The organism is Sphingobacterium lactis, from assembly GCF_051951495.1.
Taxonomy (GTDB): Bacteria; Bacteroidota; Bacteroidia; order Sphingobacteriales; family Sphingobacteriaceae; genus Sphingobacterium; species Sphingobacterium lactis_A.
This window is the reverse complement of record NZ_JBNHAS010000002.1, coordinates 692,056-749,726: the sequence shown is the minus strand read 5'-3', so window position 1 is coordinate 749,726 and position 57,671 is coordinate 692,056. Positions and strand designations below refer to the sequence as shown.

General features: G+C 40.1%; 51 protein-coding genes and 1 pseudogene (2 of these 52 only partly in view). 22 read left to right on the top strand and 30 right to left on the bottom strand.

Annotated features, from left to right (window positions below):
• From ACP6L2_RS10930 to ACP6L2_RS10920, 3 genes are all read left to right on the top strand, one after another.
• Window positions 1-3,534, top strand: partial view of an N-6 DNA methylase gene (locus tag ACP6L2_RS10930; protein WP_434426520.1) — the 3' portion only. It extends 1,872 nt beyond the left edge of the window; only the last 3,534 of its 5,406 coding nucleotides appear in the window; its start codon lies off the left edge, out of view; it ends in the stop codon at window positions 3,532-3,534.
• 284 nt (window positions 3,535-3,818) lie between these two features.
• Entirely contained in the window at window positions 3,819-4,439 is a 621-nt protein-coding gene (locus ACP6L2_RS10925; RefSeq protein ID WP_440509217.1) for a DUF305 domain-containing protein, read from the top strand.
• 28 nt (window positions 4,440-4,467) lie between these two features.
• Window positions 4,468-4,803, top strand: coding sequence for a four-helix bundle copper-binding protein (locus ACP6L2_RS10920; RefSeq protein ID WP_002993225.1), 336 nt, complete (start codon window positions 4,468-4,470; stop codon window positions 4,801-4,803).
• A 204-nt stretch (window positions 4,804-5,007) separates the two neighbouring features.
• Here the strand turns inward: ACP6L2_RS10920 and ACP6L2_RS10915 are convergent.
• The 22 genes and pseudogenes from ACP6L2_RS10915 to mobA form a co-directional block, all read right to left on the bottom strand.
• A pseudogene (locus ACP6L2_RS10915) lies at window positions 5,008-6,124 on the bottom strand (IS256 family transposase).
• An 88-nt stretch (window positions 6,125-6,212) separates the two neighbouring features.
• On the bottom strand, window positions 6,213-7,040 hold the full coding sequence (locus ACP6L2_RS10910) for an RteC domain-containing protein (RefSeq protein ID WP_440509215.1): 828 nt from the start codon (window positions 7,038-7,040) through the stop codon (window positions 6,213-6,215).
• Window positions 7,041-7,191: 151 nt separating this feature from the next.
• Window positions 7,192-8,133 carry a thymidine phosphorylase gene (locus tag ACP6L2_RS10905; RefSeq protein WP_002993220.1) on the bottom strand — a complete coding sequence of 314 codons (942 nt, stop codon included), beginning with the start codon at window positions 8,131-8,133 and terminating at the stop codon, window positions 7,192-7,194.
• A gap of 72 nt (window positions 8,134-8,205) precedes the next feature.
• Entirely contained in the window at window positions 8,206-8,679 is a 474-nt protein-coding gene (locus tag ACP6L2_RS10900; protein WP_440509213.1) for a heme-binding domain-containing protein, read from the bottom strand.
• A gap of 23 nt (window positions 8,680-8,702) precedes the next feature.
• Window positions 8,703-10,286 (bottom strand): efflux RND transporter periplasmic adaptor subunit, encoded by a 1,584-nt coding sequence (locus tag ACP6L2_RS10895; protein WP_002993218.1) that lies wholly within the window; start codon window positions 10,284-10,286, stop codon window positions 8,703-8,705.
• Window positions 10,287-10,311: 25 nt separating this feature from the next.
• Window positions 10,312-11,778 carry a TolC family protein gene (locus tag ACP6L2_RS10890; RefSeq protein ID WP_002993217.1) on the bottom strand — a complete coding sequence of 489 codons (1,467 nt, stop codon included), beginning with the start codon at window positions 11,776-11,778 and terminating at the stop codon, window positions 10,312-10,314.
• Window positions 11,765-15,616, bottom strand: a complete 3,852-nt coding sequence (locus ACP6L2_RS10885; protein WP_002993216.1) for an efflux RND transporter permease subunit — start codon at window positions 15,614-15,616, stop codon at window positions 11,765-11,767. The genes ACP6L2_RS10890 and ACP6L2_RS10885 overlap by 14 nt, the downstream gene beginning before the upstream one ends.
• Window positions 15,617-15,709: 93 nt before the next feature.
• Window positions 15,710-16,282: a DUF3347 domain-containing protein gene (locus ACP6L2_RS10880; RefSeq protein WP_227694340.1), complete on the bottom strand. Its 573-nt coding sequence runs from the start codon at window positions 16,280-16,282 to the stop codon at window positions 15,710-15,712.
• A 24-nt stretch (window positions 16,283-16,306) separates the two neighbouring features.
• Window positions 16,307-16,732: a hypothetical protein gene (locus tag ACP6L2_RS10875; protein WP_002993214.1), complete on the bottom strand. Its 426-nt coding sequence runs from the start codon at window positions 16,730-16,732 to the stop codon at window positions 16,307-16,309.
• 9 nt (window positions 16,733-16,741) lie between these two features.
• The gene (locus ACP6L2_RS10870; RefSeq protein ID WP_232046363.1) at window positions 16,742-17,308 is read right to left on the bottom strand and encodes a DUF3347 domain-containing protein; all 567 of its coding nucleotides are present in this window, start codon (window positions 17,306-17,308) and stop codon (window positions 16,742-16,744) included.
• A gap of 925 nt (window positions 17,309-18,233) precedes the next feature.
• Window positions 18,234-20,267: a heavy metal translocating P-type ATPase gene (locus ACP6L2_RS10865; protein ID WP_094258249.1), complete on the bottom strand. Its 2,034-nt coding sequence runs from the start codon at window positions 20,265-20,267 to the stop codon at window positions 18,234-18,236.
• A 5-nt stretch (window positions 20,268-20,272) separates the two neighbouring features.
• Window positions 20,273-21,073, bottom strand: coding sequence for a transglutaminase-like domain-containing protein (locus ACP6L2_RS10860; RefSeq protein ID WP_237219449.1), 801 nt, complete (start codon window positions 21,071-21,073; stop codon window positions 20,273-20,275).
• Window positions 21,040-21,462 (bottom strand): Fur family transcriptional regulator, encoded by a 423-nt coding sequence (locus ACP6L2_RS10855; RefSeq protein ID WP_094258248.1) that lies wholly within the window; start codon window positions 21,460-21,462, stop codon window positions 21,040-21,042. Before ACP6L2_RS10855 ends, ACP6L2_RS10860 begins: the two co-directional genes overlap by 34 nt.
• An 11-nt stretch (window positions 21,463-21,473) precedes the next feature.
• Window positions 21,474-22,673, bottom strand: a complete 1,200-nt coding sequence (locus tag ACP6L2_RS10850; RefSeq protein ID WP_440509208.1) for an efflux RND transporter periplasmic adaptor subunit — start codon at window positions 22,671-22,673, stop codon at window positions 21,474-21,476.
• A 68-nt stretch (window positions 22,674-22,741) separates the two neighbouring features.
• Window positions 22,742-27,046, bottom strand: coding sequence for a CusA/CzcA family heavy metal efflux RND transporter (locus ACP6L2_RS10845; protein ID WP_237235625.1), 4,305 nt, complete (start codon window positions 27,044-27,046; stop codon window positions 22,742-22,744).
• A 183-nt stretch (window positions 27,047-27,229) separates the two neighbouring features.
• Window positions 27,230-27,565 carry a DUF6660 family protein gene (locus ACP6L2_RS10840; RefSeq protein ID WP_209023052.1) on the bottom strand — a complete coding sequence of 112 codons (336 nt, stop codon included), beginning with the start codon at window positions 27,563-27,565 and terminating at the stop codon, window positions 27,230-27,232.
• A gap of 205 nt (window positions 27,566-27,770) precedes the next feature.
• Complete coding sequence (gene mobC, locus ACP6L2_RS10835) at window positions 27,771-29,771, bottom strand: conjugal transfer protein MobC (protein ID WP_094258244.1); 2,001 nt, start codon at window positions 29,769-29,771, stop codon at window positions 27,771-27,773.
• A gap of 200 nt (window positions 29,772-29,971) precedes the next feature.
• Complete coding sequence (locus ACP6L2_RS10830) at window positions 29,972-30,178, bottom strand: GDCCVxC domain-containing (seleno)protein (RefSeq protein WP_002993202.1); 207 nt, start codon at window positions 30,176-30,178, stop codon at window positions 29,972-29,974.
• A 7-nt stretch (window positions 30,179-30,185) separates the two neighbouring features.
• Window positions 30,186-30,779 (bottom strand): mercuric transport protein MerTP, encoded by a 594-nt coding sequence (merTP, locus tag ACP6L2_RS10825; RefSeq protein WP_002993200.1) that lies wholly within the window; start codon window positions 30,777-30,779, stop codon window positions 30,186-30,188.
• Complete coding sequence (locus tag ACP6L2_RS10820; RefSeq protein ID WP_002993197.1) at window positions 30,776-31,150, bottom strand: ArsR/SmtB family transcription factor; 375 nt, start codon at window positions 31,148-31,150, stop codon at window positions 30,776-30,778. Before ACP6L2_RS10820 ends, merTP begins: the two co-directional genes overlap by 4 nt.
• A 96-nt stretch (window positions 31,151-31,246) precedes the next feature.
• Entirely contained in the window at window positions 31,247-32,527 is a 1,281-nt protein-coding gene (mobB, locus tag ACP6L2_RS10815; protein WP_440509204.1) for a conjugal transfer protein MobB, read from the bottom strand.
• A gap of 8 nt (window positions 32,528-32,535) precedes the next feature.
• On the bottom strand, window positions 32,536-32,967 hold the full coding sequence (gene mobA / locus ACP6L2_RS10810) for a conjugal transfer protein MobA (RefSeq protein WP_002993194.1): 432 nt from the start codon (window positions 32,965-32,967) through the stop codon (window positions 32,536-32,538).
• 688 nt (window positions 32,968-33,655) lie between these two features.
• Here mobA and ACP6L2_RS10805 point away from each other — a divergent pair.
• From ACP6L2_RS10805 to ACP6L2_RS10795, 3 genes are read left to right on the top strand one after another with little or no spacing between them, the layout of a single operon-like run.
• The gene (locus tag ACP6L2_RS10805; RefSeq protein ID WP_440509202.1) at window positions 33,656-34,423 is read left to right on the top strand and encodes a ParA family protein; all 768 of its coding nucleotides are present in this window, start codon (window positions 33,656-33,658) and stop codon (window positions 34,421-34,423) included.
• Window positions 34,424-34,434: 11 nt separating this feature from the next.
• Window positions 34,435-34,833: a DUF3408 domain-containing protein gene (locus tag ACP6L2_RS10800; protein WP_002993187.1), complete on the top strand. Its 399-nt coding sequence runs from the start codon at window positions 34,435-34,437 to the stop codon at window positions 34,831-34,833.
• A gap of 2 nt (window positions 34,834-34,835) precedes the next feature.
• Window positions 34,836-35,471, top strand: a complete 636-nt coding sequence (locus ACP6L2_RS10795; protein ID WP_002993186.1) for a hypothetical protein — start codon at window positions 34,836-34,838, stop codon at window positions 35,469-35,471.
• Window positions 35,472-35,531: 60 nt separating this feature from the next.
• On the opposite strand, the gene ACP6L2_RS10790 is transcribed toward ACP6L2_RS10795, so the two are convergent.
• The 3 genes from ACP6L2_RS10790 to ACP6L2_RS10780 all read right to left on the bottom strand — a co-directional run bounded on the left by ACP6L2_RS10790 (window position 35,532) and on the right by ACP6L2_RS10780 (window position 38,902).
• Window positions 35,532-36,326, bottom strand: coding sequence for a cation transporter (locus ACP6L2_RS10790; RefSeq protein WP_094280386.1), 795 nt, complete (start codon window positions 36,324-36,326; stop codon window positions 35,532-35,534).
• Window positions 36,327-36,331: 5 nt separating this feature from the next.
• Complete coding sequence (locus tag ACP6L2_RS10785) at window positions 36,332-38,503, bottom strand: TonB-dependent receptor (protein ID WP_094280385.1); 2,172 nt, start codon at window positions 38,501-38,503, stop codon at window positions 36,332-36,334.
• 87 nt (window positions 38,504-38,590) lie between these two features.
• Window positions 38,591-38,902: a hypothetical protein gene (locus ACP6L2_RS10780; RefSeq protein ID WP_002993183.1), complete on the bottom strand. Its 312-nt coding sequence runs from the start codon at window positions 38,900-38,902 to the stop codon at window positions 38,591-38,593.
• 188 nt (window positions 38,903-39,090) lie between these two features.
• On the opposite strand from ACP6L2_RS10780, the gene ACP6L2_RS10775 reads away from it, so the two are divergent.
• From ACP6L2_RS10775 to ACP6L2_RS10715, 13 genes are all read left to right on the top strand, one after another.
• On the top strand, window positions 39,091-39,396 hold the full coding sequence (locus ACP6L2_RS10775) for a DUF4134 domain-containing protein (protein WP_002993181.1): 306 nt from the start codon (window positions 39,091-39,093) through the stop codon (window positions 39,394-39,396).
• Between the two features lie 11 nt (window positions 39,397-39,407).
• Window positions 39,408-39,740: a DUF4133 domain-containing protein gene (locus ACP6L2_RS10770; RefSeq protein WP_002993179.1), complete on the top strand. Its 333-nt coding sequence runs from the start codon at window positions 39,408-39,410 to the stop codon at window positions 39,738-39,740.
• Entirely contained in the window at window positions 39,737-42,238 is a 2,502-nt protein-coding gene (locus tag ACP6L2_RS10765; RefSeq protein WP_002993178.1) for a TraG family conjugative transposon ATPase, read from the top strand. The genes ACP6L2_RS10770 and ACP6L2_RS10765 overlap by 4 nt, the downstream gene beginning before the upstream one ends.
• 27 nt (window positions 42,239-42,265) lie before the next feature.
• Window positions 42,266-42,898, top strand: coding sequence for a DUF4141 domain-containing protein (locus ACP6L2_RS10760; protein WP_002993177.1), 633 nt, complete (start codon window positions 42,266-42,268; stop codon window positions 42,896-42,898).
• Between the two features lie 3 nt (window positions 42,899-42,901).
• Window positions 42,902-43,897 (top strand): conjugative transposon protein TraJ, encoded by a 996-nt coding sequence (gene traJ / locus ACP6L2_RS10755; protein WP_002993175.1) that lies wholly within the window; start codon window positions 42,902-42,904, stop codon window positions 43,895-43,897.
• Window positions 43,898-43,917: 20 nt separating this feature from the next.
• Window positions 43,918-44,541 carry a conjugative transposon protein TraK gene (gene traK, locus ACP6L2_RS10750; protein WP_440509196.1) on the top strand — a complete coding sequence of 208 codons (624 nt, stop codon included), beginning with the start codon at window positions 43,918-43,920 and terminating at the stop codon, window positions 44,539-44,541.
• A 10-nt stretch (window positions 44,542-44,551) separates the two neighbouring features.
• The gene (locus ACP6L2_RS10745; protein ID WP_440509194.1) at window positions 44,552-44,980 is read left to right on the top strand and encodes a hypothetical protein; all 429 of its coding nucleotides are present in this window, start codon (window positions 44,552-44,554) and stop codon (window positions 44,978-44,980) included.
• Window positions 44,981-44,997: 17 nt separating this feature from the next.
• The gene (locus ACP6L2_RS10740; protein ID WP_002993171.1) at window positions 44,998-45,282 is read left to right on the top strand and encodes a hypothetical protein; all 285 of its coding nucleotides are present in this window, start codon (window positions 44,998-45,000) and stop codon (window positions 45,280-45,282) included.
• A complete protein-coding gene (gene traM, locus ACP6L2_RS10735) occupies window positions 45,269-46,615 on the top strand; it encodes a conjugative transposon protein TraM (protein ID WP_002993170.1) in 1,347 nt (448 codons plus the stop codon). The genes ACP6L2_RS10740 and traM overlap by 14 nt, the downstream gene beginning before the upstream one ends.
• Before the next feature lie 24 nt (window positions 46,616-46,639).
• Window positions 46,640-47,533 carry a conjugative transposon protein TraN gene (gene traN, locus ACP6L2_RS10730; protein WP_440509192.1) on the top strand — a complete coding sequence of 298 codons (894 nt, stop codon included), beginning with the start codon at window positions 46,640-46,642 and terminating at the stop codon, window positions 47,531-47,533.
• Window positions 47,534-47,560: 27 nt separating this feature from the next.
• A complete protein-coding gene (locus ACP6L2_RS10725) occupies window positions 47,561-48,121 on the top strand; it encodes a conjugal transfer protein TraO (RefSeq protein WP_002993168.1) in 561 nt (186 codons plus the stop codon).
• A gap of 11 nt (window positions 48,122-48,132) precedes the next feature.
• A complete protein-coding gene (locus ACP6L2_RS10720) occupies window positions 48,133-48,582 on the top strand; it encodes a DUF3872 domain-containing protein (RefSeq protein WP_002993167.1) in 450 nt (149 codons plus the stop codon).
• A gap of 121 nt (window positions 48,583-48,703) precedes the next feature.
• Window positions 48,704-48,985, top strand: coding sequence for a molybdenum ABC transporter permease (locus tag ACP6L2_RS10715; RefSeq protein ID WP_099372366.1), 282 nt, complete (start codon window positions 48,704-48,706; stop codon window positions 48,983-48,985).
• A gap of 59 nt (window positions 48,986-49,044) precedes the next feature.
• Here ACP6L2_RS10715 and ACP6L2_RS10710 read toward each other — a convergent pair whose 3' ends face one another.
• Entirely contained in the window at window positions 49,045-51,696 is a 2,652-nt protein-coding gene (locus ACP6L2_RS10710) for a hypothetical protein (RefSeq protein ID WP_002993164.1), read from the bottom strand.
• Entirely contained in the window at window positions 51,696-53,297 is a 1,602-nt protein-coding gene (locus ACP6L2_RS10705; RefSeq protein WP_002993163.1) for a hypothetical protein, read from the bottom strand. The genes ACP6L2_RS10710 and ACP6L2_RS10705 overlap by 1 nt, the downstream gene beginning before the upstream one ends.
• Window positions 53,298-53,310: 13 nt before the next feature.
• On the opposite strand from ACP6L2_RS10705, the gene ACP6L2_RS10700 reads away from it, so the two are divergent.
• The 3 genes from ACP6L2_RS10700 to ACP6L2_RS10690 all read left to right on the top strand — a co-directional run bounded on the left by ACP6L2_RS10700 (window position 53,311) and on the right by ACP6L2_RS10690 (window position 54,721).
• On the top strand, window positions 53,311-53,784 hold the full coding sequence (locus ACP6L2_RS10700; protein WP_232046357.1) for a helix-turn-helix domain-containing protein: 474 nt from the start codon (window positions 53,311-53,313) through the stop codon (window positions 53,782-53,784).
• A 28-nt stretch (window positions 53,785-53,812) separates the two neighbouring features.
• Window positions 53,813-54,064, top strand: coding sequence for a helix-turn-helix domain-containing protein (locus ACP6L2_RS10695; RefSeq protein ID WP_425565270.1), 252 nt, complete (start codon window positions 53,813-53,815; stop codon window positions 54,062-54,064).
• A 273-nt stretch (window positions 54,065-54,337) separates the two neighbouring features.
• Window positions 54,338-54,721 carry a response regulator transcription factor gene (locus ACP6L2_RS10690; protein ID WP_002993158.1) on the top strand — a complete coding sequence of 128 codons (384 nt, stop codon included), beginning with the start codon at window positions 54,338-54,340 and terminating at the stop codon, window positions 54,719-54,721.
• 2 nt (window positions 54,722-54,723) lie between these two features.
• Here the strand turns inward: ACP6L2_RS10690 and ACP6L2_RS10685 are convergent, their stop codons facing one another.
• The 3 genes in view from ACP6L2_RS10685 to ACP6L2_RS10675 are tightly spaced (at most 5 nt apart) and all read right to left on the bottom strand, a layout consistent with a single transcriptional unit that may run on beyond the window.
• Window positions 54,724-55,575 carry a hypothetical protein gene (locus ACP6L2_RS10685; RefSeq protein WP_002993157.1) on the bottom strand — a complete coding sequence of 284 codons (852 nt, stop codon included), beginning with the start codon at window positions 55,573-55,575 and terminating at the stop codon, window positions 54,724-54,726.
• A 5-nt stretch (window positions 55,576-55,580) separates the two neighbouring features.
• Window positions 55,581-57,029, bottom strand: a complete 1,449-nt coding sequence (locus ACP6L2_RS10680) for an argonaute/piwi family protein (RefSeq protein WP_002993156.1) — start codon at window positions 57,027-57,029, stop codon at window positions 55,581-55,583.
• Window positions 57,026-57,671, bottom strand: partial view of an SMEK domain-containing protein gene (locus tag ACP6L2_RS10675; RefSeq protein WP_002993155.1) — the final stretch only. The gene runs 857 nt beyond the window's last position; only the last 646 of its 1,503 coding nucleotides appear in the window; its start codon lies beyond the right edge, outside the window — the gene reads right to left on this strand; it ends in the stop codon at window positions 57,026-57,028. Before ACP6L2_RS10675 ends, ACP6L2_RS10680 begins: the two co-directional genes overlap by 4 nt.

The following is a 57,671-nucleotide window of genomic DNA, read 5'->3' as shown; positions in this document are numbered from 1 at the left end:
GACAATATCAAGCTCATCAAAACAGACAGTGTAGGCAAAGAAATGCCCTATCTGGAGCGTGTCGTTGGTGGTGTAATCCATAAGGCAGATATATTCAGCCGTCCTGTAAGTTTTTCTACCGCAACCATTGCAACGGACAATCCCGAAGAAGCGTTATCGGCTTCGCTGAACAAATACGGAAGCGTGGATTTGGACTTTATGTCCGAAATCAGCGGTATGCCTGCTGATGCTTTGAAAGAAGCCTTACACGGTCTCATCTACTACAATCCATTGCAAAAGGAATATGAAATATTCGAACGCTGGGTTGCGGGCAATGTAGTGGAGAAAGCCAACGAAATAAGAGATTACCTCGAAAGCAATCCCGATGATACCCAAGCTAAAGAAAGCCTTACCGTTTTGGAAGAAGCCCGACCAAGACGTATCGAATTTGAGGAACTCGATTTTAATCTGGGCGAACGCTGGATACCCACTGGCATCTACGCCCGATTTGCATCGCATCTGTTCGACGCAGATGTGAAAATCCACTATTCGGACAGTGCCGATGATTTTTCCGTCACCTGCAAACAGAAAAATGTCCATATATGGGATAAATATGCGGTCAAAGCCCAAAGCCGGACGTATGACGGGATTGCCCTGCTGAAGCACGCCCTTGTCAATACCACACCCGATATTTCCAAAACGGTACAGGTTGACGGAAAGAATGTCAAGGTACGGGATATGGAAGCCATACAAATGGCGAATACCAAGATTGACGAAATCCGAACCTCCTTTAACGATTGGCTCCACGCCCAAAACGATGAGTTCAAGATAAGGATGACTGACCAATACAACGACACCTTTAACTGTTTTGTCCGACCGCACTACGACGGTTCCCATCAGGTGTTTCCGGAATTGGACCGAAAAGCATTGGGTATTGAAGACCTGTATTCAAGCCAAAAGGATGCTGTCTGGATAATAAAGCTCAATAACGGTGCTATCTGCGACCATGAAGTAGGTGCCGGAAAGACGTTGATAATGTGCACGGGTGCACAGGAAATGAAGCGTTTGGGACTGGCTCACAAACCGATGATTATCGGGTTGAAAGCGAATATACCTGAAATTGCCGAAGCCTACCGCACCGCCTATCCGCACGCTAAAATACTCTATCCGGGCATTGATGATTTTACGCCCCAAAAACGACTGCGGATTTTCGGAGATATTAAGAACAACGAGTGGGATTGTGTGATATTGACCCACGACCAGTTCGGAATGATACCCCAATCGCCCGAAATACAAAAGGAAATCCTGCAATCCGAACTGGACAGTGTGGAGGAAAATCTTGACGTTTTGCGAAGTCAGGGCGATGAAGTAACCCGGGGTATGCTCGCCGGAGCAGAGAAACAGAAAGAAAACCTCGAAGTCAAGCTGAAAACCCTGCAACACGACATTGAAAACCGCAAAGATGATATTGTGGACTTCAAGATGATGGGTATCGACCATTTATTTGTAGACGAAAGCCACCAATTCAAAAACCTGATTTTCAACACAAGGCATTCAAGGGTTGCAGGATTGGGCAATCAACAGGGAAGCCTAAAGGCACTGAATCTTTTGTTTGCTATACGGACTATACAGGAACGTACCGATGCGGATATGGGGGCAACTTTCCTTTCGGGTACGACTATCAGCAATTCACTGACCGAATTGTACCTGTTGTTCAAATACCTGCGACCAAGGGCTTTGGCAAAACAGGGCATTAACTCGTTTGATGCGTGGGCGGCAATCTACGCAAAGAAAACAACCGATTATGAGTTTTCGGTCGCCAATAATATCGTGGCAAAAGAGCGTTTCCGCTACTTTATCAAAGTGCCGGAACTCGCTCAATTCTACTCCGAAATCACGGATTACCGTACCGCCGAAATGATTGGAATAGACCGTCCCGAAAAGAACGAGATATTTTACAACATACCTCCAACTCCAGACCAGGAGAAGTTTATTGAAAAGCTGATGGAGTTTGCCAAATCAGGCAAAGGGGAATTACTTGGCAGAAAACCGCTATCTAAAAAAGAAGAAAAAGCAAAAATGCTTATCGCTACGGACTACGCTCGAAAGATGTCTTTGGATATGCGAATGGTAAGCCCCCATTACCAAGACCACGCCGATAACAAAGCTTCCCATTGTGCAGATAATATTGCTAAATATTACAATAAATTCAATGCACAGAAAGGCACGCAGTTCATCTTCTCGGATTTGGGAACATACAAGCCAAATCAGTGGAATATCTACTCCGAAATCAAACGTAAGCTCGTGGAAGACCACGACATACCTGCACACGAAATCCGCTTTATACAGGAAGCGAAGAATGACAAGCAACGAAAAGAGCTAATCAAAGGAATGAACGAGGGCAAAATCCGTGTCCTTTTCGGTTCTACGAGTATGCTCGGTACAGGTGTGAACGCACAGAAAAGAGCCGTTGCCGTACACCATTTAGATACGCCGTGGCGACCGTCCGACCTTGCGCAAAGGGACGGTAGGGCTATCCGCAAAGGCAATGAGATTGCCAAGCATTTTAACGACAATAAAGTGGATGTAATCATCTATGCCGTTGAAAAATCGCTGGATAGTTATAAGTTCAACCTGCTGCACAACAAACAGCTATTTATTGACCAATTAAAATCCAACAATCTTGGTAAACGGACGATTGACGAAGGTGGTATGGATGAAAAGTCGGGTATGAATTTCTCGGAATATGTAGCTATCCTTATGGGCAATACCGACCTTTTGGACAAAGCTAAAATAGAGAAACAGATTGCCGGATTGGAAAGCGAAAGGCAATCGTTCAATCGTTCAAAATCAAGTGCCAAGTACAAACTGGAAGATTATGAGGCAGAACTTGGAAAAGCCCAATCCCGCTATGACCGTATGAGCCTTGATTGGAATAATTTGCAGGGACGTATCCAAAAAAACACTGACGGTTCCGTTGCCAACCTTATTAAATTAGACGTTTTGTCGCCCAATGCGGATATAAAACAAATCGGTGCAAAGCTCAATCAGCTTGCCGACAAATCCCGAACGGGTGGGGATTATGAAGAAATCGGTAATCTGTATGGCTTTCAACTTTTGGTAAAAACGGAAATGTCACAAAAAGAGGGGGTGGATATTCGTGTAAACCGTTTTTTTATTCAAGGTGAGGGTACTATCAAATATACATTCAACAATGGTGTAATGGCAAAAGATCCCGAAACAGCTTCACTAAATTTTATTAAAGCATTGGAAAAGCTGCCCACCTATATCAGAAAAGAACAGGAGAATATGGCAGATTTCCAAAAAAACATTCCAATACTTAAGGAAGTAATCAATGGTACGTGGACAAAAGAAAACCGACTTAGCGAACTCAAAACGGAGTTGGCGGCAATTGAGCGGAAAATACAGTTATCTAACACTCCGGAACCAATAGAAAATTCTACAGAACAAGTCGAAAAGCAGCAAGAAAATCCAAAGGCTATGGAAAGCGTAGTACCGACAAAAAGTATTTATATGTCACGGGGAGTATTGTAAAAACATTTACCCATTCATACATTTTCCTAATCACAACATCTCAGGTTCGTTCAATTTATTTCTGGACTGTGATTCATTTCAAAATTGATGAATAAATAGTAGCATAAACCACTACATTACAGAAATAATCTTACACCCACATATCTTATCTGTAGCTCGTTTTGAATCCAAAAAATCAAACAAATTGAATTGTATGTTGTTGTGTCTATGTGTTCTATCAAAAAAAGTCTTTAACATTTCATTATTAAAAGAGAAAAGGAAATTGATAATAATAATATACATCTATGAAATTAGCGATAAAAATAATGGCAATAGCAGGAATACTGTTATTTATCCAAGCGTGCGATAAGGACGATATCAACAAAATCAAAATCCAGAATCACGATGACAATGAAATGATGACTATCATGCACAACATGATGGATGAGATGATGGCCATGCAAATGCCCCCCGACCCTGATAATGCTTTTGCTCTGATGATGCGAATGCATCATCAGGGAGCGATCGACATGGCAAATAAGGAACTGCAATCCGGCGATGATGCGCAAATGAGGGAGATGGCCCAGAAAATAATTAAAGACCAGAAGGCTGAGATTCGAGAATTAACCACATTTCTCAATGGTCACGTACCGCATCTAAATGTTCCCGAATTTGTTACAGAGCAGATGAAAAATATGGAACGCTCAGGCAGAGTGACAGATCTCCAAATCATTAATGGAGACACGGATCACGATTTTGCCATGTTGATGATTCAGCATCATCAAAATGCAATTGGAAACGCAAAATTGGAACTTATTTACGGACACGAAAGTGCTATGCAGACAATGGCAAAAAATATTATTGAAAAACAGGATCAGGAAATCTCGGAGATTCAAACCTGGTTATTAGCTAATAAGAATAGATAAATAATTTCTCACTTTAAACAATAAAATTATGTCACATCAACAATTTCAAAAATGTATTGACGAATGCTACGCCTGTGCTGTAGCTTGTAACCATTGTGCAGCTTCTTGCTTGCAAGAGGACAATGTAAAAATGATGGCTCGATGTATCCAGCTTGATCTGGAATGTGCAGCCATATGTAGAGCCGCAGCCGAACTCATGAGTTTGGGAAGCCAATATAGCCGTCACCTTTGCAAGCTATGTGCGGAGATTTGTAGAGCGTGTGGAGATGAATGTGCTAAGCATGATATGCAACATTGCAAAGAGTGTGCGGATGCTTGCTACAAATGCGCAGAAGCTTGTGAGCAAATGGCAACGGCGGTATAATCTCATTATTGGTAGAAGTCTAAAAACCTCCAATGAATTCAAACTGGGTAAAGAATTTCAGGACCGTTTCCATTTGTAAACGATAGTTAGGGAAAGAGGAAAATGGACTGGCTCCTTCGCCGAATAATGATCGACGGGAGTGTAAAATAAACTGTGTCAATGGTTGAATTACCGCCCCGCGGGGCGGTAATTCAACCATTTTTCTTATTGCAAATCTAACACCATTCTTCCCGGAAACCAAATTGCTAATTTCTGTGCTGTTGTTCCCCAATTGGCTAGTGGCATCGTCCATTTCTTCTTAATGTTGTTATGTGCTAAATAAATCAATTTCAATAACGCTATATCGGAGGTGAATGCACCTTTAGTTTTGGTGACCTTACGCACTTGGCGATGAAATCCTTCGATCGTGTTAGTCGTGTATATCAACTTTCGGATGGATTTATCGTATCGGAAATAGGTGGTCAGACGATCCCAGTTGCGTCGCCAGGATTCAATGACCACAGGATACTTTTCACCCCATTTATCCTGAAGTTCATCCATCCGAAGCTCGGCTAGATCCAACGTATCGGCCCTATATACGGGTTTTAGATCGTTCATGAACTCCTTTTGATCCTTAATGGCTACATACTTTAGGCTGTTTCGGATTTGATGTACTACACAGGTCTGTACTTCGGTGTCGGGAAAAACACTCTGTATCGCTTCGGAAAACCCTTTTAAATTATCGATACAAGCAATTAAGATATCCTCTACGCCTCGATTTTGTAAATCAGTCAATACGCTCAACCAAAAGTTAGCTCCCTCATTCTCCGAAACATACATCCCTATCAGATGCTTATGTCCATTTCGATCAATGCCAAGAATATTGTATACTGCCCGCGAAACAAACCGATGGTCTTCTTTTACTTTGTAGTGCATGGCGTCCATCCAAACAATCGTATAAAGCGAGTCTAGACTTCTTGATTGCCACTCCTTGACCTGGGGAATGATCTTATCGGTAATCGAAGAAAGCTAAAATCGTCTCACGTTTCTTAATAAGCTGGGGTTCGAAGTTAGACCGACGGTCACGCGGAGTATCGATCTCGATAGTGCCATCTGAGGTGCGAATCTGCTTGCTGGACTTGCCGTTACGACGATTACCACAAGAGCGTTCAGCTTCATCCAGATGGCTCTCAATCTCAGCTTCTAGCGCTGCTTCTAAAAACTTTTTCATTAAAGGAGCAAAAGCTCCGTTCTTGCCATAAAGTGATTCACCACTACGTAACTGTTCTAGGGCCAGGTCCTTCATGGACTCAAAATCAAAATCGCTTTCCTTAATACTCATAATTACTATGTCAAAAATAATACTTCTGTTTATTATCCTTGACACAGTTTATTTTACAGTCTCTGATCGACAAAATCGTCTTTTGATTTTATATTTCGTCCTGTTCTTCCATTTTTTTAATCAAAGCATCACGTAAGCTGTCAAGGAATTTCGTTCGGTTCAGCTTTCTTGCTTTGAGTTCCAAAAATGTATGGTAAAAATCGCCCAAATCAACATTAAAACTGTTTTCAAAAAATCTGACTATGGTTATAATATCTGTATTCCCATTATTGAAGACGGCTTGAGAATGCAGTCCGTAAATCAATTCCGTTAAAGCCGCTTTGCTTCCCGTCCAACTTAATGTTGGTAGGTCTATTGATTTATCTTTATAGATTATGTTGTGAAGTTGGTCTTCAAGATAAACTTGAATCAGGTCATTGGCAATTATTTTTGCCGCTTTATAATCGTGGGATGTAGAAAACCGGTGGTCGGTTTCAAAATAAACCGTGTCCAAACTTAACTTTATATCGTGTTTGCCCCGAACAAATAACTTTTCATCTACAAATGAACTGCCTGTTCGGTAATATTTATAGAATTCAAGGTTACTCTCAAAATACCGTTTGAGTTTCCTTAGCTCACCATTAATGTATTTCCTAATATCTTTTATATCATTAGGTTTTTTTGTCTCTATTTTATAGATAGCGTTATAGTAAATGAGTTTTGAAACAATGACTGGTTTTTGATATTTGAAAAAGTGGATCTCTTCATTTATACTATCAAAGCCATTTTTTAGTGTATATTCCTTTATTTCGGAAAGTCTCGATAATATCAACTCGATAATAACTTCATACAAAGCTATGGAACCATCCAGTTCAAGAGACACCTCTTTTATTTCATCTTCTAGTTTCTTTATTATTTCCTCGTAATAATTGCTCATTAAGTAACATTTTTAATTCATCAAAAGAGGTCGGATTCTAAATCCGACCTCATAGAAAGTCAAACTTAATAGGACAAATTCAATCCGAACCCCCAGCCCATATCGCTGTCATAATGGGTAGTAGCGGCAATGTTTCTGGTCAAAATGTATTTTAGACCACCCATATACTCTTTGTCTGTGCCATTTTTGTACTTCTCATTTTTGCAGTTTCACCTACAGGAATATCTATAACAACGTGCGTGGAACCCGCCGCTGCTTTTTTTGAGAGTACCGAAGCAATTAGCTGTCCCTCGCTATCTATATCGAGGGCTTTTTCGATTTTTATCAGCAGATCATCTGCCGGGCTTAACTGGGCTGTTCCACCCCAAACGATACACCCCCCTTCCTTATGAACCACTTCTTTTATTTTTTCAGGGGAAAGCGTTACATTGGTAAATACTTCCATGGTATCTGCAGTACCGGCAGGCGAGGTAATGGCACGGGAAGACGTTTTGGGCATTGTAAGGCCAAAGGCAGTAACAATGGCAACTACCAACGGTGTTGTTCTATTGCCTGGTAACCCTCCGATGCAATGCTTATCAACAACAATCTCCTTGTTCCAGTGCAATTGCATACCAGAAGCAATCATGGCTTTTGTAAGATAGGTGATTTCATCAAGATCCATTCTATTTCCGGCACAGGCGGTGATAAATGCTGTGAGGTCGATATTGGAATAATTGCCCTGAACTATATCCGTAATGATTTCATTGTACGCCAAGTAATCCAGTTTCTGATTGTAGATTTTTGCCCGTACGTGGCTTAAAGATTTAATAGGTTCCAAATGTGAAACATACAAAGTTTCATTTGGGGAAACATTCAGTTTTTTTGCTGCGGCGTCCGATAACCCAATTTCATCAGTCAATAGAAGATTGGATGAAATTACATTAAGACTTGCTACGATTGAGTCCGTTGCAGTGGATATTCTAATTCGGGTAAGTGCCTCAAAGCCTTCTGAAGCACAAACGTGGCAGTTTTCATGCATATATACTACATTCTCGTTTTGAGTGTAGATTCCGAGATGTTTGTATTTTAAGATATTAGATTGGTTTTCCACTTTTCCTGTTATTAAAATTTACGTTTTGAGTCTATTTCCGAAGGAACCGTCTGTACTATTAACACTCTAAACTTATTCATTATCCATCAACGAGTTAAAGTATTCAACTAACAGCTTCTTATCTTCCATGCTTAGACGAGCACCCCCATGCATCCACGTATATGAACTCAACGGCATTTTACCTTTCTCGATTTGCTCAATAATCTGGCTAAACTTTGAGTTTATCCTTCTCGGGCTGTAATTTGGCAAATCATCAAAGTTCAATTTCTCTTTTCCTTCGGTTATATGATCTGCCATGAACCAACCCAAAGGCTGAACATTAGTGTACCAAGGGTATTGGGTATTATTGCTATGGCAGTCATAGCATGATACCGACAGGATTGCATTAACTTTTGCATCGACCTTAAATGAATCAACAAAAACCTGGCCCGCAGGAACCGGGGATAGGTTCCTTTGGAGGGTTATAAATTGCATTAACACAAACACACTTAACAGAACTGTTAAAATTACTTTGTATGCTTTCGTTCGTTTTCCGTTTTTTTTCATGATCTAATATTAATCAAGTACCATTATCCCCGGTCATAGAGACAGCAACTCGGTAAGTCGTCATAAACCGCCTTGGGAGCCTTGTCCAGCTCTGTATCGTGACCAACATTAGCAATAGCTTTGCTTATGGCACTTTTTGAGGTTACTTTTGAATCGAAATCCAAATGGATAACTTTGGCATTAACATCCCAGTTTGCGGAAATCACCCCCTTGACACTTTTGGCCGCTTTCTCAATCCGGCTTTTGCACATTTCACAATTTCCTGATACTTTCAACATATCATGGGTCTTATTGACATTGGTTTGAGCATCGCCATGCTGATGTCCGGCAGCCGATGCTGCGCCATCGTTATTCATCATACTGATTTTACCTTCCAGCTGGGCACTTGCATCAACGGTGAAAGCTCCCTTGGTCACGATTTCCTCGCCATTTTCCAGCCCCGACATAACAACATATTGGTCGCCCAATGAGGGGCCCAAGACGATCTCCCGAAGTTTAAAAGCAGGCGTGGATGTATTTGGCTGTTTTACGTAAACTATGGAGCGCTTCCCTGTCCATAAAACCGCCGACTTGGGAATGACCAACTCATCGTTGTAGCCCTTTAAAGGAGCAGTGATCCTTGCTGTTGCATACATTTCAGGTTTGAGATTGCGATCCCGGTTATCGGCTTCGACCCTGATTTTTGCTGTTCTTGAATTGGCATCAAGGATAGGGTTAATAAAGGCAATCCGCCCATTATAGACTTTTCCGGGCAAACTCCGTAATGTATATTCCAGCTGATCTCCCACCTTTAGAAATGGCAGATCTGTTTCATACGCATCAAAAACCGCCCATAACTTGGAAAGGTTTGAAATGGTGTACAAGACGCTCCCTTGGCCGATATAATCGCCCGGGTTTACATTTTTTGCTATGACAACACCACTTGTATTCGCATATATATTGACGTAGGGTGAAACTTCGTTGGATGTCAATATTTTGCTTATCTGATCCTCTGACACCTTCCATAAACTCAGCTTCTCTTTCGCGGCATCCAATAGGAGGGGCTGCATATCCTGCAATTTTGCAGCTTCGAGCAATTCTTGCTGCGCCGTCAATAAATCAGGCGAATAGATTTTGGCTATCAGTTGTCCTTCTCTTACCGACTCGCCAGTAAAGGTTACGTAAAGATTTTCAATACGGCCATTGACATGCGATGTTTGGGATTGTTGTAAACGTTCGTCCACCTGAATAGTCCCATACAGTTGGACATCTTTAACAGCGTCTTGGTGGCCGACAATCGAAGTCTGGATATTCGCCAATGCTATGGCTTCTTCTGACATCTGGATGGCGTCATCGTCAATTACATCATCACCTCCCCCGGATGATTTCAAGGGAATTAGATCCATTGCACATATCGGGCATTTCCCCGGTTTATCCATTCTGATCTGGGGGTGCATGGAGCAAGTCCATACTGTTTCCCCGTCCTCGGTCACTTCCATTTCAAGGTCATGGCTGTGATCATGGGACGAATTCCCGCCAAATATCGCCCAGCCAAGCAGTAGTCCGGACAATAATATAACCCCGTAAGTTACCGCCTTATTTCTAAAAATATTTTTCAGTTTATTCATTGCTAAGAATTTCAAAATAATTGCATTATTTATGGTCTGCTAATAATTTTTTTATTGACACAACCATCGTATTATAGTTGGCAAGGGCCTCAGCTTTCCTAAGCTGATAATCCAATAATTGCCGCTGCACCTGAATAACGTTGGTCAAGTCACTTTTGCCTGTAACGAACTCTTTTACGATCAGGTTATATGTCGTTTGGGCGAGCGTAGTTTGTTTTTCGTACAGCTCGATGGCACGCTGAGCATCATCCAGTTGGCTTTTGAGACTGTAAAACTCGCTTTTCAAAGTGTTGAAGGTGTTTTTAAAGTTCTCTTCGCTTGATTTTCGCCATAGCCTGCTTTCGTTTTGCTGGGCATTGTATTTTTTACGGAAGAGTGGCAGGCTCACTGAAACCATAGGCATGACCATATCCTTACCGTTCATCCCGTCCATGGCCAGCATTGAATTATTCGTCCTTCCCACAACCATGTATTCCACACCGATACCAATCATGGGATAACTCATTTTCCGATCCATTTCCGCTTTTGCCTTAAATGCCAAGCCTTCTTCGGCAATCATTTCAAGCATGGGGTTGTTTGCCTCAATAACCCTTAGTGCCTCTTCCTCGCTATATAAAAAATTCAGCTTGTGGATCTCTTGTCCCAGCATGACCTTTTCAGTTGCTTCCCGATTCAACAATGCATTGAATTTTGCTTTTTCGGCTTTAATCTGAGCATGTAAACTTTCAATGTTATTTTCAATTTCGACAATTTCCAATTGGATACGAAGCACCTCTGACATACCCGATCCGGAGCCACCTTCCATTGCTCCCATGCCACCACCGGACGGCATACTCATATTCTGATTAGTAGCAGGAGCTGAATTGCCTCCTCCCATACTCATCCCTCCCATACCCGATGAAGCACTAGATCTGGTTGGTGAGGAAGGCGTATTACTGCTTACGACGGGTGCTACACTTGATTGTGAGGTGCTTGAGGGCGCAGAGAATTTCCGTATTGCCAATTGTTCCAATTGTTTTAGAAACACTTGGTTTTCCTGATTATTCTTGAGTTGCTCGTTCAATTTTTGCATCGTGTACCACTGTGTGCTGACCTGAAGGATCAGATTATTTATGGCTTCCCGATACTGTTGATCTTGCATATTGGCCATATGTGTAGCCTCTGTGCGAGCTGCTTTTCTCGTGCCGAACCATGGAAACATTTGCATCAAGCTCACATTTCCAATAGAACGCCCTCCTATAATTTCCATAGGCATCGTATATGCTTCCATGGACAATTCGGGGTCTTGGTATGCTCCGGCTTGCGGAATTTTTTCAAGGTATGCCTCATGCGCATACTTTTGTGATTTTACACCCGGATTATTTTCGATTGCGACTTGTATATAATAGGACAGCGAATCGGTGGGGTAGTCTTGGGCTAAAGCTTGCGAAAAAATGCTTAAGCTTGTTAATACAGCCACGGTTATATACCGATTTATCTTATTCGTTTTCATTCGCTATATTTTTATTATTTTTTCTATTTTCTTTTTTAGTGGCAGATTCCCTCCACCAGCACTGGAATACTGGAACCACAAACATGGTCATGGATTGGATCAGCATGCCGCCGAAAGTCGGGATGGCCATTGGTACCATGATTTCCGCACCTTTACCGGTAGAGGTCAGGACAGGCAGTAAGGCGATCAGTGCTGTAGCAGTGGTCATCGCTGCCGGTCTGACACGCTTTAAGCCTGCGTATATGACTGCTTCCCGTATTTCATCTTTTGTTCTGGGGTTCCGTGCTTCAAATGTATCGTGGATGTATGTTCCCATTAATACACCATCACTCGTCGCCAGTCCGAACAGGGCGATAAATCCTACCCAAACGGCAATGCTGAGATTGATGCTGTGCATCTGGAACAGATCCCTCATATTTGTCCCTCCGACAGAGAAATCCATAAACCAAGGCTGTCCGTAAAGCCACAACAAAATAAAACCTCCTGCAAGAGCTACAAAAACACCGGAAAAATGAATTAACGATGCTGTAACCGTTCGGAACTGAAAGTAGAGAATTACTAAAATGGCTAACAAACTCAGTGGTATAATAAGCATTAGCCTTTTTGCGGCACGTTCTTGCTGTTCATAATTTCCGGCAAACTTATACGTCACCCCGTTGGGTAAATCCAGTTCTCCAGACGCTATTTTTTCCTTTAGGAGTTGATCCGCTTCGTATACTACGTCGACTTCCGCTATGCCACTTTTTTTATCAAAGATTACATAACCCAACAAAAAGGTATTTTCACTTTGGATCATCTGAGCGCCCTTGGCATATTCAACATCCACCACATCCCCCAATGGAATCTGAGCTCCTGTAGCTGTCGGAATGATTATTTTTCGCAACGCATCCGGGTCATCCCGTAATTCTCGTGGGTAGCGCAGGCGAACGGGAAACCGTTCCCGGCCTTCGACTGTAGTGGTCAACGTCATACCGCCGACTGCCGCACTGATTACTTCCTGAAGCTCGGCAACGGTAATACCGTATCTGGCCATTCTATCCCGGTTCAGATGGATTTCGATATAGGGTGCGCCAACAGCCCTGTCGTAGAAAACGGTCGATGGCATAACAGATGGAACATCCTTTAAGGCTGCTTCCAAGGCCTTGCCACCGATTTCAATCGACTCCAGATCCGGACCCGAAACCTTTAGCCCCATCGGAGCCCTCATTCCCGTAGAAAGCATTACCATTCTCGCTTCTATCGGTTGCAACTTAGGAGCGGAAGTCAATCCGGGCAGATGGGAAACATTGACGATCTCTTGCCATATATCGTCGGCCTTTTTAATTTCAGGACGCCATCTGCGGAAAAATTTTCCGCTTTTATCTTCAATCAGACTGTCCCGTGGTATGGAACGGAAACCATCGGAAACAGCATAGGTCTTGTCACCTTTCAACACGAATTCTCCGGAACTGTTTACCTTGAACCTTTCACGATGCCCGTCTTCATCCAGATAAAATTCCGGGATATAATTGATCGTATTTTCAAACATCTGTGTAGGAGCCGGATCAAGTGCAGAATTCACACGGCCCCATTTTCCTACGATAAGTTCGACTTCCGGTATGTTTTGAATACGTTTATCAAGTGTTCTGATCAATTGCAGGTTTTGTTCAATCCCAGTATGCGGCATACTGGTGGGCATCAAAAGGAAAGAACCTTCATTGAGGCTTGGCATAAATTCCTCCCCGATACCGGGAAATGTTTCGGTGGATTTTTGCCAGAAGGCAGTCTCCCGAAATGATTTCCAACCTGTCTTTTCGAAGCCATTTGCAACAAAACCAAAACTCTTCTCTACGCCCATCCATGCTAACATTCCGAATAATAAAGTAATGATAGGGATGGCCATGAATTTCCACCGGTTGGAAAGTGACCATCGAAGAATCTGTTCATAATAGATCACCAATGCCCATAACATTCCCAGGATGGAACCAATGGCAAAGAATACGAACACAAAGTTAAGTGTGGTGCTTGCCTGCGTGCCGAGTGGCAGCCACTCAACCGTCAGGTAATACATCGCTACAAAAAGTGTGATAGCAACATTAACGTAGTTGGCAATTTTTTCTCCTTTCCATCTTGGTGTAAACAGGTTGTTGACTCCGATCAAAGTCAATGCGAACGCGACAAAAACACCTGTATAGATCCAAAGAGCGATACCGGCAACTACCAAAACGTAGTTGGCTATCCGGCGAACTTTACTCCCATTGATACGGATTGAAAATATATAATAAGCCAGTGTTGGCAAGATAATAATGCCTAACACAAAGGCTGAAACCAAAGCAAAGGTTTTGGTGTATGCCAAGGGACCGAACAACTTACCTTCTTGTGCTTCCATCATAAAAACAGGTAAAAAGCTGATGATCGTGGTGAGCATCGCCGTTGACAAAGCACCCGACACTTCCGCAACAGCGGTGGAAATCAAGTTTACAAAGGCTTTCCCCCGACTCTCAACACCCTTGGCTTTTTCTTCATCCATATGGCGTAGTATGCTTTCGATAAAGACAATCCCCACATCCACCATGACCCCAATGGCAATGGCGATTCCCGAAAGGGCAACGATATTCGCCTCGACCCCCATTTGTTTCATGATTATGAAGGTCGCCAGTACGCCAATGGGCAAGATACTGGATATAAGAATCGATGCTCGCAGGTTGATCACCAGCACGATCACAACGATAATACAGATCAGGATTTCGTGTGCTAAAGCATTTTCCAGCGTCCCGATGGTTTCCTGGATTAAACCCGAGCGGTCATAAAACGGAACGACGGTGACTTTTGAAATAGTCCCATCCTCTAATGTTTTTTGAGGGAAACCTGCCTCCATTTCTTTGATCTTCGCCTTGACATTATTGATGACTTCCATGGGGTTGGTTCCATGCCGGGCAACTACTACACCGCCAACTGCTTCCACGCCTTCCTTATCCAATCCACCGCGTCGTGTGGAGGGTCCCAAATTGACAAACCCAACGTCTTTTATCTTTACGGGAACATTATTGCGCACAGCCACTACGGCATCTTCAAGATCCTGGACACTTTTAAGGTAGCCCAATCCACGCACCAGATATTCCGCTTTGTTTATTTCGATCGTCTCTGCACCGATATCCAGGTTGCTGTTTTGGATAGCCGACATGATATCCATTACGGATACATTGTATGCGCGCATCGCATCTGGATTGATATCGACTTGGTATTCTTTTACGAAACCTCCGATGGAAGCCACTTCGGAAACCCCTTCCGATGCTGCCAAATTATATTTGGCATAGAAATCCTGAATCGTGCGCAGCTCATCGGGGTCCCAGCCTCCTGTAGGTTTTCCGGTTTCGGGATTGCGTCCCTCCAGTGTATACCAAAAGACCTGCCCCAAAGCAGTGGCATCCGGCCCGAGCGTGGGCGTTACATCGGATGGTAATGTGCCGGCAGGCAATGAATTCAGTTTTTCCAGAATACGGGAACGGCTCCAATAAAACTCAACATCCTCTTCAAAAATGACATAGAGGAAGGACATGCCGAACATCGAACTGCTCCGGATTGTTTTTACGCCGGGGATGCCCAGTAAGGAGGTCGTGAGTGGATAGGTAATCTGCTCCTGTATATCTTTGGGAGACCTCCCCATCCATTCGGTCGCAACAATTTGCTGGTTCTCCCCAATGTTCGGAATCGCATCGACCGGCACAGGATCGCTCGGCAACGCATTTTGATGCCAATTAAAGGGCGCTGTAATCAGCCCCCATATAAGGACAACCACAAGTAATAACAGTGTTATTACTCGGTTCTCCAAAAAATATTTGATAATTTTTTTAAGCATAACATATACATTGTTTACATTTTAATATCAGATACCAGCCTACAGAAATCGACCGGTACCTGATATTTGAATTTCAAATCTTAATCAGCGTTTTTACTTCAGTTCTTCCTGAACTTCACCACATGTTAGCATATCTTCACCATAGTAAGGGTTTTTGACCTCTTTGCTATCGCTTAACCAATATGCTCCTTTGTTGTCATCGTACATCGAGCAAAAAATCTTGTACATGGGCTTTTCGGTGCCGAATTCTTTTGTTATATCATAAAAATCCTTGCTCAAGATCACTAAATGTTCTCTTTGATGAGCGATATTGCCTATGTTATCACCTATGTGCTCCGAATGTTCCTGAATATCAGCAGCGATGTCATCGAAGGTGCTTTTCTGTTCTGCACTAAAGCCCTCGGTATTAATCTTGGGGAGTGCTTCCAGCATGCCTTTAGCTGCATTTGCGGCTTCTTTATCATTATCGGAAGACAAAGCAAAAGTCAGGTGCTGGTAATGGGAAAAAAGTTCCGAAAAAGTTCCCTGGTCGCTTGCAGCGTTGCTTTCGTTGGATACCGTTGTTTCAGTATGGACGTCGCTTTCTGATTTTTTTTCAGAAGCGCCATTGCATGCTGCCAAGGTCAATACGGATGAGGCTAGTAAGCCTACAAATAAATGTTTCATTGTCATGATTTCTGTTTTTAATAATTAAAATTGATTTATGTAATTTGTATATGTAGTATTATTTTCAAAATATGATACTTCCCCGTTGTTGCCGGTAATTGCTATTATAGCAGTCGCTTTATCTATCTGCTTTTTGGAAAATGGATCTATGGCAACGCGTGTAGAAGGATCTTTTGGAATACGTTCTTTACACATCTGGCAACATCCGTAATATATTTTTCCTTCAAAATTTACCTCAAATTGTTTTTTGCCCATGTATTCATTGTTGACCATGCATACCTCTTCCGACGGAACTACATCGCCCATTTCAAAGGCATTGTGGTCACGGGTATTTGTATTTGAGCTTTTTGAAGTATATGTATTGTCTTGCACCTTTAGTGTAGGGTTATTGTTGCATGAACTAAATATGACTACAATAGAAGTAACGATCCCAATCAATAGACATCTCATAATGGCTGACTAATTTAATTTTTCAATAGTACTACCGCAGGTCAGCATTTTTGAACCGTAATACGGGTTTTTGATATCCGTACTTTTACTTAACCAAGTTGCACCTTTGCCATCGTTGTACATCGGGCAGTTTTGGTAGTACATAGTTGTTTTTTGCTTTGATGCGTTTGCCAATTCATAGACATTCTTAGAAAGTAGGGCAAATGCCCTCCGTTGCTTTACGACGTCTTTCGATTTCGAGATGTTTTCTGTGTTTAAAGACAGTTCCTTCATGACCTTCATCCATACGGTATGCTCTTTGGGAGAAAGTTCACCCATATCCACTGTTTTAATAACTGTGGCTAATTCAGTAGCATTTGAAGATGCTATATTTACATCTGCGTTTACCAAAGCATCTTTTATGGAAAAATACTTGTCAAATACGGCATGTAATTGTGATAAATTTTGTGATGGAATATTCTTTGCTTGAGCTGTTCCACCATGGTTGTGATGTTGCTCGTTCTGGTTTTGCGCAAAGCTGTTTGCTGCGGATAGTAATACGGTGATTACCATCAATATTTTTGATATTGATTTCATTTGGAACCTTATTAAGTATTAAAAATGGTAAATAATCAAAAGCCAGATCTGGCTTTTAATAAAACATGTATTGCGGATAGGTGCAAAATCAACCGATTTCGCACACCTATGGCTATACAGTACTAATTTAAATTATTTTAGGCGGTTGCCAAATGGAAGATTCCCCTGTAGAATAAAAGGGTTCTTTGTATAAAGGGTATGATTTTTTACTTTTAGAAAAAACAGGATTTTGAGCGTTCCTAAAAAATGGGGGTGTTGCAGAAAAACTATTAGAAGAGCTGTGGCAGGACGTAGGTCCACAATTTCCAGAGCATTCATTGCTCGTGTCATCCTTAGACTTACAGCAGTCTTTCTCACATTGATCTTCTGAATGATGCTGCTTGTTGGCACTGCAACATGACTTCTCCTTGATAACAATTTCTTTGGAATGCGATTTACACGCATAGGATTGCATTGGGATTATAAAAAAGCCCAATAAGCATATAATCATTAATATGTTTATCCTTTTTAACATGTAAAAAACAAAAAAACTATTGCAAAGATAATGGTATTTTTCAAACCGGTTCGTTTTTTTTGAAATAAATGGCAGATAAGTTTCTCTTATCCGCCATTTATTTTTATTCCATGAGCATTATAGTGTCAGTTACATTTCCTGCTAGCGTTCTTTTAAATCTTTCACTCAATAATATCGAATCAGAAATTCATTATTAATTTAACACTGATATTTCGTCCCATATTGAATACACCCATACGCCCGGTTACGGGGTTTTCAGAAGCATACTTCAACCTACTTAAATGGTTCTTACATCAACAAGGTTGTCGTCACTGATGTCCAAAGACATTAAGTCGCTTCGGTTGAATACCTTTATATATTTCTTTTTGCGTATTTTCTGTTTTCTTTTCAATACTTATAAATTGACGTCCTTTAAAATTTCATCCGCTGTATTCGTACCGCATTAAGAATAGCCAATAACGCCACGCCCACATCAGCAAAAACGGCTTCCCACATTGTAGCCAATCCACCTGCACCAAGCACCAATACAATTCCTTTTACCACAAATGCCAATGTGATATTTTGCCAAACGATTTTCTTTGTCTTTTTTCCAATATTGATTGCCATTGGGATTTTGCTCGGCTTATCGTCTTGTATGACCACATCTGCCGTTTCAATAGTGGCATCGCTTCCCAAACCGCCCATTGCGATACCTACGTCGCTCAACGCCACAACGGGAGCATCGTTCACGCCGTCGCCGACGAAAGCAACGCTTTCGCCCTTGGCTTTAATTTCTTTAACCCTGTTTACTTTATCTTCGGGCAATAAATCCCCAAAAGCATTATCTATCCCCAACTGCTCCGCTACATACTTTACCACTGTACTTTTATCTCCGCTAAGCATAGTTGCTTTCACATTGAGTTTATGCAATAAACGGATGGTTTTCTCTGCATCTTCTTTGATACTGTCGGCAATCGTAATGTAACCGACAAATTTGTTATCGTAAGCAACGGCAATGGTCGTATAAACGATGCTGTTCGGATCTAAGTCGTATTGTATTCCAAACTTGTTCATCAGCTTGAAATTTCCAACCAACAAGTCTTTACCATTTACGGTTGATTTCAGCCCGTGTCCAGCAATTTCCTCTGTATTTTCTAAGCGGATTGTATTATCCAGTTCCCCCACGTATTCGTGAATAGCTGTCGCTACGGGGTGCGTACTGTGGCTTTCCAATACATTGACCAATTGCAAAATTTCATCTTGATTGAACGCTTTGTCAAATACCACTTCTTGAACCTTGAAAACACCCTCTGTCATTGTACCCGTTTTATCCATTACCACATTTTGGATATTGGAAAGGCTATCTAAAAAGTTACTTCCTTTGAACAGTATTCCGTTTTTGCTCGCTGCTCCAATGCCACCGAAATAACCCAATGGAATACTGATTACTAAGGCACAAGGACAAGAAATAACTAAGAATACCAAAGCCCTGTACAACCAATCCCTAAACTCATAATCAGCTACGAAAAAGTAAGGCAGCACACAGATAGCGACCGCTAACAGTACCACTATAGGGGTATATATTTTCGCAAACTTGCGGATAAATAATTCCGTTGGTGCTTTTTGTGAAGTAGCATTTTGTACCAATTCCAAAATTTTACTCAACTTACTATCCATATATGCGGTTGTGACCTGCACTTGTGCAACGGTATTAAGGTTTATCATACCTGCCAAAACCGTTTCGCCTTTGGCTTTGGTGTCGGGTTTGCTTTCGCCTGTGAGTGCTGAGGTGTTGAACGATGCCGTTTCAGACAATAATTCTCCGTCCAAACCTAATTTTTCTCCCGGTTTCAATTGTATTATTTCGCCGATATTCACGGTTTCCGCCTTTACAGTTAGGGGTTGGTCGTTTCTTAAAACCGTTACCTCATCAGGTCTTTGGTCGAGCAATGATTTGATATTTGCTTTGGCTCTGGAAACCGCCATTGTCTGAAAAACTTCTCCAACAGCATAAAACAACATCACGGCAACGCCCTCGGGATATTCGCCAATGGCAAATGCCCCGATGGTGGCAATGCCCATTAAAAAGAACTCTGAAAAGATTTCCCCTTTTCTGATGCTTTTCACGGCATCTGTCAATACAGGAAACCCAACGGGAGCATACGCAACCACATACCAAATAATCCTTACCCAACCCGTAAACCATTGCTGTGGAAGCCAATGATCAAATGCTATGGCAGCAAGCAACAATACCAATGATATTATACTCGGCAAAAACATTTTAATTGGACTACTCTCACTATGGCTGTGGTCGTGTCCTTCATCATCGCCGTGGTCGTGTTGATGCTTTTCATTTACCAGCTCTTTTGCACCTGCTTCGGTGTAAATTTTTTCTTCCAGCGTGCAACAAGTCATTTTGCCTTGTGCATCATACGTATGCTTATGATTTTTGTCTGTATTTGTCATAGCCTTTAATTTTTTAGGTTCGTTACACTTTTATTTCTTATTATTTCTACGTTATTATTCATTATATACCTCACGATATACTGAAAAACAAATCGCTTTAACGCATTTAGCTTTTGCTGATGCTTAGAATAAAATTCATCGGGTGTATCAAAAACGCCAAAGTCCTGATTGATGCCCTTATCCTGAATAAACGTATTGTTGAGGTTCCATTCAATCGGTGGGTTCTCAAAATTATCGGTATAAACCCCGAAACCACAAAATGTGGTTTTGCAATCGCTGTTCTGCTCCTGCAATTTGGTGAGATAGGGTTTATCCAAAATCACACCTTCTAAAAAATACCACTGTTCATTTACCCATACTTCTACCCAGCTATGTAAGATGTTTTGAGGCGAAAGTTTGTACCAAATACCCGTAATAGCTCCTTTTTGCAAGGCTTTGTCAATGGTAAAACCGTGAATGCGGTTAGGTATTCCCGTTGCTCTTAATAACGTCATTAGCAAAGTCGCTTTGGTATTGCACTGTCCATAGCCATCCTGCAATATTTCTGATGCAGGTATATCGTCCGAAACATTGTAGCCAAATTTTATTTCATCCCTGACAAAATTGTAAATGGCTTTAACTCTTGAAACATTGCCCAAATCTTTCCACCCTCTTTGTTCCAATAGCTCTTGTATAGAAACGTTTGAGTAGTCAAGGATTTTTGTTTCTTTAAGATAGTTATCCATAACACATTTATATTTATGACAAAGATACACAGGAAGAGCCTGCAATGCTATTGCAAACTCTCCTTTAAACAGTTCTCGCAAATACCTTTACCAAATAGTTTTATTTCGTCAATACGGTAATTTTGGTTTCCATTCTGCGGTATTATAAAATCCTCCTTACAGGTTGTCTGTTTACAGATTTTACAATAGAAATGTAAGTGCCAATCTTTGTGTGTTTCTTCATCACACCCATCGTGACACAAAATATACTTAACGGTAGTGTTCTCCTGAATACTGTGTACAATGCCTTTTTCCTCGAAAGTTTTCAAAGTCCTGTAAATCGTAACCCTGTCTGCTTTATAGAAATGACTTTCGATTTCAGATAAGGACATCGCTGTCTGCTGTTGCTCCAAGAAATCATATACCAATATCCGCATACTGGTCGGATTGGTGTTCTTTGACAACAGCTTTTGTTCAATGCTTTTTTTCATTATATACCATTTTAGTGAGCGTGACCGTGTTCTCCGGTATCATTCATTTTTGCATTCACAAAAAACGCACCTTTTATCACGATATGTGTACCGTGTGGAATTTCATTTACAGGCGTTATCGCCGTGTAACCCAATTGAGAAGCACCTTTAACGACCTCCATTCTTGTAAATTGAGTTCCATTTTCCGAACCGTGGTCGTGAGCCTCATCTTCTTTATGGTCGTGCGGTTCTTCTTCCTGCTCCTTGACCAAAAAGATGTAATATTTCCCGTCTGCATTGACAACCGCTTCGTTGGGTACAGCCGTACTTAATACATCATCTAAACTTACATTTCCGGTTATGCTCATTCCGTCAATCAATCCTGTTTTATCTCCGGTAATTCTGCTGTGAACGGCAATGGTTTTGCTCTCTCCGCTAAAAGATGAACCTATACTATAAACTTCGGCAGAATGGGTCTTATTGGGGTTGTTGGTTACGACAAAATCTATTTTCTGACCTATTTTGATTAGGGGAATATCTTTTTCATAAACCTGTAAGTCCAAGTGCAATGCTGTGTTCTCTATTATTTCGGCAATAGGCGAAGACACATCTACATAGCTTCCGATTTTGGCAAAAACGTTACTTACCGTACCGCCTATCGGACTTGTAACGACCAACGAGGATTTAAGGCTGGAATTTGACAGGGAAGCCGGATTAATGCCCATCATTTGGATTTGTTGTTGTAACGATGCTTTTCGTGTTCTCAACGTGTTCAATTCAGATGTGGCACTTTGCAGGTTTTTCTTTGCACCTGCATTTCCCTCGTTCAGCTCTCTTTGTCTTGCAACTTCCTGCTCTGCAAATTCTATCCTGCTATTGATGCTTAGGTATTCTTCCTGTAATTGTATGAATTCCGGATTGGAAATAGTGGCGATGACCTGACCTTTTTTTACGAAATCGCCTATCTCCACATTGAGGGATTTGATAACGCCGCCAAACATTGAAGTTGCATTTGCCTTGTTGCTGTTGGGTACTCTCAATCCACCGTTGGCTTTCAATGTTGCGGACAATTGTTTCTGTTCAATCATCCCGATTTCGATACCTACAGCTTTTATCTGTTCATCGGTCAGTACCGCAACGTTTTCTTCTTCGTGTTCGTCCGTTGTTGCTGCTGCTTCGCTACCGTGATTATGTCCGTCGTCCTCCGTATGTTTATTTGTACAGGCGTTCAAAGCAAAGATTGCTACGAGGACAAAAACGCTGAAAACTATATTATTGATGATACGTTTCATATTTTGTATTATTTGCTGATTAATGAATGAATAAGCGTTACAGCCTCATTGATTTGCTGTATGCTCTTTAGATAATTAAGCTGAATATCGGTTGTTGTCTGCAAGGCAAAGAGGTACTCCACATAAGAAATATCTCCGGTACTGTACCCTAACTTTGCCGCATTGATGATTTCATCAGCATTCGGAAGTGCCTGCTCCTTGAAATAGGTAAACTGTGAAACATTCTGTTCATATTGTTTCAGGGCATTTGCCAACTCCGTTTTTAGCTGCTGTTGTTGCCATTGGGCATTCAGTTCCAATGATTGTTTTTGATAATCAAGGGAACGGATTTTCGCTCTGGTCGTAGTAAAGAGTGGAATGGTTATGCCTACATCAACAAAACTGAACCGCTGTCCTCTGCCGTAAAATTGTTCCACGCCGTTTCTACTGTGCATTCCTATCAGCGATATATTATTATAACCGAACGTAAAATCAGGCAGGCTGTTTGCCCGTTCCAACTTCTTGTTCTGTTCAGCGATTTTAGCCTCCTGATACAATAGCTGGATGCTTGGGTGGTTTTCAATAGCTGAACTGTCTATGAAAGAAGTCAAAAGTAATGGTTCATAGTCTGATTTGGGTTCAATGGCAAAATCTTCCTTTGTCTGCATCAGGTTTTTAAGATTCTGATAGGCATTTTGCCTGAAGACCTCATTTTGCTGGAGCAATATATTGATTTCCCCCTTTTTGGTAACAGCCGTACTGACTTCTATCCGCCCTATATCTCCTGTTTTATAACGCAGCTCCGCCACACGGATAAAGTCTGCATAAATACTATCCAAATACTTCAATACCGAAGCATTATGTTCCAGATACGCTAACTGATAATAATATGTTCTTACCTGCTTTCTTAGCTCATTTTCTGTCAGAGCCTTTGACCATTCCTGCCCTTTGACTTGCTCTTTGACAAGGTTTTTCTTTACCCCAAAAAGTGTTGGAAAGGGTATAGTCTGCGAAATTTGGAAACCGTCATTGTACTCAAATCCATCTGTATTCCCATATTGGAAATTTAAATCGGTTTTCGGTAGCTCATATGCTGTCTTACTCAAACTTTGGGTAGATTGAATCTCCAATTTTTTGGAACGGAGCTGAGGGTTATTTTCCATAGCTATTTCGATAGCTCTATCTACGTTTACAGGATTTTGTGCATTACTGGTTTGAGAAAAGCCTAAGAACGTAAACAGTAACAATATAGGTGTTATGGCTTTCATTTTATTATTTTTTGTAGGCTTATGATTTCTCATAAATACGAGGTATAGTAAAGGCAGTACGAATAACGTCAATGCCGTTGCTGACATCAATCCGCCGATAACGACCGTTGCCAACGGTTTTTGTACTTCTGCACCCGCACTTGTACTCAATGCCATCGGTAAGAAACCTAAACTTGCTACCGACGCTGTCATTAATACGGGTCTTAGTCTTGTTTTAGCCCCCTCGATAATTCTCGGGATAATCTCGTTCCAACCCTCTTTTTCCAATCTGTTGAATGTGGAAATCAGTACAATCCCGTTCAGAACAGCAACACCAAACAAAGCGATAAACCCTACACCTGCTGATATGCTGAATGGCATATCCCTCAACAATAGGGCAAACACACCTCCAATGGCACTCATCGGGATAGCTGTATAGACCAAAACGGCTTCCTTGAACGAATGAAACGTGAAGTACAATAAGATAAAAATCAAAAGCAGGGCGATAGGTACTGCAATCAGTAATCTGTCAGTAGCTTTTTGGAGGTTCTCAAACTGACCGCCATAGGTAAAATAATATCCTGTCGGTAGCTTAACCTGTTCAGCCAACTTATCCTGAATTTCTTCTACAACACTTGCTACATCCCGCCCTTGTACATTAAATCCGACATATATCCTTCGTTTTCCTCCTTCACGGCTGATTTGTGCAGGACCTAATTTATAGTCAATGTTGGCAACCTGCGAAAGTGGAACCTGCTCTCCGTTTGGAAGTGGAATAAACAGATTGCTCACATCCTCAATAGAACTGCGGTGTTCTTCATCAAGCCGTACCACCAAATCAAATCTACGCTCATTTTCATAAACCACGCCTGCTGATTTACCTGCAAACGCAGTACTGACAATATCGTTTATCTCCTGTACATTCAAGCCATAGTTGGCTATTCGGGTACGGTCGTATTCGATATTAATCTGTGGAAGACCTGCTATCCGTTCTACCTGCGGAGCGGTTGCACCCTCTACCGTTTGAATAATGGCATTGGCTTTATTGGCATAAATCAACAAACTGTCGAGGTTCTCTCCGAATATTTTCACAGCTACATCTTGCCTGATACCCGTCATCAGTTCATTAAACCTCATCTGTATCGGCTGGTTGGCTTCAAAGAATACACCGGGAATAACTTCGAGTTTCTCCATCATTTCATTGGAAAGTTCGTCATACGATTTCTTTGTTTTCCATTCGTCCTGTGGTTTAAGAATAATCATCAGGTCGGTCGCTTCGGGCGGCATCGGGTCTGTCGGTACTTCGGCAGCCCCCGTTTTTCCTACAACCATTTTTACTTCGTCAAACTCCTTGATTATCTTAGATGCCTGCATAGAGGTTTCCAGACTTTGGCTTAAGGATGTTCCTTGCGGCAAAATACAATGGAAAGCAAAATCGCCCTCGCCCAATGTTGGCAGGAACTCTCCGCCCATCCGTGAAAAAAGGAATATACTAATGGTAAAAAGTCCGACGGCAACCGCAATAATCACATATTTTATCCGAATGGCTTTTTCTAACAAAGGCTTATAAACCCCTTGAAGATAGTCCATCATTTTGTCTGAAAAATTCCTTTTGGTAATCGGTTTTTTAGACAGACACAAGGCACTCATCATCGGGATATAGGTAAAGGACAAAATCAAAGCTCCCAAAATGGCGAAACTTACGGTCTGCGCCATTGGCGTAAACATTTTTCCTTCTATGCCGACCAAAGTAAGGATAGGAATATAAACAATGAGGATAATGATTTCTCCAAATGCTGCACTCGTACGGATTTTTCTTGCAGATTCATACACCTCCTCGTCCATTTCTGCCTGCGTAAGTTTTTGAGTGGATTTCCGTAAGCCCAAATGGTGCATTGTGGCTTCAACAACGATCAGCGAACCGTCCACTATCAATCCGAAATCAATAGCTCCCAAACTCATCAGGTTGGCACTTACGCCAAATAACCTCATCATTCCCAATGCAAAAAGCATTGATAACGGTATAGCTGATGCGACGATTAAACCTGCCCTGAAATTCCCTAAGAAGATAATCAATACAAATATTACGATTAATGCACCTTCAATTAGGTTTTTTTCGACAGTACTTATCGCTCTATCTACCAGGTTCATTCTATCCAAATAAGGTTCTATGACCACATCATCGGGTAGAGATTGTTGGATAACCGGTATTTTTTCTTTGATGTTTTTTACGACCGTAGCAGTGTTTTCTCCCTTGAGCATCATTACAATACCTCCCACAGCATCTACTTCGCCGTTATAGGTCATTGCTCCGTATCGGGTAGCGTGACCAAATTGTACTTTTGCTACATCTTTGATGAATACCGGAACACTTTCCGTATTTTTAACAACAATATTACCTACATCTTCCAGTGAAGTGACTAAACCAATTCCCCGAATGAAGTATGCATTGGGTTTCTTATCAATATAAGCGCCTCCGGTATTTTGGTTGTTGTTTTCGAGTGCAGTAAAAATATCGGAGATACTGACGTCCATCGCTTTGATGCGGTTAGGGTCAACGGATACCTCGTATTGTTTGAGCAGACCGCCGAAACTATTAACTTCTGCAATTCCCGGAGTACCGTAAAGTTGTCTGGCGACAATCCAATCCTGCATTGTCCGTAAATCCATTGCAGAATATTTATCTTCGCTTCCTTGTTTGGGATGGAGAATGTATTGGTACACTTCGCCAAGACCTGTACTGACAGGAGCAAGTTCAGGCGTTCCAACTCCATCAGGTATCTGGTCTTGTGCTTCTTTCAGCTGTTGGCTTACCAACTGTCTTGCAAAATAAATATCGACATTGTCTTGAAACACTACGGTTACAACAGATAGTCCAAACCTCGAAACACTTCTTATTTCTTCTACTTTGGGAAGATTGACGATACTTTGCTCTACAGGAAATGTAACCAGTTGCTCCACCTCCTGTCCTGCTAATGTTGGTGACAGGGTAATAATCTGAACCTGATTGTTTGTAATGTCAGGTTGGGCATCAATGGGGATTTTCGTGGCACTCCATACCCCCCAAATGATGAGTAATAAGGTCATTAATCCTATAATGAACTTATTCTCTATAGAGAATTTTATAATGTTATTTAACACTTTTTGTGATGATTAATGATGGATAAATAATGATAAAATCATAATGATTATGTTTTTAGGGAATATAAATACCCTAAAAACCAAGCTAACGCTGTTAGCATTAAGCTGTAATCATTTAAACATTAAAAATTATGCATTAATCTTTGGCGGTTGCCAAATTTCTCCCAGATAGAGGGATATAAAGATAGATTTATAGTAAACTTTGGCCTTAGACAAGTCAAAGGTCTTCTTAACTAAGTTATATACATTCCATTGAAGCACTATGCCCGACACCATTCCACAACAACCGCATAAACAAAACGGACTGCACATATCAGGTTTTTCCTGATGGTCGTGGCTTGCTTTATGGGCTAATTCTTCTGAATGGTTATGGTTTTGAAAACTCTCCTTTTCATACATATCGGTACAAGGCATTAAAAATACCGCCATCATATAAATTGCCAATATGGAAAAAAAGACTTTCATATTCTTTTGCAAAGTTAGTAAAAAAGTAATGCAATGGCATTGCATTGTTTTGAATAATTACTATTTTATATAATATCCTTTTTCATTCTGAATATTTGTTTTACATACTGTTCAAAACAATATTGGCGACACTCCATACTAAATTTAAGAAGAAGTATCGCCAATATTTTTTAGTCTATACTAAAAATTTCCACTTGTACCTTTATTACTCTTGCTGTATCAAATGCTGTAAGTTCGGGTCATTCTTAATCCGTTCCATTTCACTTTCGACGATATGCAGAATATCTGATTTTATCTGACGGTAATTGCTTTCAATTTCCTGCTTCATTTTATCCTCGCCTTGCTCATCTACAAAGGATAGGATTTGCGGTATCTTTTGATAGGCTTTTGTTTCGGCGGCTACCTTTTCATTATCGACCACGATTTCTGCGTGAAATATCTTTTGTTCGATACGATCGTCAAAATTATCCGATACAGAACCGACAAACATACCCTGCGTTAAGGTTGAAATTTTGGAAGCCGGAATAAGGCTGTCTAATTGTGTAGAAATAGAAGTTGATTTATCATTACGGTTTATCGTCATACTTTGACGTTTCTGTAATACTTTTCCAAAACGTTCCGAAAGGCTTTTTGCCGTTTCTCCTACAACCTGTCCACTGAATACATTACCTACGGTGTTTTGAATAACTTTAGCTTCTTTATCGCCGTAATCACGTATCAACTGCGAAAAGTCCTGAAAGCCCAAGCACACAGCCACCTTATTACTTCTCGCCGTTGCGATAAGATTGTCCAACCCTCTAAAATAAATCGTGGGCAACTCATCTATAATAACCGAACTCTTTAATTGTCCTTTCTTATTGATGAGCTTGACAATTCGGGAGTTGTACAAGCCCAAAGCTGCGGAGTAGATATTTTGACGGTCGGGATTGTTACCCACGCACAAAATCTTCGGCTCGTTCGGGTTGTTGATGTCCAATGAAAAATCATCGCCTGTCATAACCCAATACAACTGCGGTGATATCATTCGTGACAAAGGGATTTTAGCCGATGCAATTTGTCCCTGCAACTGGTCTTGTGCTCCGCCTTGCCAAGCATCCATAAATGGTGAAAGATAGTTTTCCAAATCAGGATACGAAGTTAAAATGGTAAATACATCCGAATACTTTTTATTCAGCAATTCAATGGCGTGTGGAAAGGTGCAATACTTACCATTCTCGTAAATTTTTAAAAACCAGATGATAGCCGCTAAAAGAATAATTGGAGATTCGACAAAGAAATCTCCTTGTTTTTGTATCCAGCTTCTGTTGAGGTTCAACATAATCGTGTAAGCGGCTTCGTAAGCATCGGATATGTCAGTCATAAAATCTGGATTGAGCGGATTGCAACGATGGCTCTTGCGTGGATCGTCAAAGTTGATGACGTAGAACTTTGGTTTTATTTCGTACTTATCCTGATGTTTCAATAAATGATTATAAGCAATAGTAGAAAGGTCGTCAAACTTGAAATCGTAGATATACATCGAAAAACCTTTTTCAATTTGTTGCTTGATATAATTGTTAACGACGGCATACGATTTACCAGAACCCGGAGTCCCCAAAACAATCGTTGCTCTGAAAGGATTTACGATATTGATCCAGCCCTTGTGTTCCTTTTTATTGTACCAAAATTTAGTAGGCAGGTTTACGGAATATTCATTTTCCATCAATTTGGTTTCCTGCATAAAACTTTCGTTCTCCATATTGAAAACATCATCCATCAGGTTGTTTTTCAATAACCTGCTTATCCAAACCCCAGCCATCAGCAAAGCAATATAACCTAGTCCGATAGTCAGTATATAAAAGAATGTGCCAATGATGGGCGACAACTTTAACAGTGGTGTATTCAGAAAGAAAAGCAAAAAACCAATTCCCAAAGCCACGTAAATCTTTGACCAGGTTATCTTCTCGTTCTTCACGCCTTTGGTTCCCAAACAGCTTAAAGCCAATAACACGATTGCAAATACTTTGGTATATAAAGTATGCGAAAACAAACCGGCTGTTCGGTCAAAATTCCCTAATATTTTATTGATTACTTCTAGTGTCCAGCCACGTTCCATAAAGAAACCATAACAAAACCAATAAAGATGCATCAGTACTAATAGAATACTAACTGCTCTCATAAAAGCCATTATTTTGGCTAAACCTCTTAAATCGTCTTCTCCTTGCATTATTTTTAATTTTAATGTTCGGGCGTGAATTTAAAGACTATAAAGATTGGCTTTGGAAAAGTGGTAGTGGATGGCGGTGAGTGGCAGGGTTCGGCTGGGTCTAAGAGGTATAGCTTCTATACCCCTTTTATATAGTAATATTTATAGGTAGTAAAATAAAAATACTTTAGTTATATCGACCTTCTTTTGTTTTATACCCGTTAGCAACATTTTTTGTTTTGCTGAATAGGTGGACAAGGAACATTTCCATAACTACAATAAACACAACAGTCGCCTTGCTTTGGTTTAAGAACATGTTTGCACTTTTCACATTCGTAAAAATATTGGCAAGCATCTGTCGGCATTGTTTCTTCTTTCTTGTGTCCGCAGTTGGGGCAAGTGATTATTGATTGCAATTTGATTTCCATTTTAATTTTAATTTTTCGCGGTTACAGAATACCCTGTTGAGTTTATTGCTTTTTCAATTTCAGAAATATTTGTTTTCGAGTTGTCAAACTCTACGATTGTATTTCCATTTTCATAAGAAGCTTTTAGATTGACAATCCCTATCAATTTATTCACTTCGTGATTTATGTGTTCTTCACAACTTGCACAAGTCATTCCGCTAATCGTAAATTCTACTTTTTCAATATTGGATTTGTCCACTATTATGATTTGCTTTTCTGTCTTTGGGTAGAAAACACTTGAATAATATGGAAAAGCAAGCATTACTATTGCAAATGATGTTACAATTCCTAAAAACGTTTTCGACTGAATGAATTTTGGTTTTTCTGCTGTTTCACAATTGCAATCAATTTGCTTTTTAGGCTTTAACTTTTGATACCAAGCAAAACCAAGAACCAAAATTGTCAAACCGATAAAATACGGTCTGAAAGATTCAAGCCAAGAAAAAGTGGAGGCAAGTCCGCTTGTTCCTGCAATGAGAGCCAAAACTGGTGTAACGCAACAAAGTGAAGCTGCAATTGCAGTCAAAAGTCCTGCGCCGATAAGTTTGTTGTTTGTTTTCATATTGCTTCTATGACTTTGTTTTCATCAAGTATTTTAAAAAACGGTTTTAGCAATTTTTCATATTCCTTGGTCAATGAATAAAAAATAGTTTGGGCCTCCCTGTCTGTTTCTACTAGATTACGGTCTTTAAGTTTTCGTAAATGTTGTGAAACTGCCGAGATTGTCATTCCAAGAACGTCGCTTATATCGCAAACACAAAGTCGTTTTTCTTCGTAAAGTAGGAAGAGAATTTTAAGTCTTACGGTATTTCCTGCCAATTCAAGCCCATTCGATAAATAATCAAACGAATCGTTAAGCTCTAAAACCCGGTCTTTACAGCGGTTTATTTGTTCAATGTCTGCTTGTTGACGTATACAAGAATTATTACCCATAGTGCAAATATAGTTAATTCGTTTATTTAAGCAAATGCTAAAATACAATTTAACAAATCGTTTTAAAAGCAGATTTTAATTCCAAAAGATGACTTACTATAGTCTTCTTTTCTTTTTCTTCATCCTATTAGCAAAATCCTGTTCCTCGTAATCTTCCCCCTGTGCTTCAGGTATGAGCAAACCTCCAAAGGCTTCTATCAAACCGTCTTCGTGTTTTTCAGTATTTAAGAAGTCGAACAAATGATGTGGTTCTTCCGCAGGTAAATCCTCCGTATCAGTCGGTTTGGACAATTTTGGTAGGGGTGCAACTGCCTCTTTAATCTCCGCTTTGATATTATTGTTCCAATAATCATTAAAGGTATTGGCAGAAAGTTCTTTTGCCAATCGTGAACCGTTCCAAACGCTTTTAGAGTTGTGGTCAATGAACGACATACCGTAAATTCGTCCGGTATCGTTTCTGCGTATCACTACATTGATACCTTGCTCGCCTAACTGTTTTTTAAAGCTCAATTCGTCAACCGTTGATTGCAGGGCAATGGTAACGGCTGATTTTAAAGTCTGTTTGGTTGCGGTATCTTTCAGGGTTGTTTTGCATTTCGCAAAATGCAATTCCAAAGCCGGAAGCCCTGCGTTCTTTCCGAAAAACGAAGCCTTGAACGGATGTCCTGCTTTTTCGCCTTTCTCATTCAATGGAATGTACAATAAACCCTGCTGTGCCTTTCCGTGTAATTCTCCCTCCACTTTCTCGGTGGTAATATTGAACAGGGAAAGCAAAGCATTGTATTCTCCCAAAGTTTGGTATTGATAATAGTTCGGCAAGTGGCGAATGACCGAAGCAATCTGACTTTTTATATCACTTGCCCGATAATCCACCGGACGAAAAACCTTATCATTGTGATTACGTTCTTTGTCCGTTGCGGGTATCAGACCGTGTTTTCTTTCCAGTTCACGGCATACACTCATAGACCGCATTTTCTCAAAACTATCCGAAATTTTCACGCCCTGTTCGTCCACGCAGACCGATACGATATGGATATGACTACGGTCAATATCGGTATGTTTGAAGACCACAAAAGGCTGTTCGCCGTAACCCATTTCACGCATATATTCTTCCGCCATTTCCCTAAACTTATCATCATCTACATTATCCTTGGGATCAGGATTGAGCGAAATATGCAACGTATGTTTCTCGGTATTGCGGTTGGCGATGAGATAAGGAGCAAAAGATTGGGCTAATTGTGCTACGGAATAATGTCCGTTAGCAGTTTCAATTATCTTATTGGCGAACAAAATTTGTCCATTTTCGTTCTCCACTTTGAGCTGATTATATGCCAAGGCTCCGTATAAATTTGCGCTTCTACCAATTTTCGCAATCATTTCTGCTGTTATTTTTTCAGATATTTTACATCAAATTCTTCCGTTATCTGGACAATTTCTTTAAACAAGGCGGTCATTTCAGCCGTATGTTTTTCCAATTTATAGAGATATGCTGCTGCCTTTTTCTCCGAAAAGTTCTTATACAATAGCTTTACGACCTGATTATAATTCACGCCAATAGATCGAAATTGACTGTGAAACGAAGTCAATCGCATATAAAAATCAATTGTTCCTTTGTCTATTTTAACAGATTTTATCGTCTTATCGAAGATGCAAGAGGTTATAAAATGTGCCTTAACCTGCATACCGGACTTTTCAAATAAGTCAAGAAAACGGGCATGCTCTTCCTCATTAAAGGAAATCGTGTACCGGATTTTAGCGGGATCGTTTTTTAGAGGACGCCCGCCCTTTTTTAACTGCTTTCTGCTGTTTTCATTCATCACTAATCCATTTTTAATTCATACAAAACGCCGACTTCGGAGGACGTTTTCTGCCCCCGGCAGGGCAAGTTGTTTTGAGCATCGGAAATCTTTTCGAGATGCTCAAAACACAACTTGCCGTGTTCTGGTGAACACAAAAATCCGCCCTTCGGGACGGATTAAATGTAGCAGGGATAAACGGCTTGATGCCGTTCTGCTTTTGTCCAGTTCCTCAAGATGCCTTTGCATAAATCTGTTAATAAAATTCTATATACAAAGTAAGACACTACTTATGAGAGCATCACAATCAGACACATAGCCAAACACTGCCTTTGGGTGCCAAAGATTACCACCCATCAATAACGAGCCGATTCAATCGCTTTATTTGCCGTATAGTTTTAGTGCAGGTAATAAAAAATGTAATGAGGATAAAAAATAAATTGGGTTTTAGTACAGAAATTTTGGAATAAAAGCATAGGGTTTTAAAAACATAAAACTGTAAAAGCATAAAAGCGGTAAAGCAATTTACAAGTTGTAAGGTTTTCCAGTTGCTAAAAATGATTACCCACCAAGCGGTAATAAAAGCAAATAACAATCAAGAAAATTTCCAAAAGGGGAATACAGGCATATAGGAAATAGGTACTATTTAAATAAACCAATATTCAAACCTGCCAAACAAATAAAATGTGTAACAATAAATCTTTAAATAATGGAAACAAAAAAGAAAACTTTAAAAATTAGTTTTTCAACGCCTAAAGGCGGTGTTGGAAAATCTACTATGACCGCATTACTTTCAAGTGTATTGCATTATCGTTTAGCTTTTAATGTCCTTGTAATGGATTGTGATTTCCCACAACACAGCTTAGCCAATATGAGGGAAAGGGATTTGAAAACTATTATGCAGAATGATTACCACAAAAGAGCTGCAATGAAGTTGTATCAAAGTATCAATAAAAAAGCATATCCGATTATCAGTTGTAAACCGGAGGATGCCTTGTCAAAGGCTTTAGAATACGTAAATCAATCTGCAATAGAGCCTGATATAACTTTTTTTGATCTTCCCGGAACAGCTAATACAAAAGGTGTGCTCACGACCTTAAGAACAATGGATTTTATTTTTTCTCCAATTAGTGCTGACCGTCTAGTTATGGAAAGTACACTGAGCTTTACTAAAGCATTCCTTGGCTTGCCCGAAACGGAGGAGAGTAATGAAGATCAGAAAATGTGGATGTTTTGGAATCAGGTAGATGGTCGAGAGAAAACAGGAATATACGAGGCTTATCAAAGCGTTATTAACGAACTCGATTTATCTGTGATGAATTCTCGGATAATGGATAGTAAACGTTTCAGAAAAGAGACGGACGATACACCGAACAGTGTATTTCGGTCAAGTCTGTTACCTGCCGAACCTCAACTAATGAAAGTAACGAGACTGAATTTATTTATTGAAGAATTTTTAAAAATTGTTAATCTCTAAAATAGTTAAGTATGTCAACAGATAAGAGAAGAAAAGATTTTGATAAGCCCGATGTTGATGAAGAATTAATCATGAATATCATGAGTGGTAATCAATCTGTTACTATACCCGAAGTTATTCAACAACAGAAAATACAGAAGGAAACAAAACCAAAAGCCCGCAATAGCTCCCTAAAGAAGGTGGATTATGAGGAGACATTTCTGGTCAATCGTTTTCCTTCAGGTCGAAACGGAAAGGTCGTTTACATTCGTCCAGAATATCACGAAAGGTTGTTACGTATAGTACAATTAACAAGAGAAGAAAAGACTACACTCTATTCTTATATCGACAACATTCTTGAACACCATTTTAGAGAGTACGGGGACGATATTACAGATTATTTCAACGAACGTTTTAAACCAATTTTATAGTTATGGAAATTGTAATAGTAATATGCCTGCTGATCGTCATTGTCCTGCTTTTGCAGGATAAGATTATCATTAAGAAAAGGTCAAAACAAAAACCTCCGCAAAAGAAAGTCAATCCGGATCTGCCCGATATTATGGGACAGCCCAAACCCGTAGAACGCCTTTCAGTGCCAAACACTGCCAATGAACGCCAGATTGAGGAACCAGAGGTAAATCCCGATAATTTAGACATTGAATACGACGAAAATGAAAACAGGAGTATTCAGATTCCGCAGGAAGAGCTGGATGAAGTTTTTAGCAATCAACCTGATTTTGAAGAAGAGGAAGAAGAATGGAACAGGTACGGAATATCTGGTGGCGATAATGGTTTTGCCCAAGGGGTTACCTTTGAAGAACTAAGCTCCGTGGGGATGTTGCTTCAGCAAGAAAAACTGGAGTCATCTCAAAAGGAAACAGCGATAGCAATCGTTCAGAAAATACAGGGAACCGAATTATTTAGTCTGCTGGAAAATTCTATAGCGGGTGCATCCAGTAAAATTGCCAAGCTATTGGATAGCTCACTCTCATCTGAAACGGAAATCAGTTCTTCCACTTTGCGGAACAATGATTTAGATGATTTTGATATTGGGGAGTTTGTCTGAAACGGAATTATTTTAATTGAGCCTGAAAAACTAAATTTCAGGCTCAACTTATTTTTACATTTACTTTGCCAACTTCAATATTCTGTAAGCCCCTCTTGCTACAATTACAAATACAATAGCTCCAATAATCAAATCTGGATAACTTGAATTGAGCCAATTAACTAAAAGACCAGCAACAATAACTCCCGAATTGATAATGACATCATTTGATGTGAATATCATCGAAGCCTGCATATGCGCTTCTTTACTTTTGTTCTTTTGTAAAAGATAAAGGCAAAATACGTTTGCAATCAATGCTAAAACTGAAACGACAATCATTGTCTTGAAATCGGGCATAGCTTCAATTCCCATACAACGTCTGATTACTTCAACGAAACCTATAATAGCCAGTAAGACTTGGAAGTATCCTGCAAATCTGGCGATGTTGTTTTTTAAAGCGATTGTTCCACCCACGGCGATTAATGCCAATGCGTAAACGACACTGTCGGCAAGCATATCCAAACTATCGGCTACCAACCCCATTGAGCCTGAAAAAACACCGAATAACATTTCCAATCCAAAGAACAGGAAGTTGATAATCAATACGATCCAAAGTAATTTCCGTTGCTTGTTGCTTGTATCTGTTTCAACAACGAAATTACTTTTTTCGGTTGAAACCAATGTCGTATTTAGATTCAGTGTTCCCAGAGCCAAAAAAATTGGCTCTGGGTTTCCATCGTGATAAACGTCTAATTTTCTATTGGCTATATCGAATTCCAATCCTTTTACCGTATCAAAGTCTTGCAGTTTCATACGGATTAATTGCTCCTCGCTTGGGCAATCCATTTTAGTTATATTGAATATGGTTTTTTCCATTTATTTTAAAGCTTAAATTTTATTCCTCCGTTAATCACAAATCCGTCCAAAGGTGCATAATTGTCTTTAAAAACTGGATTGGTTATTGTTCCTGTATAAATGCTGTCAAAGCGTGTTTGTCGGGTGTCGAGGAAGTTTTCAAAGTTGATGTACAGAGAAAATCTTTCCCAAATCTTTTCAGCCATAAATCCAGTAATAAAGTAATCTTTGCCCGTAGTTCCATTATTCAGTTTTTGGCGACTGAAATAATAGGCTTCCAGACCAATTTTCCATTTGTCTTCTATTTCATACATCAGGATGGAATTAATGCGGTGTTTTGGTGTTAAAGGGCTTTCTACAGTCGTTCCATTATGGTGTAATCGGGCATCTGTATAGGTATAACCCAAAAACAATTTCAGGTCATCATAACCAATTTTAATATTGGTTTCTGTTCCTTTGGTATGGATGTAGCCAGGAGAATTAACAAACTGATACAGATTTGCCGAGGAGTTTTCAAGTAACAAGGGATTATCCAAATAGGTGTAAAAGAACAATTGATTTATGCTAAATGACCAATCTTCCCCAATGTAGGTGCGGTAATTGATGTCTGCATTTGCTCCATAACTTTTTTCCAATTTATTGGTCTTGTCGTCAATGGGCATTACATTTTGATATTGTAGGCGTTCGCTTTCTTCCGTAAAAATGGTAGGTGTTTTATAGCCAAATCCACCACCAACTCGTGAAGTTAAGCCCTCGGCAATGTGGAATAGAGCCGAAACTCTCGGTAAGAATACCACCCCATAATCCACAACATAATCCGTTCTAAAACCTGTTTCCAATTGAAACCAATCCGTAGCATTAAAAGAATTTTGTACAAAAGCACCGAATGTAGTCTGATTATAATCTCTCAACGGAGATGCCATAATCTGCTTTTCTTTGAAATTATCCGTCCAAATATTAATACCTGTGACCCATTCCGATTTTTCAGTACTGTTGGTGTAGTTGGCTTCGGTAAAACTTGCTGTTTGTGTTCCCTCAAACTTATAGTTTGGAATGGTAGTATTTCGGTTAAAATAACTTACACTATTTTTGACTTGAACAGTACTGTTTTCATTGATGATATGGTCGAAAATAAATTGTGTGGAATAGCGTTGTGTTTTATTTTCCTCAAAATATTGGTTTGTATTATCTCCATTTCCTTTGATGTAAAGCATATCACCTCCCAAACGGCTCTCGATCGTTGTGTTGATACCGAAGTTCAGTTTCGTCTTTTCATTGAAATAAACGAAGAGCTTCGGATTCAGTACATAGCGTTCGAATTGTGGAATAGCGGATAGTCCGTTCTTAGCAGGATCATAAGCTGCGTTACGGTTATGGGAAGCAAATATAGTTGTTCCAATTTTATTAAACCTTTGTCCATAAAAGCCGTTTATATCCAAACCCCTGCCGGATGTTCCATTGAGGTGAAAACCTAAATCTCTCTCATAGGTCGGCGTTTTGGAAATCAGATTGACCAGTCCAGCTATTGCTCCGCCTCCATATAGTGTAGATGTAGAGCCTTTGATGACTTCTACTTGTTTGAGGTCAAGTGGTGGTATCTGTAACAAACCCAATCCACTTGAAGCACCTGAATAAATGGGGAAACCGTCTTTCAGGATTTGTGTATATCTTCCATCAAGTCCCTGAATACGAATACTTGCATTGGCACTGGTAGGCGAAGTGGTTTGTACGTGAATACCTGTGCTTTCCGCTAAAAGCATACGAATATCTCCCGGTTTCATGTTCCCTTTTTCGCCCAGTTCTTCACTTCCAATAAATTCAATACGGGTAGGGATATTTTGTATACTCCTTGTGCTTCTTGTGGATGAAATGACAACTTCCTCTAACTCCTCTGAACTTTCTTTGAGTAAGATTTCAATAGGACTGTTGTCAGCTAATGGAAATTCCAATGTATCTATATAGTCGTTAAAACCGATATAGCTAAAATGTATTTCCTGTATCCCATCAGGAATATTTTCTATTATGATGAGACCGTTTTCGTTTGATGTAGCGGCAAGCGAGGTTCCTTTTATAGATGCTGTCACTCCAATCAAAAGATTTTTGTTTTCACTGTTTCTAATAACAGCATTTAAAATGTTTTGTGCAAATACACAGAGATTTAGTGTCATAAAAAATGACACAAAGACTATTTTTTTCATTGTATAAAAAAACATTAATGTTTGAAAAATGAGAATTGACGGTTTGTAGCACCGTAATCTGTTATTGTGCCGAAGACACTAAAAACATTAATTAATCTTAGGGGGTTGCCAAATGGAAGAGAGGAAGTCTGAAACAGCTGACGCTGTTATTACACCTAATTTCTTTTTAGGTTGTTGGACATAATTGGATGTTAAAGCATAAAAGGAAGTAATTACAAATCCAGTACAGGTATTGCATTTAGAAAAAGGCGAGCAACATTCCATACCGCAATCGTCGCTATCTTGTTCTTGACTATTTGTTGTTTGATTCACTAGGTCAAAACATTTATCTTCCATAAAGCTTGGCAAGGTCGATAAGACCAAAACCATTAATGCTAATATGTACGACAAGGATTTCATTTTACGAAGATAGTAAAAACCTCTCTCTTCCTGTCAACACCTCTCTATTTTCTTTAGCAATTCAGCCACCCACAGCCAAACAATTCCTCTCACTGCCACTTTGTTATCACGCCTTGATTTCTAAAACACCTTTGTCCCGAAAGTCCGCAAGGTGCGGGATAACAGTAACAAATTAATGTGTTTCAATTATGAAAAAACAAAGTAAAAAAGTTTTGCTGGCAGCCGTAGCAATGCTGTCAGGAATGGGTGCGTTCGCACAGGGAAACGGGTCGGCAGGTATCAACGAGGCTACCCAAATGGTAACGTCTTATTTCGACCCTGCCACCCAACTCATTTATGCGATTGGGGCGGTTGTCGGCTTAATCGGAGGTGTTAAGGTGTACAACAAATTCAGCTCGGGCGACCCCGACACATCGAAGACGGCGGCTTCGTGGTTCGGTGCGTGTATCTTCCTGATTGTTGCGGCTACTATCCTGCGTTCATTCTTCCTGTAAACCTCTGCCTTATGAACAGTTATAACATTAACAAAGGCATTGGCAGGACAGTGGAATTTAAAGGGCTGAAAGCCCAATACCTGTTCATATTCGCTGGTGGTCTGCTCGGTACGCTCATCTTCGTGATGATATTGTATATGGCTGGCGTAAGTAATTACGTCTGCCTGTTTCTCGGAGCTGGCGGTGCTTCGCTCATTGTATGGCAGACCTTTTCGCTGAACCGAAAGTACAGAGAACACGGACTAATGAAAGTAGGTGCGAGAAAACGACACCCTCGCTACATTATTTGTCGTAAGCCTGTACGCAGGTATTTAAAATTCACTCCTAAACCGAAAGCCGTATGAGAAATGTAGCCAAAACAACCACATTGGAACATAAGTTTCCACTCTTGGCAGTAGAAAACAACTGTATCCTGTCCAAAGATGCGGACATAACCGCCTGTTTTGAAGTACGATTGCCTGAGCTGTTTACGGTAGCATCGGCTGAATACGAAGCTATTCACTCCGCCTGGCATAAGGCGATTAAGACATTACCCGATTTTACAGTCATTCACAAGCAAGATTGGTATATCAAAGAAAGCTACACTCCCGATTTGGCACAGGAAGACCAGAGTTTTCTTTCCAAAAGCTATCAACGGCATTTCAACGAACGACCATTCCTGAACCATTATTGCTACCTGTTCCTGACAAAAACGACCAAGAACAGAATGCGTATGCAAAGCAATTTCAGTTCGCTTTGCAAGGGTACGCTTATTCCAAAGGAAATCAATAAGGAAACGATACATCAATTTATGGAAGCGGTCGCACAGTTTGAACGTATCGTGAATGATAGCGGTTTTGTAAACCTGCGACGTTTGACCGAAGACGACATCATCGGAACAGACGAAAAACAGGGATTGCTGGAACAATACCTTACACTTTCGAGAGAAGCCGGAACACCAATGCAGGACATCGCATTAGGAGCGGAAGAAGTGCGTATCGGCAACAAAAGGCTGTCTTTGCACACCTTGTCCGATACGGACGACCTGCCTGCAACTGTTTCGGCTGATACCCGCTTTGAAAAGCTATCTACCGACCGGAGCGACTGCCGTTTGTCGTTTGCTGCACCCGTAGGGTTGTTATTGAGCTGTAACCACATTTACAATCAGTACCTATTCTTGGATAACAGCGAGGACAACCTGCAAAAGTTTGAGAAATCTGCCCGTAATATGCACTCTTTAGCCCGTTATAGTCGGGCGAACCAAATCAATAAGGAGTGGATTGAGAAGTATCTGAACGAAGCACACAGCTTCGGGCTATCTTCTGTAAGAGCACACTTCAATATTATGGCTTGGTCGGAAGACCCTGCGGAACTCAAACAGCTAAAGAACGATTGCGGTAGTGCGTTGGCACTAATGGAGTGTAAGCCCCGCCACAACACGACAGACGTTGCCACATTGTATTGGGCTGCAATGCCAGGCAATGCTGGCGATTTTCCGAGTGAGGAAAGTTTCTATACGTTTATAGAACCTGCCTTGTGCTTCTTTGCAGAAGAAACGAATTACCACAATTCGCCCTCTCCGTTCGGTATCAAAATGGCGGACAGGCTTACAGGAAAACCAATCCATTTGGATATTTCCGATTTGCCGATGAAACGTGGGATTATCACGAACAGAAACAAGTTCATACTTGGTCCGTCAGGTTCGGGAAAATCTTTCTTCACTAACCATATGGTACGCCAATATCACGAACAGGGTGCTCACGTTCTACTCGTAGATACGGGTAACAGTTATCAGGGATTATGCGAACTCATCAAAGGAAAAACCAAAGGCGAAGACGGTGTTTACTTCACGTACACCGAAGATAACCCGATTGCGTTCAATCCCTTTTATACCGATGACGGCGTGTTCGACATCGAAAAGCGGGAAAGTATCAAAACTCTGATACTCACTCTTTGGAAACGGGACGATGAACCGCCGACAAGGTCGGAAGAAGTAGCATTGTCCAATGCTGTTTCCGGTTACATCGAACGTATCAAACAAGATGATACTTATCCGTCATTTAACGGCTTCTATGAGTATGTAAAAGACGACTACCGCAAAGTATTGGAGGAGAAACAAGTCAGGGAAAAAGATTTTGACATTGCCAATTTCCTGAATGTTCTCGAACCCTATTACAAAGGAGGAGAATACGATTATTTGCTCAACTCCGATAAGCAGTTAGACCTTCTTTCCAAACGCTTTATCGTGTTTGAAATTGATGCGATAAAAGACCACAAAATCCTCTTTCCCATAGTCACGATTATCATTATGGAGGTGTTCATTAACAAAATGCGCCGACTGAAAGGTATTCGCAAACTTATCCTGATTGAAGAGGCTTGGAAAGCGATTGCAAAAGAGGGAATGGCAGAATACATCAAGTATTTGTTCAAAACCGTGCGTAAGTTTTTCGGAGAAGCCATTGTCGTAACACAGGAGGTCGATGATATCATCCAGTCGCCCATTGTGAAAGAAAGTATCATCAATAACTCCGACTGTAAAATCCTTTTAGACCAACGCAAGTATATGAACAAGTTTGATGATATACAGGCAATGTTGGGGCTTACCGACAAAGAAAAAGGTCAGGTACTTTCCATCAATATGAACAACGATGCAAGCCGCTTGTACAAAGAGGTTTGGATTGGTTTAGGTGGTACGCACTCGGCAGTCTATGCCACCGAAGTTAGTTTGGAGGAATACCTCGCCTACACCACAGAGGAAACCGAAAAGATGGAAGTGATGCAGCTTGCTGCGGAACTCGATGGTAACGTAGAACTCGCTATTAAGCATATCGCAATGCAACGGCGGGACAATTCAAATCAATAGTCATTAACAATTTAAAAAATCAGAACAATGAAAAAAGTAATGTATCTGGTGTGTACGGCACTGATGCTCGCCGTAGCACCGTCAGCAAAAGCCCAATGGGTTGTAACCGACCCCGCTAATTTGGCTTCAGGGATTATCAACAGTGCGAATGAAATCATACAGACTTCTTCCACCGTGAGTAATGTGATAAAGAACTTCAACGAAGTAAAGAAAGTGTACGACCAGGGCAAGGAGTATTACGACAAGCTGAAAGCTATCAACAACCTTGTAAAAGATGCCCGTAAGGTGCAGCAAACCGTACTCTTGGTGGGCGATGTGTCCGAAATGTACGTGCAGAACTTCGGCAAGATGATGAACGACCCCAATTTTTCGCCACAGGAATTGGTCGCTATTGGCAACGGTTATTCGGCACTGCTCAATGAAAGTACCGAACTGCTGAAAGAACTAAAGCAGATTGTAACCTCTTCAAGCCTTTCGCTGAATGACAAAGAGCGTATGGACATTATTGACCGTGTGTACAAAGAGGTAAAGGATTACCACAGCCTTGTACGCTACTACACCACTAAGAACATTTCTGTGAGCTACCTAAGAGCGAAAAAGAAAAACGATGCCCAAAGAGTGCTTGAACTCTACGGAACTGCTAACCAAAAATACTGGTAAACTATGGAATGGGATAATCTTCACGAACTCCTGCGATCGCTTTATGACGATATGATGCCGCTTGCAGGCGATATGGCGGCAGTAGCTAAGGGTTTGGCGGGATTGGGAGCATTGTTCTATGTAGCATTAAAGGTTTGGCAGGCTTTAAGCCGTGCCGAACCTATTGATATGTTCCCTCTGCTGCGCCCGTTCGCTTTGGGGCTGTGCATTATGTTCTTCCCGACTATCGTACTGGGAACCATCAATGCAGTGTTAAGCCCGGTGGTTGTAGGAACCCACCAAATACTCGAAGACCAGGTGATTGACCTGAACAAGCTGCAACAGCAGAAAGACCAGTTGGAATATGAGGCAATGGTCAGAAATCCTGAAACTGCCTATATGGTATCAGACGAAGAGTTTGATAAGAAACTGGACGAACTGGGTTGGTCGCCGTCCGACATTGGTACAATGGCGGGTATGTATATGGACAGGCAAGCCTACAAGATTGAAAAGGCGATAAAGGACTGGTTTCGCAATCTATTGGAAATACTCTTTCAGGCGGCGGCTTTGGTCATTGATACCATACGAACGTTTTTCCTGATAGTCCTCTCCATACTCGGACCAATAGCCTTTGCTATTTCCGTATGGGACGGCTTTCAGTCCACGCTCACGCAATGGCTCACGAGGTATGTAAGCGTTTACCTGTGGCTTCCCGTTTCGGATTTGTTCAGCTCAATGTTGGCAAGAATACAATCCCTCATATTAGAACGGGATATAGCAATGCTTGCCGACCCCACCTACATTCCTGATACGAGCAATACCGTGTACATCATTTTTATGATTATCGGCATCATCGGGTACTTCACTATACCGACAGTAACAGGTTGGGTAATCCAAGCCGGAGGCGCAGGGAACTTTACCCGCAATGTAAACTCCACGGCAATGAAAGCCGGAAATATCGCCGGAGCAGGCGCAGGTTCGACAGTTGGAAACATCGGCGGTAAACTGATGAATAAATAAACAATTAATCATTCTAAAAAATGGAATTTAAAACGCTAAGAAATATCGAAAACAGCTTTAGGCAGATAAGGTTATATGCCATTGTGTTTGCGGTTCTCTGCACCAGTGTGGTAGGATACGCCGTATGGCGTTCCTACCGCTTTGCAGAAGAACAACGCCAAAAAATCTATGTACTGGATAATGGTAAATCCCTGATGCTTGCCTTGTCGCAGGATGCAAGCATCAACCGCCCGGTTGAAGCAAGGGAACACGTCAGACGTTTCCACGAACTGTTCTTTACGCTTGCCCCCGACAAGAATGCTATTGAAAGCAATATGAGCAGGGCATTCAACCTTGCCGATAAAAGTGCTTTTGATTACTACAAAGACTTATCGGAAAAGGGCTATTACAGCAGGATTATTTCGGGGAACGTGCAACAACGCATAGAGTTAGATAGTGTCGTGTGCAACTTCGACAACTACCCGTATGCAGTGCGCACCTATGCCAAACAGTTCATCATCCGGTCAAGCAATGTAACCAGACGTAACCTGATTACTTCCTGCTATCTCGTTAACTCCGTTCGCTCTGACAACAACCCGCAAGGTTTCAATATTGAAAAATTTGCAGTCGTGGAAAACAGGGATATCGAAGTCATCGAACGCTAAAAACAATCTTATGGAAGCATTATCAGATTTAAAAACGTTCGCAAAAATCCTTACAGACAAAGGATATAACGGCTATTTCCATACGCAGGGTGCGTATGCCAGAAAGCTGAAAGACAGTATCAGCGAATTCCTCAAAAGCTGCCAAAAAGGTGCAGACAATTTACCTAAACAGGATTTATTTCTGACAGGCTACCTACAATGGTCGGGTGATGACAAGCCCCGTGTAGAATGCAGTATGTGGGTAAAATACCTGAATGGCAAATTTTCGCTTAGCCGTATGGAAATATCCAAGAAAGACGGCTTCGGGCAGTTGCTTAAAAAATCAGAACTGGCAAACCTGTCCGTCATATCTGCACCCAAATTAACGGAAGCGGTCGCACTGGTCAACGATGAGCCAAAGCAACAGGCGGGTAAAAGTCCTAAGCGTTTCAAGCTGTAACAACAAATAGTAAGGCTATGAAAAAATTAAGAGCAAATATGGACAGGTACTTTGACCGGCTCGATGAACGTTGGCGGGCGTTGCCTTTGCGCAAACAGCGCCAATATACGCTGTACTTCTTTGTGGTTTACCTACTGCTCACCGTAGTGGTCATTGGCAAAGTGATGTACGACACCTCAAAGTCAGGTAACAATATGGTCATTAAACATATTGAGAACCCTGTCCTTAAAAATGGAAATCCTGCAAGGTTGCCGGATAGTGTATCAACAATTTTAAAAAATCAGATTTATGAAAGAAAATGAGAACAAAAAATCGGTTGTTCGGGTAACGGAGGGGAACCCGAATGAAACTGCTGATGTGTTGCAAGACGGCGCACAGAACAAAGCCGACAAACTCAAAAAGCCACTTATATTCCTTTTAATGGGAGTGGTATTTCTCGGCTGTATGTACCTGATATTTAAACCGTCGAAAGACAAAAAGGCGGTGGAGAACATCGGATTAAACGATGCCGTACCACAGGCTACCGGGGCAGGAATGCCTGCCGATAAAGGCAAGGCGTATGAACAGGAAATGCTCGAACGCAAAGAGCAGGAAAAGCGCAATGCACTGACCACGCTTTCTGATTATTGGAATACTGAAGACAGTGCATCTGCTGACAATGAAGAAGGTTTACCTGAACAAGATGAAGAAAGCAACGGCTTTGGCGGTGGCGGCAGAAATTCGGGAAGAAACGGTAATCATGGATTGAACAGCTACAGAAATATGCAAAGCACATTGGGTTCATTCTATCAGGATAATAATTCTGAAACAATGGAACTCCGCAGGCAACTGGACGAAATGAAAGAAAAGCTGGCCGAGAAAGATGTGCCACCTGTGGCCACCGTTGACGACCAACTCAAATTAATGGAGAAATCCTATGAAATGGCTGCAAAGTATCTTCCGCAAAATGCTAACACCGGAAATGCTGCTCCTGCCAACGGTGCAACTACTGGGGCTGCGGGTGCTAACCAAAAAGAGCAATTTGTATCGTTCACACCAACAAGAAAGAACATTGTATCAGCCTTGTACCGTGAACCGTCGGACAGTGCCTTTGCAGCCGATTGGAGCCAAACAAAAAGCCGCGGGTTCTATACCGCAGGTTCTACTGAAGAGGTAGTACAGCCTAAAAACAGCATCAAAGCCTGTGTAAACGAAGCCCAGACAGTAGTTGGCGAAACGGGTGTGCGCTTACGACTATTAGAGCCTGCTAAAACCCCGCAACGTACCATTCCCAAAGGAACAATTGTAACGGCTAATGCAAAATTTCAGAATGGCAGGCTACAATTAAAAGTTACCTCCGTAGAACTGGAGGGCAACATCATTCCGGTAGATATAATCATTTACGATTTGGACGGGCAGCAAGGCTTGTACGTTCCGTATTCGCCGGAAATGAATGCACTTACCGAAATGGCGGCCAATATGAGCCAGACAGGGGGAACAAGCGTAATGCTCACGCAGAATGCCGGACAGCAGGTAGCGGCTGATTTAAGCCGTGGCGTGGTACAGGGTATCTCAGGCTATTTCGCCAAGAAAGTAAGAACGCCAAAGGTTACACTGAAAGCGGGCTATCAGGTCTTTCTTGTATCTAAAAAATAATGTTGAACTCAAATAAATAAAACAATGAAAAATCATTTAAAAACCTTTTGGGCTTTTGCCCTGATACTCGGCTTTGCCGTAAACTCTTACGCACAGGACACCATCAGAACGCCGCTTGCCCTGGGCAAGATAGAACCGTACCGTATGGAAGTAACTTACGATAAAACTTCGCACTTGATTTTCCCGACCGCCATTCGTTATGTGGACTTGGGCAGCGAATACCTGATAGCAGGAAAAGCCGAAGATGCAGAAAACGTGTTGCGTGTGAAAGCATCTGTAAGGGACTTTGAGCCTGAAACCAATTTTTCCGTTATCACGAATGACGGTCGTTTTTACAACTTCAACGTGTATTACAGTTCCTACCCGGCGGCAATGAGCTATGACCTGCTCACGATGCAGAAAGCGGTAGATAAAGCCAATGGTAACGATGTGCTTTTTGAAGAATTGGGCAACAATTCGCCCTCGCTGGCAGGCTTGCTACTGGAAACCATTTACAAGAAAGACAAACGCATTGTAAAGCATATTGGAGCTAAGAGCTTCGGCATTCAGTTTATGCTCAAAGGCATTTACATCCACAACGGCAAATACTATTTGCATACGGAATTGAGAAACCGTACCAATGTGCCATTTCAGATTGATTTTGTGAATTTCAAGGTAGTGGATAAAAAGGTAGCCAAACGTACCGTAGTACAGGAACGTCCGATGATACCGCTACGCACTTACAAACCATTGGACGAGATCGGTGGAAAAACCATCGAGCAAAACGTGTTCATGTTAGACCAATTTACCATTGCTGATGACAAGGTATTACTGATTGAGATTTTCGAGAAAAACGGTGGCAGGCATCAAACACTTCCGATAGAAAACTCTGATTTAATCAAGGCTCGTTTGATTAACGATATGCACCTGAAATTTTAATAACCCTTTAAATAAGATAGCAATAAAATGAAAAAGTATATCTATACCGTGATGCTTGTTTTAATGGGCATCACAATGGCACAGGCACAACGAATGCTGCCTAAACAGAAAGGCTTGGAAATAAGCACAGGCGTATTATCCAATGATAAGATTGGCAATGATTATTACATCAGTGTAGCGATGACTGTAAATGGTAAAAACGGCAATTACCAGCTTTGGGCATTGGAATATACACACCAATACCACGACTATAAAGACCTGCGCATACCGCAGGAAAGTTATAGTGCCGAAGGCGGTTACAGTTTCTACTTGTTGGGCGATGCCCGAAAAAACATCACGCTGAATTTAGGAATAACAGGCGTAGTCGGTTATGAAAGCATTAACCGGGGCGAAGCTATGTTGTATGACGGATCGAAGATACTGAGCGAGGACAATTTTATCTACGGAGCTGGTGGACGGCTCACATTTGAAACGTACCTGTCCGACCGATTTGTATTAGTCCTGCAAGGGCGTACAAAAGTCCTTTGGGGTAAAGACTTAGAACAGTTCCGACCGTCCGTAGGTATGGGATTAAGGTTTAACTTTTAAAACAGAAAACAATGATAGCAATATTCAATAATTTCAGAATAGGATTACTGCCGATATATGTATTCCTGGCAATCCTCACAGCTTCGGTTACGTTGGTATCTTGTAGCAAAGATGATGAACTCGAAATACAAAAGGACTTTCCTTTTGAGGTCAAAGTGATGCCAGTGCCTAAATATGTTGCCAACGGCCAGACGGTAGAGATCCGCATTACAATACAGCGAACTGGAAATTATAGCAGCACGCAATATTTCCTTCGCTACTTCCAGTTTGACGGAAAGGGCACACTTAGGTATTACGATGAGCCGCCGTACCTACCTAATGATCTGTATGAGTTACCAACCGAGCAGTTCCGTTTGTACTATACTTCGGCATCTGCAGTATCTCAATCCTTTGAGGTTTGGATTTCGGATAACTTCGGGAACGAAAAGCAGATAACTTTTCAGTTTAACAGTAGTGATTAATACAGCATGTCAATTCATAAAAAACGGCTTATTGGATTGGTAAGCCGTTTTTGTATTGAATACGCATCGTTCAGGGGCTAAACAAATATTTTTTTGTAAATTCAAATAGTGGAAATAAACTATGGTTGCATCACTCGTTATAGGTATCATATTTTTGGTTGCAGGCTTGGTACTTCGTTACTGGATTAACCGTAGAAAGTTTTACAGGCGCAGCTCTATGGGAACTGAGGGGTTCTCATCTTATGAAAGTTCGATTTTCATTAAATTGATTGAAAAGGTTGGCAAATGGATAGCTTATGCGTTGATTATATTTGGGCTGTTGTCGTTATGGGTTTATTCCCTTGAAAAAAAGGAAAAACAGCAGCCTGACGTAACAACCGAACAACCTGCCCAACGCAGATAATTATTACAGAATTTTAAAAGCAAATCGGATAGCCCAAAAGGTTATCCGATTTTTTATGACTACAAATCCGTACAAATAAAAGAAGAGAGCCTTAACGGCAAATATATTTCATCTGGGCTATGTTTTATATAATCTTCTTTAACATCATCCCACATAAAGCCTGGTCTAACTAGCGTAAAGTCATTTATTTTATTTACTGATTGAACATAGCTGTAACCCCACGGAGATTTGTAAATAATTTGACCTTGAACTGCCAGTGTATCGAAGTTTTTTTCTGCAAGTTGCTTCATAACTTTTTTAAATGCTGGACAAACTTTGTAATAAAACACCATCAGATTCTGTTCAAGTCCTTTGGTTCGCTGTTTTAGGTCAGAAATTCTAAGATTGATTTTAATTTGCAAATCATCAAAATTATTTTCAAAATCATCAATATTTTTCCACCCTAAATAATGAAGCGTGTTTAGAAGCATTGAAAAAAAGTAATGCATCTCGCCATCTTTCCAATAATTGTTTATCAGGCAAACAATCGTGTTTACAAGTGCATCGGCTTTTAATTCCTCAACTTTCTTTTTTGTATAATCAAATTCGTATTCTTTAAAGCCTGTTCTTGCCAACATTAAAAAGTCGCCTATTAAGTTTAAACAACAACCTTTCACATTATTGTTGTCATAATTGTTGCTAAACGGAAGATAGCTAAAGAAATGTTGCTTTTCTTGCTCGTCGTATTTTTCTGTTTTGCCTCCATATTCAAGTATCAGCTCAAGCGTTATCAAATATTTGGTTAAGTCTGTTAATGTGGGTTTATAGTTTTGGGGTCTATTGTTACCATAAAGAAGTTCTTGCTGATTATAATACAGATTATCAAAATAGCTTGTCAATTTTCTTTTTTCAGACTTTAGCAACGCAAAAGAAAGATTACGAACTATTTTTACTTCGTTTTTCTCATTGCCATCAATGTTACCTAAATTTTCTTCCTGTTCATCAATGCTAATATCAATCTGTCTGTTTATGGACAGAGATTTTGAGTGAATGAATTTTAAAACATCTAAAACCCGAAGCGAAAGAGAAGAAAGCAAAAGACTTTTCTCATACGCAGAATGCTCAATTGGTTTGTAAGAAGAAAGGTCATACAGCTTTTCGGGCTCGTTGTTTCCGTCTCTTTTTGCATCTGTAGTTTTACGGCTATTCAGAATACTTGCACTTTCTTCGTTTTCCGTTTCATCAATTATCGCATAATGCAACAAGTCGAGAACTTTGCTTAGTTCTCCATTTTGGATTTCGCTGTAAATCCTTTCTATGTCTTCAGTTTTAGGATTTGGATGGGTTTTGGCAAGATGAAAATAATCAGACACCAAAAGTTTGTTTGATACAAATTCATCCTCCATATTAGCCAATTGAACGTACTGAAAACTACCTAATTCTGCATTGAGTTTTACTTTTAGTTCTTGCTCAAACTTCGAGAATGTTTGGGAATGAAAATATCGGTTCTCTTTATCAAAAAGCATAAATTTAAACGGTTCTGAGAAATTGCCATTTAAGTGAATTGTAAGCTCATCATAAATCAATTCTGCGCTAAGAAGTTGAACCTGAAATTTATTATTCTTGATTATCGTTTCATAAATGGATTTATGAGCTGTAGAAGTAAAATCTGAAAGTTGTTTTTTGTTGCCAACTTTCAATTTTATGCCTAATTTATTAAGCAAGCCACCTTTTTCAGATCGTATAAGAAGTGAAACTTCTGCATTTGCATTTTTTCCTGCTAATGCCAAGCCCTCCGGTGTTATATTGGCACTTCCGAAAAGGCAAAATTCTTTACCATCTTTTGTTTTAATATGGATAATCTTTCCGTGAAGTTTAGAGTTTGAATTATCAGATTTCGAATATTGAACTCTACTGATACCAGCATTGCACCAGTCGTAAAATGAAAATGTTTTACTTAAATCCATTGCCGATGGAATAAAACCACTTTCTTCTAAAACCACATTAATATCTGCTTTTGGGAAAAGATTTTTAAGCTCTTGCAGTACCTTTCCTTTGCTATCATAAAATGGAGAAATGGTAGTAATTTCAACAATTTTTTCGTTGCTAATATGTTTTAATAGCTCATTCCAAATCGAAGAGGTTTCGGAATTGAATAAAAAAGCAACTTTCTCTTTTTGTGAAGTATTTAAAAATTCAAACGGTTTTACTGCTGGTAATTCATTAAGCCATTTTGAATGTTCAATTATCCACCTTGTGGTCTTTTCATTCATCTGACCTTTAACTGTTGATGAAAGCATCGATAAATAATTCCAAGCAGATGAAAATATTGGGGCGTTCTCGGTCGAACGAATATCAAAATGATATGCTCCCCAAATTTCATCGTTGTTTCCATTTCCCGAATTGGTAAGATTTCCTGAACCAACAATTAATAAACCCTCCTTATCGCCAAATAGCATCCAGATTTTTGGATGAAATACTGAATTTTGAAAAACAGGATAAAGTGAATAACCGGCAGTAAGTTGCATTTCTTCGCCAGTGGCTTGTCGCATCAACTCTGAATAATAGTAGCCGTCAATAAAAACATTAATGTTTCTCACACCACACGAACGCAACCATTTCATTGCTTTCATTTCAAAAAAGTAAAAGTCAAAGCTGAAAGTGGTAAGAATACAAGAATGGTATCTTCTGCTTCCAATTAAAGTCAAAATGTTTTCTCTTTCTAATGCCATTAGTCAACCAAAAGTTTTGTGTGAAGCGGAGACAAAACCTTTTCCTCGTCGATTACCTGCAAATCAAACATTATGTTTTGCAAAGCATTCATTCTCGGCGATGTATTTCTTGGTGGAAATATGTCGATGAAACGGATGTATTGTTCTTCTATAAAAAATTTATGCGTGGATTGTGAGCCATTACCCATTTTTCTAAGGGCAACCATTGTGTGTCTGTAAATTATTTTGCGTAAAATAAATTGTTCAACAAAATCTTTAAGAATTTCTTTCTCTGCTTTATGAACTGTAAGGATGCCATCAACCATATTTCCATCTCTTTCTGTTCTCTTTCTACTCATAAATTCTTTCAAAGGATGCAATTGTTCTCTATTATTTTTGAACAGCTGAAGTAAAAGCATGAAACCGTATTTACCAGCAAGAATTGGGTCGTTGGTTTGGTTGATTGCTCTTTTCGTTTCCTCTTCGTCGTTCGTATCTGGAATGAGTGATAAAATTTCTGAAACTAAAGATGTGGGCTGTATTGATTGGTTAAAATCTTTGCAAATTTCTTTTGAGATGCTATCCGAAAACTTCTCAACAAAAGACGGCAAATATTGGTCTTGTTGAAAATCGTAAAGATGTTGCAGCAATGCCCAAAATATTGTTCCGCAACTGTATTGCCAATATTCATTTAGTTGATAGCAATACCAACCGATGTTTGTTTCTGTTTCGGGTTGAGTGCTTGAACCTAATTTTTTATGATAGCTTTCGAGCAAAAATTTATACCAATTATAGTCATTATCGTTTTGAACCGCTGTTTTTATTAGCGATAAAATGGTTTCTCTTCTATGAAAAGTCACCAATTCTTCAACTTCTTGGCTTGGCTCATCTTTGTCAAGGAGCATTTCCATATACAATTGCCATTCACTGCTTTCAGTTTCTATAGTCTCAATCGCAAAATATTTGATTAGTTCTGGTATATCCGATTGGTAAAGCTTTCCTTTTTTTATGTTGCTGTAAAATAACTCTTTTATTTGGGGGGATAATGATATCTCAAAAGCATTAGCTAATTGTTTTCCTGAAACTTTTTGTCTGGGATGTGGTTGGCTTATATTGTAAACAACGTCTCCAAAATCATTTACCGCAGTAATAATTAATGAAAGAGCTTGCATCGCCCCATAATAATATTGCCCAAAAGCACCGGACGGATATTTCCAATACACATTTTTGTCTGTACCGTCTTTATCAGCCCCCTCAGCTAAATCAAAATAATCATTTTCAATCGTGTTGAGTAGGTTTGATGCGAAATTACTTCCTGTAATTTGCTGAACTGCTTTCCGCTGACTTTGCATTATGATAGCAATCATTAACTCAGCCCTGCGAATAAAGCGGTATTGCTCTTTTGAATTTCCCTTTTTCTCTGTTTTAAAGTAAAAATCTAATAACCAGCAATAAAAGCCATAGTACCGCAGTCGATTAGTCAAGTTAGAAATTCCGGGCAACATCGTTGCATAAGTTGCCTCTGAAGTTGTCTGAAGCCCTAATGGGTCAAGTCCTGTAATTAAATTTATTGATGCTCCCCAAAACGGATAGTTTGATTTGCCTTTTTGTAATAATGCCATTTAAAAATTCTTATTGAATTTGTTATTAACCTATAATTTTCAAATTTACAAAATAAACTATGCTGAAATTTATCGCGGAGCCAAACACTACCTTTCAGAGCCAAAGCCTGCAACATTTTCTAACGCTATCATAAGCATTTATAAATTCGACTTCCATAGTAAAATTGAGCAAACAATGGAAGTAATTGCAATACAAAAGTCGGCACTAGACGGAATGAAAAATGAGCTAAAAGCACTTTTGGAATTGACCGAAAATGCCACACAGAAATATACGCCCATTTTTAAAGCGGAACAATGGCTCGATAACCAGGAAGTATGTCTGATGATGAACATTACCAAGCGGACTTTACAGACCCACAAAAGCAAAGGACTATTACCGTATTCAAAACTGAACCGTAAAAATTATTATAAACGCTCAGATGTACAGGCTTTGCTCGAAGCCGGACAGCTGGACAATACTACTGAAAATGGATTTATTCACGAATGATAGTGACGATATCATCGCCCACAGGGAAATGATTACACAGCTACGAAATCGTATTGAACAGATATTAAAAAACTACCGTCCTGTAATGAACGGTGAAATATATCTTTCGGGCGAAGATGTGTGCAAGCTGTTACATATCAGCAGACGGACTTTACAGCAATATCGTGATGACCAAATACTCCCATACATCCAGATAGGCGGCAAAATCATTTTTAAGCAAACCGACCTTTTACGGATACTTGAACAAAACTATGTCTGCAATGGACAAAAGAACAAGTAACGGATTTCAAGCAATCATATTTCTATATCGAAACGAGTTTAGTATCTTTGCTATGTAAAATATAGAAATACTTAAAGTGTTTTTGCTTTAAGTCCCACATTGAAAACTGGTAATTTTTAGACAACGGGACGATAAGGAAGAACGCTCATGCCATAGGCGTGGGCGCTCGCTTATTCGTTGTCGGGTATACCAGTACCTCAATGTGCGGTAAGTGTAGTTGCCTGCGCTTTCTTTTTGTGCAGGAACTTCATCTAACTCAAAAAAAGGTAACGTATGAAAACTGGTACTGTACAAGAAACAATCTCCCTGTCTTTTATCAATGACAAAAGCCCTGTAACCGATAACATCTGCAAAGATCTCGCTGCATCTGGAATGGAAATACTATCTCGGTCAGAAAGCATTGAAAATGGGCTAACACAGTTGTCTTCATTGAATGAACTCCCCAAAGTCTGTATTATTGACTTGGATTTTTACGACCAAAATGTGCTTAAACAGCTTCAAGAATTAAGGAAAGAGTACCCTGCAATCAAACTGGTTGCCCATAGCGATATTGATGATGAGAAAGTTGGGAAATCTCTTTTAGAGATTGGGTTTTCAAGTTATCTACTACTTGGAAGCGATGTTGATGATTTTAAGAAAGCTATCTTCAGTGCTTAAGACTATATTTCATCATCATCGTCTCCATACCAACTTGAAGTATCCACATCGTAGTCATCGACCTCAAACTTAGAGGACGGAAAATCCTCTTCAATTTGATAGCGTATCTTCGTTTCAAAAGGGAATGTTTCTGGCAAGTCTAATCCATCACCTTCACGTCTTTCTTTATTAGACCCATATTCAAGAATCACATGTAAATCTCCAAAGACGTCCACTACAATTTCATATTCATTAATTTCTGAAATATGATATTCTGACACTTCACTATATTCCAGTGAATGGTGAGGTGCAAGTCGATCAACATTCTCAAAAAAATTAGTTACAACGGATGATACCATATGCTCTTCGATATGTCCATCAAGGAATTGTTTAAGATCTTCACGATAGTTCTCAATTGTTTCTACCAAACTAATAAAAGAGTTAAGTACATCTTGGCTCATACGCTCAATTTCAGAATCGCTAATATTAAACACCTCAGGATTAATATGGGTATACTTGCTTAAAGTATTGATTGTTTCTTTTACATCCTTTATCATGTCTTTGAGTTCGTCAACCTCAAATCCCCAACGATCTAAAAAAGTGTCGTCTATTCCACCTTGGACTGCGTATTTAATTCTTTGGTTTCTTGTAGGTTTTCCGTCTGCAGTTTCGGGGCTAAACCAAACACAATTTTTCACACGTTCTTCCGGAGCAAGGTTATATAAAAAATGTCGTGACAACTCCCTTATAGAGCATGCAAAATTATTAAAGCGAAGTTTGTTTGTTCGATCATTTAAGCTAGCAATTGAAGCTTCAAATAAATCCAACTCAAATTGGTTGGATAGTAATTGTTTTATTTTTTCGGCTTTCTCCATAGTCTCTACATATAAAAGCTGTATTTAAGCTGCATACTATCTTCTTGGTTCAAATATTTTAATATTTCTCCAACATTTCTCGCACATTCAATTGTAATAGGCATCTGCCTATCAAATTGTGTATTATTCCAATTCATTTTGGTTAATGCAAGGATTTCATCGCAAATGATGTTTGGAGATTCATCATGTTGTGCTAATTTTATTTCAATGGCTCGAGGGATATATCTACCTGGATACGTTTCGTAGTACGGCACAGATCCTCTTGTATATAGCAAGTGGTGTTTATAACTCATAGCGAAATGTGTTCCCCTCATCGGCGGATAATTGCCATTCCTGTATAATCTTAAATCAGATGTTTGTATAGAAACTAAGTCAACTTGATTTATATGCAAATCACGAGCTGCTTGGGTAAACCCGTAAACTTCATCTTCACTGAAGTTAGAGGTCTTATGGATTACTAGTCTTTTCGGAAAAATTTTTACGGCTTCATAATATTCAGTTAGGGACTGCTTTAGAAGATTGAATGCTTGTTCTTCACTTAGATGTGGTGTTCTATCGTTTTTTTTCAAAGTAATTTCCTCACCTCTTAAAATGACACCTTTCCCTAACTCATTAAATATTTGGGCAATACTTGTTTGTGTTGAGCTTCTATCTCTACTTTTAAAGAAGCTTATACCGGCATAACAAGTAGTTTCAGCAGTGTCTTTTCTGATCAATGCCCAAGGCGTTCCTGAAGCTTTATAGTATAATGCTGTAAAAAAATTCCAAGCAACCGTTGCAGGATCTTGCATCTCTTTGGTTGGTTTTGCAACTCTATCCCTAATGATTTGGATAGGCACATTATATTGCATTGCCTTTGCTTTAAGATTTCTCCTGAAATTCTGTTCTTTTGAAGAAACCTCATCTTCATCAAAATCACGTTCATGAACTTCAGTTTCTTCTTCATCTTCACCAGAAGCTTTTGCCTTAGCTTCGGTAATATGTTTCATTAAATTTTCAGGCAAAGCGCAAAGAATTACATCTGGTTTTTTGTTTTTAGATAAGAATTTGATTTCAGCTAAATAGAGTTCTGTAATTTCTGCAATTATCGTTTCCAGGGAGTTGCTTTTCTTGACGATTTTCTCTAAATCAGAGTTATTTAACTTTCTTAGGTATGTATCATCATAATTGATCTCGCACTTAAAGCCTATACTTTTATTGAAACCGCAAAAATTTAGAAAAAGGTTGGGATGTGGGGTTTTACTTTGTTTTCCATCAATATGGGTTTTGCATGATTCTATCCATTCTAAAACTGCATCAACACTGTCAGATTTTCCAACTACTCCAATGGTGATTTTTTCAGGTCTAACTTGATCAATATCAAATGGATTAAAATTGTAAATGCCACTTTTAGGACAAATCTGATGTCCTAAGCCAAATTGTAATGATGGTTCTTCTATATATCTTAATTTCATTGATCAGAAAAAATTGAGTTGGTTAATTCGTTATCAAGGCTTATTTCCGTTGGAGTAAACTCAGATGTTTCTTCAACGATTTTAACGGGTATCCATTTTTGTTCATCTAGGCTGGGAGATAAACTTAATGGCTCATTTTTCGAGGTCTGCAGGTATGGATATTCAGTAACAAACAGGTCCGTATAAGATAAGTAGTACGCAAAGAATCTAAAGTAATTGTAAACAGAATTGTTATTCTCAAGTCGTTTTATTCCTGCCATATATGCTGATTCAAATCGACTTTCCCTATATCCACCCGGATTTGTAAAGCTCCATGTTGGATTTATGACCAAATACCAATCTATTTCAAAATTTAAAAAAGATGCTTTGAATGCTAAGTGTCTATAACAGATTATGTGCCCCTCCTTCTTATTTGTCATTTCGAATATTACTGTCTTGGTAGACTCTTTTTTACCCTTCCATCTAATTTGCTTTGCTTTAGGAGGTCTTGAATTGGCAAATCTGAAAATTCCTCTTGGCGGGAAGAATTCTATTCCTTTATAATAGCAAAGTTGGATCAGAGATTTTCTTAAAAGGTTTTTGAATACTTTGTTACTCGCTTCATCTTGTTCGTAGAAGTCTTTACAATCCAAAGTAGTTATT

Excerpts from the sequence above, each read along its gene's own strand:
- ACP6L2_RS10895 (WP_002993218.1), bottom strand. The coding sequence starts at position 10,286 with ATGAATAAACTGAAAAATATTTTTAGAAATAAGGCGGTAACTTACGGG.
- ACP6L2_RS10820 (WP_002993197.1), bottom strand. The coding sequence starts at position 31,150 with ATGGGTAATAATTCTTGTATACGTCAACAAGCAGACATTGAACAAATA.
- ACP6L2_RS10785 (WP_094280385.1), bottom strand. The coding sequence starts at position 38,503 with ATGAAAAAAATAGTCTTTGTGTCATTTTTTATGACACTAAATCTCTGT.
- merTP (WP_002993200.1), bottom strand. The coding sequence starts at position 30,779 with ATGAAAACAAACAACAAACTTATCGGCGCAGGACTTTTGACTGCAATT.
- ACP6L2_RS10880 (WP_227694340.1), bottom strand. The coding sequence starts at position 16,282 with ATGAAACATTTATTTGTAGGCTTACTAGCCTCATCCGTATTGACCTTG.
- ACP6L2_RS10745 (WP_440509194.1), top strand. The coding sequence starts at position 44,552 with ATGGAAGCATTATCAGATTTAAAAACGTTCGCAAAAATCCTTACAGAC.
- ACP6L2_RS10925 (WP_440509217.1), top strand. The coding sequence starts at position 3,819 with ATGAAATTAGCGATAAAAATAATGGCAATAGCAGGAATACTGTTATTT.
- ACP6L2_RS10775 (WP_002993181.1), top strand. The coding sequence starts at position 39,091 with ATGAAAAAACAAAGTAAAAAAGTTTTGCTGGCAGCCGTAGCAATGCTG.
- ACP6L2_RS10710 (WP_002993164.1), bottom strand. The coding sequence starts at position 51,696 with ATGGCATTAGAAAGAGAAAACATTTTGACTTTAATTGGAAGCAGAAGA.
- ACP6L2_RS10790 (WP_094280386.1), bottom strand. The coding sequence starts at position 36,326 with ATGGAAAAAACCATATTCAATATAACTAAAATGGATTGCCCAAGCGAG.
- ACP6L2_RS10855 (WP_094258248.1), bottom strand. The coding sequence starts at position 21,462 with ATGAAAAAAAGCATTGAACAAAAGCTGTTGTCAAAGAACACCAATCCG.
- traK (WP_440509196.1), top strand. The coding sequence starts at position 43,918 with ATGGAATTTAAAACGCTAAGAAATATCGAAAACAGCTTTAGGCAGATA.
- ACP6L2_RS10705 (WP_002993163.1), bottom strand. The coding sequence starts at position 53,297 with ATGGCATTATTACAAAAAGGCAAATCAAACTATCCGTTTTGGGGAGCA.
- ACP6L2_RS10690 (WP_002993158.1), top strand. The coding sequence starts at position 54,338 with ATGAAAACTGGTACTGTACAAGAAACAATCTCCCTGTCTTTTATCAAT.
- ACP6L2_RS10765 (WP_002993178.1), top strand. The coding sequence starts at position 39,737 with ATGAGAAATGTAGCCAAAACAACCACATTGGAACATAAGTTTCCACTC.
- ACP6L2_RS10865 (WP_094258249.1), bottom strand. The coding sequence starts at position 20,267 with ATGACAAATACAGACAAAAATCATAAGCATACGTATGATGCACAAGGC.
- ACP6L2_RS10720 (WP_002993167.1), top strand. The coding sequence starts at position 48,133 with ATGATAGCAATATTCAATAATTTCAGAATAGGATTACTGCCGATATAT.
- ACP6L2_RS10920 (WP_002993225.1), top strand. The coding sequence starts at position 4,468 with ATGTCACATCAACAATTTCAAAAATGTATTGACGAATGCTACGCCTGT.
- traJ (WP_002993175.1), top strand. The coding sequence starts at position 42,902 with ATGGAATGGGATAATCTTCACGAACTCCTGCGATCGCTTTATGACGAT.
- ACP6L2_RS10910 (WP_440509215.1), bottom strand. The coding sequence starts at position 7,040 with ATGAGCAATTATTACGAGGAAATAATAAAGAAACTAGAAGATGAAATA.
- ACP6L2_RS10680 (WP_002993156.1), bottom strand. The coding sequence starts at position 57,029 with ATGAAATTAAGATATATAGAAGAACCATCATTACAATTTGGCTTAGGA.
- ACP6L2_RS10760 (WP_002993177.1), top strand. The coding sequence starts at position 42,266 with ATGAAAAAAGTAATGTATCTGGTGTGTACGGCACTGATGCTCGCCGTA.
- mobB (WP_440509204.1), bottom strand. The coding sequence starts at position 32,527 with ATGATTGCGAAAATTGGTAGAAGCGCAAATTTATACGGAGCCTTGGCA.
- ACP6L2_RS10805 (WP_440509202.1), top strand. The coding sequence starts at position 33,656 with ATGGAAACAAAAAAGAAAACTTTAAAAATTAGTTTTTCAACGCCTAAA.
- traM (WP_002993170.1), top strand. The coding sequence starts at position 45,269 with ATGAAAGAAAATGAGAACAAAAAATCGGTTGTTCGGGTAACGGAGGGG.
- ACP6L2_RS10900 (WP_440509213.1), bottom strand. The coding sequence starts at position 8,679 with ATGAAAAAAAACGGAAAACGAACGAAAGCATACAAAGTAATTTTAACA.
- mobC (WP_094258244.1), bottom strand. The coding sequence starts at position 29,771 with ATGCAAGGAGAAGACGATTTAAGAGGTTTAGCCAAAATAATGGCTTTT.
- ACP6L2_RS10830 (WP_002993202.1), bottom strand. The coding sequence starts at position 30,178 with ATGGAAATCAAATTGCAATCAATAATCACTTGCCCCAACTGCGGACAC.
- ACP6L2_RS10890 (WP_002993217.1), bottom strand. The coding sequence starts at position 11,778 with ATGAAAACGAATAAGATAAATCGGTATATAACCGTGGCTGTATTAACA.
- mobA (WP_002993194.1), bottom strand. The coding sequence starts at position 32,967 with ATGAATGAAAACAGCAGAAAGCAGTTAAAAAAGGGCGGGCGTCCTCTA.
- ACP6L2_RS10740 (WP_002993171.1), top strand. The coding sequence starts at position 44,998 with ATGAAAAAATTAAGAGCAAATATGGACAGGTACTTTGACCGGCTCGAT.
- traN (WP_440509192.1), top strand. The coding sequence starts at position 46,640 with ATGAAAAATCATTTAAAAACCTTTTGGGCTTTTGCCCTGATACTCGGC.
- ACP6L2_RS10795 (WP_002993186.1), top strand. The coding sequence starts at position 34,836 with ATGGAAATTGTAATAGTAATATGCCTGCTGATCGTCATTGTCCTGCTT.
- ACP6L2_RS10885 (WP_002993216.1), bottom strand. The coding sequence starts at position 15,616 with ATGCTTAAAAAAATTATCAAATATTTTTTGGAGAACCGAGTAATAACA.
- ACP6L2_RS10770 (WP_002993179.1), top strand. The coding sequence starts at position 39,408 with ATGAACAGTTATAACATTAACAAAGGCATTGGCAGGACAGTGGAATTT.
- ACP6L2_RS10845 (WP_237235625.1), bottom strand. The coding sequence starts at position 27,046 with ATGACCTTATTACTCATCATTTGGGGGGTATGGAGTGCCACGAAAATC.
- ACP6L2_RS10870 (WP_232046363.1), bottom strand. The coding sequence starts at position 17,308 with ATGAAATCAATATCAAAAATATTGATGGTAATCACCGTATTACTATCC.
- ACP6L2_RS10685 (WP_002993157.1), bottom strand. The coding sequence starts at position 55,575 with ATGGAGAAAGCCGAAAAAATAAAACAATTACTATCCAACCAATTTGAG.
- ACP6L2_RS10875 (WP_002993214.1), bottom strand. The coding sequence starts at position 16,732 with ATGAGATGTCTATTGATTGGGATCGTTACTTCTATTGTAGTCATATTT.
- ACP6L2_RS10840 (WP_209023052.1), bottom strand. The coding sequence starts at position 27,565 with ATGAAAGTCTTTTTTTCCATATTGGCAATTTATATGATGGCGGTATTT.
- ACP6L2_RS10715 (WP_099372366.1), top strand. The coding sequence starts at position 48,704 with ATGGTTGCATCACTCGTTATAGGTATCATATTTTTGGTTGCAGGCTTG.
- ACP6L2_RS10780 (WP_002993183.1), bottom strand. The coding sequence starts at position 38,902 with ATGAAATCCTTGTCGTACATATTAGCATTAATGGTTTTGGTCTTATCG.
- ACP6L2_RS10695 (WP_425565270.1), top strand. The coding sequence starts at position 53,813 with ATGATTACACAGCTACGAAATCGTATTGAACAGATATTAAAAAACTAC.
- ACP6L2_RS10800 (WP_002993187.1), top strand. The coding sequence starts at position 34,435 with ATGTCAACAGATAAGAGAAGAAAAGATTTTGATAAGCCCGATGTTGAT.
- ACP6L2_RS10725 (WP_002993168.1), top strand. The coding sequence starts at position 47,561 with ATGAAAAAGTATATCTATACCGTGATGCTTGTTTTAATGGGCATCACA.